Source organism: Vreelandella subterranea (genome assembly GCF_900111305.1).
Classification (GTDB): Bacteria; Pseudomonadota; Gammaproteobacteria; order Pseudomonadales; family Halomonadaceae; genus Vreelandella; species Vreelandella subterranea.
Map to the genome: position 1 here is coordinate 163,489 of NZ_FOGS01000007.1, position 55,507 is coordinate 218,995.

Annotated in this window: 61 protein-coding genes (2 of these 61 running past the window's edge); 46 read left to right on the forward strand and 15 right to left on the reverse strand. The window is 58.2% G+C overall.

Translation table 11 applies throughout. The features are described from left to right. The 35 genes from BMX75_RS11700 to BMX75_RS11865 form a co-directional block, all read left to right on the forward strand. On the forward strand, positions 1-140 hold the end of the coding sequence (locus tag BMX75_RS11700; protein ID WP_092828131.1) for an AcrIF11 family anti-CRISPR ADP-ribosyltransferase. It extends 328 nt beyond the left edge of the window; only the last 140 of its 468 coding nucleotides appear in the window; its start codon lies off the left edge, out of view; its stop codon occupies positions 138-140. Continuing rightward, positions 137-715 (forward strand): Aca2/YdiL-like domain-containing protein, encoded by a 579-nt coding sequence (locus BMX75_RS11705; protein WP_092828133.1) that lies wholly within the window; start codon positions 137-139, stop codon positions 713-715. Before BMX75_RS11700 ends, BMX75_RS11705 begins: the two co-directional genes overlap by 4 nt. An 11-nt stretch (positions 716-726) precedes the next feature. Then, positions 727-2,784 (forward strand): DEAD/DEAH box helicase, encoded by a 2,058-nt coding sequence (locus tag BMX75_RS11710; RefSeq protein WP_092828135.1) that lies wholly within the window; start codon positions 727-729, stop codon positions 2,782-2,784. A 392-nt stretch (positions 2,785-3,176) separates the two neighbouring features. Beyond that, positions 3,177-3,662, forward strand: coding sequence for a glycoside hydrolase family 24 protein (locus BMX75_RS11715; RefSeq protein WP_281244557.1), 486 nt, complete (start codon positions 3,177-3,179; stop codon positions 3,660-3,662). 58 nt (positions 3,663-3,720) lie between these two features. After that, positions 3,721-4,053 carry a phage holin family protein gene (locus BMX75_RS11720; protein ID WP_092828139.1) on the forward strand — a complete coding sequence of 111 codons (333 nt, stop codon included), beginning with the start codon at positions 3,721-3,723 and terminating at the stop codon, positions 4,051-4,053. After that, positions 4,050-4,466, forward strand: a complete 417-nt coding sequence (locus BMX75_RS11725; protein WP_092828141.1) for a hypothetical protein — start codon at positions 4,050-4,052, stop codon at positions 4,464-4,466. Before BMX75_RS11720 ends, BMX75_RS11725 begins: the two co-directional genes overlap by 4 nt. Positions 4,467-4,705: 239 nt before the next feature. Then, complete coding sequence (locus tag BMX75_RS11730; protein ID WP_092828143.1) at positions 4,706-5,071, forward strand: HNH endonuclease; 366 nt, start codon at positions 4,706-4,708, stop codon at positions 5,069-5,071. Between the two features lie 111 nt (positions 5,072-5,182). Beyond that, positions 5,183-5,653, forward strand: coding sequence for a phage terminase small subunit P27 family (locus BMX75_RS11735; RefSeq protein WP_092828145.1), 471 nt, complete (start codon positions 5,183-5,185; stop codon positions 5,651-5,653). Positions 5,654-5,659: 6 nt separating this feature from the next. Then, positions 5,660-7,375, forward strand: coding sequence for a terminase large subunit (locus tag BMX75_RS11740; protein ID WP_092828146.1), 1,716 nt, complete (start codon positions 5,660-5,662; stop codon positions 7,373-7,375). Further along, positions 7,369-7,566 carry a hypothetical protein gene (locus tag BMX75_RS11745; protein ID WP_092828148.1) on the forward strand — a complete coding sequence of 66 codons (198 nt, stop codon included), beginning with the start codon at positions 7,369-7,371 and terminating at the stop codon, positions 7,564-7,566. The genes BMX75_RS11740 and BMX75_RS11745 overlap by 7 nt, the downstream gene beginning before the upstream one ends. Next, positions 7,566-8,843, forward strand: a complete 1,278-nt coding sequence (locus tag BMX75_RS11750; RefSeq protein WP_092828150.1) for a phage portal protein — start codon at positions 7,566-7,568, stop codon at positions 8,841-8,843. Before BMX75_RS11745 ends, BMX75_RS11750 begins: the two co-directional genes overlap by 1 nt. Then, a complete protein-coding gene (locus BMX75_RS11755) occupies positions 8,828-9,769 on the forward strand; it encodes a S49 family peptidase (RefSeq protein WP_092828152.1) in 942 nt (313 codons plus the stop codon). The genes BMX75_RS11750 and BMX75_RS11755 overlap by 16 nt, the downstream gene beginning before the upstream one ends. A gap of 69 nt (positions 9,770-9,838) precedes the next feature. Next, positions 9,839-11,137, forward strand: coding sequence for a phage major capsid protein (locus BMX75_RS11760; protein WP_092828154.1), 1,299 nt, complete (start codon positions 9,839-9,841; stop codon positions 11,135-11,137). A gap of 73 nt (positions 11,138-11,210) precedes the next feature. Then, positions 11,211-11,441, forward strand: a complete 231-nt coding sequence (locus BMX75_RS11765; RefSeq protein WP_092828156.1) for a hypothetical protein — start codon at positions 11,211-11,213, stop codon at positions 11,439-11,441. A 91-nt stretch (positions 11,442-11,532) separates the two neighbouring features. Beyond that, positions 11,533-12,093 (forward strand): head-tail connector protein, encoded by a 561-nt coding sequence (locus tag BMX75_RS11770; protein ID WP_092828158.1) that lies wholly within the window; start codon positions 11,533-11,535, stop codon positions 12,091-12,093. Between the two features lie 3 nt (positions 12,094-12,096). Continuing rightward, positions 12,097-12,432, forward strand: a complete 336-nt coding sequence (locus BMX75_RS11775) for a phage head closure protein (RefSeq protein WP_092828160.1) — start codon at positions 12,097-12,099, stop codon at positions 12,430-12,432. Next, complete coding sequence (locus BMX75_RS11780) at positions 12,419-12,871, forward strand: HK97-gp10 family putative phage morphogenesis protein (protein ID WP_092828162.1); 453 nt, start codon at positions 12,419-12,421, stop codon at positions 12,869-12,871. The genes BMX75_RS11775 and BMX75_RS11780 overlap by 14 nt, the downstream gene beginning before the upstream one ends. Next, a complete protein-coding gene (locus BMX75_RS11785; RefSeq protein ID WP_092828164.1) occupies positions 12,868-13,596 on the forward strand; it encodes a phage tail terminator protein in 729 nt (242 codons plus the stop codon). The genes BMX75_RS11780 and BMX75_RS11785 overlap by 4 nt, the downstream gene beginning before the upstream one ends. A gap of 61 nt (positions 13,597-13,657) precedes the next feature. After that, on the forward strand, positions 13,658-13,831 hold the full coding sequence (locus BMX75_RS18075; RefSeq protein ID WP_175474731.1) for a hypothetical protein: 174 nt from the start codon (positions 13,658-13,660) through the stop codon (positions 13,829-13,831). After that, positions 13,788-14,729, forward strand: coding sequence for a phage tail tube protein (locus BMX75_RS11790; protein WP_092828166.1), 942 nt, complete (start codon positions 13,788-13,790; stop codon positions 14,727-14,729). The genes BMX75_RS18075 and BMX75_RS11790 overlap by 44 nt, the downstream gene beginning before the upstream one ends. Before the next feature lie 14 nt (positions 14,730-14,743). Continuing rightward, the gene (locus BMX75_RS11795; protein WP_092828168.1) at positions 14,744-15,097 is read left to right on the forward strand and encodes a hypothetical protein; all 354 of its coding nucleotides are present in this window, start codon (positions 14,744-14,746) and stop codon (positions 15,095-15,097) included. A 77-nt stretch (positions 15,098-15,174) separates the two neighbouring features. Further along, on the forward strand, positions 15,175-15,432 hold the full coding sequence (locus BMX75_RS11800; RefSeq protein ID WP_175474732.1) for a DUF1799 domain-containing protein: 258 nt from the start codon (positions 15,175-15,177) through the stop codon (positions 15,430-15,432). A gap of 61 nt (positions 15,433-15,493) precedes the next feature. Continuing rightward, positions 15,494-15,901: a hypothetical protein gene (locus BMX75_RS11805; protein WP_217639878.1), complete on the forward strand. Its 408-nt coding sequence runs from the start codon at positions 15,494-15,496 to the stop codon at positions 15,899-15,901. 64 nt (positions 15,902-15,965) lie between these two features. Then, on the forward strand, positions 15,966-19,052 hold the full coding sequence (locus BMX75_RS11810; protein WP_092828172.1) for a coiled-coil domain-containing protein: 3,087 nt from the start codon (positions 15,966-15,968) through the stop codon (positions 19,050-19,052). A 3-nt stretch (positions 19,053-19,055) separates the two neighbouring features. Beyond that, positions 19,056-19,400 carry a phage tail protein gene (locus BMX75_RS11815; protein ID WP_092828174.1) on the forward strand — a complete coding sequence of 115 codons (345 nt, stop codon included), beginning with the start codon at positions 19,056-19,058 and terminating at the stop codon, positions 19,398-19,400. Beyond that, a complete protein-coding gene (locus tag BMX75_RS11820; RefSeq protein WP_092828176.1) occupies positions 19,397-20,089 on the forward strand; it encodes a phage minor tail protein L in 693 nt (230 codons plus the stop codon). The genes BMX75_RS11815 and BMX75_RS11820 overlap by 4 nt, the downstream gene beginning before the upstream one ends. A 21-nt stretch (positions 20,090-20,110) precedes the next feature. Then, positions 20,111-20,365, forward strand: coding sequence for a hypothetical protein (locus BMX75_RS11825; RefSeq protein WP_092828178.1), 255 nt, complete (start codon positions 20,111-20,113; stop codon positions 20,363-20,365). Between the two features lie 9 nt (positions 20,366-20,374). Beyond that, entirely contained in the window at positions 20,375-21,094 is a 720-nt protein-coding gene (locus BMX75_RS11830) for an NlpC/P60 family protein (RefSeq protein ID WP_092828180.1), read from the forward strand. Between the two features lie 38 nt (positions 21,095-21,132). Continuing rightward, entirely contained in the window at positions 21,133-21,459 is a 327-nt protein-coding gene (locus tag BMX75_RS11835) for a hypothetical protein (protein WP_092828182.1), read from the forward strand. 70 nt (positions 21,460-21,529) lie between these two features. Beyond that, positions 21,530-22,078 carry a tail assembly protein gene (locus BMX75_RS11840; RefSeq protein WP_092828184.1) on the forward strand — a complete coding sequence of 183 codons (549 nt, stop codon included), beginning with the start codon at positions 21,530-21,532 and terminating at the stop codon, positions 22,076-22,078. Further along, the gene (locus BMX75_RS11845) at positions 22,078-25,314 is read left to right on the forward strand and encodes a TipJ family phage tail tip protein (protein WP_092828186.1); all 3,237 of its coding nucleotides are present in this window, start codon (positions 22,078-22,080) and stop codon (positions 25,312-25,314) included. The genes BMX75_RS11840 and BMX75_RS11845 overlap by 1 nt, the downstream gene beginning before the upstream one ends. A 17-nt stretch (positions 25,315-25,331) precedes the next feature. Then, positions 25,332-26,747, forward strand: a complete 1,416-nt coding sequence (locus tag BMX75_RS11850; protein ID WP_092828188.1) for a phage major tropism determinant — start codon at positions 25,332-25,334, stop codon at positions 26,745-26,747. A 9-nt stretch (positions 26,748-26,756) separates the two neighbouring features. Beyond that, positions 26,757-27,128 (forward strand): diversity-generating retroelement protein Avd, encoded by a 372-nt coding sequence (gene avd / locus BMX75_RS11855; RefSeq protein WP_092828190.1) that lies wholly within the window; start codon positions 26,757-26,759, stop codon positions 27,126-27,128. Positions 27,129-27,451: 323 nt separating this feature from the next. Continuing rightward, positions 27,452-28,498, forward strand: a complete 1,047-nt coding sequence (locus BMX75_RS11860; RefSeq protein WP_092828192.1) for an RNA-directed DNA polymerase — start codon at positions 27,452-27,454, stop codon at positions 28,496-28,498. After that, a complete protein-coding gene (locus tag BMX75_RS11865; protein ID WP_092828194.1) occupies positions 28,456-28,896 on the forward strand; it encodes a hypothetical protein in 441 nt (146 codons plus the stop codon). Before BMX75_RS11860 ends, BMX75_RS11865 begins: the two co-directional genes overlap by 43 nt. A gap of 199 nt (positions 28,897-29,095) precedes the next feature. Here BMX75_RS11865 and BMX75_RS11870 read toward each other — a convergent pair whose 3' ends face one another. From BMX75_RS11870 to BMX75_RS11885, 4 genes are all read right to left on the reverse strand, one after another. Next, complete coding sequence (locus BMX75_RS11870) at positions 29,096-29,314, reverse strand: hypothetical protein (protein WP_092828196.1); 219 nt, start codon at positions 29,312-29,314, stop codon at positions 29,096-29,098. Positions 29,315-29,556: 242 nt separating this feature from the next. Next, positions 29,557-30,831 (reverse strand): Y-family DNA polymerase, encoded by a 1,275-nt coding sequence (locus BMX75_RS11875; protein ID WP_092828198.1) that lies wholly within the window; start codon positions 30,829-30,831, stop codon positions 29,557-29,559. After that, positions 30,828-31,277, reverse strand: coding sequence for a LexA family protein (locus BMX75_RS11880; protein WP_092828200.1), 450 nt, complete (start codon positions 31,275-31,277; stop codon positions 30,828-30,830). Before BMX75_RS11880 ends, BMX75_RS11875 begins: the two co-directional genes overlap by 4 nt. After that, positions 31,274-31,507 (reverse strand): DUF1654 domain-containing protein, encoded by a 234-nt coding sequence (locus BMX75_RS11885; protein ID WP_092828202.1) that lies wholly within the window; start codon positions 31,505-31,507, stop codon positions 31,274-31,276. The genes BMX75_RS11880 and BMX75_RS11885 overlap by 4 nt, the downstream gene beginning before the upstream one ends. A gap of 132 nt (positions 31,508-31,639) precedes the next feature. Here BMX75_RS11885 and BMX75_RS11890 point away from each other — a divergent pair, with 132 nt between their 5' ends. After that, positions 31,640-32,296 carry an SOS response-associated peptidase gene (locus BMX75_RS11890; RefSeq protein ID WP_092828277.1) on the forward strand — a complete coding sequence of 219 codons (657 nt, stop codon included), beginning with the start codon at positions 31,640-31,642 and terminating at the stop codon, positions 32,294-32,296. 68 nt (positions 32,297-32,364) lie between these two features. On the opposite strand, the gene BMX75_RS11895 is transcribed toward BMX75_RS11890, so the two are convergent. Next, complete coding sequence (locus BMX75_RS11895) at positions 32,365-32,739, reverse strand: hypothetical protein (protein ID WP_092828204.1); 375 nt, start codon at positions 32,737-32,739, stop codon at positions 32,365-32,367. Between the two features lie 448 nt (positions 32,740-33,187). On the opposite strand from BMX75_RS11895, the gene BMX75_RS11900 reads away from it, so the two are divergent. The 3 genes from BMX75_RS11900 to trpC are packed head-to-tail and all read left to right on the forward strand — an operon-like array spanning position 33,188 to position 35,677. Beyond that, the gene (locus tag BMX75_RS11900) at positions 33,188-33,778 is read left to right on the forward strand and encodes an anthranilate synthase component II (protein WP_092828206.1); all 591 of its coding nucleotides are present in this window, start codon (positions 33,188-33,190) and stop codon (positions 33,776-33,778) included. Between the two features lie 35 nt (positions 33,779-33,813). After that, a complete protein-coding gene (gene trpD / locus BMX75_RS11905; protein WP_066322133.1) occupies positions 33,814-34,833 on the forward strand; it encodes an anthranilate phosphoribosyltransferase in 1,020 nt (339 codons plus the stop codon). Between the two features lie 40 nt (positions 34,834-34,873). Further along, the gene (gene trpC / locus BMX75_RS11910; RefSeq protein WP_092828208.1) at positions 34,874-35,677 is read left to right on the forward strand and encodes an indole-3-glycerol phosphate synthase TrpC; all 804 of its coding nucleotides are present in this window, start codon (positions 34,874-34,876) and stop codon (positions 35,675-35,677) included. On the opposite strand, the gene BMX75_RS11915 is transcribed toward trpC, so the two are convergent. From BMX75_RS11915 to BMX75_RS11940, 6 genes are all read right to left on the reverse strand, one after another. After that, positions 35,674-38,817, reverse strand: coding sequence for an efflux RND transporter permease subunit (locus tag BMX75_RS11915; RefSeq protein ID WP_092828210.1), 3,144 nt, complete (start codon positions 38,815-38,817; stop codon positions 35,674-35,676). The genes trpC and BMX75_RS11915 overlap by 4 nt on opposite strands. Before the next feature lie 9 nt (positions 38,818-38,826). After that, a complete protein-coding gene (locus BMX75_RS11920; protein WP_245748520.1) occupies positions 38,827-39,843 on the reverse strand; it encodes an efflux RND transporter periplasmic adaptor subunit in 1,017 nt (338 codons plus the stop codon). 140 nt (positions 39,844-39,983) lie between these two features. Further along, complete coding sequence (gene ydiJ / locus BMX75_RS11925; RefSeq protein WP_092828214.1) at positions 39,984-43,082, reverse strand: D-2-hydroxyglutarate dehydrogenase YdiJ; 3,099 nt, start codon at positions 43,080-43,082, stop codon at positions 39,984-39,986. A gap of 89 nt (positions 43,083-43,171) precedes the next feature. Next, the gene (locus tag BMX75_RS11930) at positions 43,172-43,762 is read right to left on the reverse strand and encodes a DUF4202 domain-containing protein (RefSeq protein WP_092828216.1); all 591 of its coding nucleotides are present in this window, start codon (positions 43,760-43,762) and stop codon (positions 43,172-43,174) included. 150 nt (positions 43,763-43,912) lie between these two features. Next, on the reverse strand, positions 43,913-44,191 hold the full coding sequence (locus tag BMX75_RS11935; RefSeq protein WP_092828218.1) for a type II toxin-antitoxin system RelE/ParE family toxin: 279 nt from the start codon (positions 44,189-44,191) through the stop codon (positions 43,913-43,915). Next, the gene (locus BMX75_RS11940) at positions 44,188-44,472 is read right to left on the reverse strand and encodes a type II toxin-antitoxin system RelB/DinJ family antitoxin (protein WP_092828220.1); all 285 of its coding nucleotides are present in this window, start codon (positions 44,470-44,472) and stop codon (positions 44,188-44,190) included. The genes BMX75_RS11935 and BMX75_RS11940 overlap by 4 nt, the downstream gene beginning before the upstream one ends. A gap of 190 nt (positions 44,473-44,662) precedes the next feature. Here BMX75_RS11940 and serS point away from each other — a divergent pair, with 190 nt between their 5' ends. Beyond that, complete coding sequence (serS, locus tag BMX75_RS11945; protein WP_092828222.1) at positions 44,663-45,940, forward strand: serine--tRNA ligase; 1,278 nt, start codon at positions 44,663-44,665, stop codon at positions 45,938-45,940. Here serS and BMX75_RS11950 read toward each other — a convergent pair. After that, positions 45,885-46,718, reverse strand: coding sequence for an SIMPL domain-containing protein (locus BMX75_RS11950; protein ID WP_092828224.1), 834 nt, complete (start codon positions 46,716-46,718; stop codon positions 45,885-45,887). The two genes, serS and BMX75_RS11950, sit on opposite strands and share 56 nt — an antisense overlap. A 206-nt stretch (positions 46,719-46,924) precedes the next feature. Between BMX75_RS11950 and BMX75_RS11955 the strand changes: the two genes are divergently transcribed. Beyond that, entirely contained in the window at positions 46,925-48,028 is a 1,104-nt protein-coding gene (locus tag BMX75_RS11955) for an AI-2E family transporter (protein ID WP_092828226.1), read from the forward strand. A gap of 44 nt (positions 48,029-48,072) precedes the next feature. Here the strand turns inward: BMX75_RS11955 and trxA are convergent, their stop codons facing one another. After that, positions 48,073-48,396, reverse strand: coding sequence for a thioredoxin (gene trxA / locus BMX75_RS11960; protein WP_066322112.1), 324 nt, complete (start codon positions 48,394-48,396; stop codon positions 48,073-48,075). 315 nt (positions 48,397-48,711) lie between these two features. Between trxA and cysB the strand changes: the two genes are divergently transcribed. Further along, positions 48,712-49,686: an HTH-type transcriptional regulator CysB gene (gene cysB, locus BMX75_RS11965; protein ID WP_092828228.1), complete on the forward strand. Its 975-nt coding sequence runs from the start codon at positions 48,712-48,714 to the stop codon at positions 49,684-49,686. A gap of 19 nt (positions 49,687-49,705) precedes the next feature. Here the strand turns inward: cysB and BMX75_RS11970 are convergent, their stop codons facing one another. Continuing rightward, positions 49,706-50,326, reverse strand: a complete 621-nt coding sequence (locus BMX75_RS11970) for a phosphoadenosine phosphosulfate reductase domain-containing protein (protein WP_092828230.1) — start codon at positions 50,324-50,326, stop codon at positions 49,706-49,708. A gap of 117 nt (positions 50,327-50,443) precedes the next feature. Next, the gene (pabB, locus tag BMX75_RS11975; protein WP_092828232.1) at positions 50,444-51,799 is read right to left on the reverse strand and encodes an aminodeoxychorismate synthase component I; all 1,356 of its coding nucleotides are present in this window, start codon (positions 51,797-51,799) and stop codon (positions 50,444-50,446) included. A 273-nt stretch (positions 51,800-52,072) separates the two neighbouring features. Here pabB and BMX75_RS11980 point away from each other — a divergent pair, with 273 nt between their 5' ends. The 4 genes in view from BMX75_RS11980 to acnD are tightly spaced (at most 42 nt apart) and all read left to right on the forward strand, a layout consistent with a single transcriptional unit that may run on beyond the window. Beyond that, positions 52,073-52,813 carry a GntR family transcriptional regulator gene (locus tag BMX75_RS11980; protein ID WP_092828234.1) on the forward strand — a complete coding sequence of 247 codons (741 nt, stop codon included), beginning with the start codon at positions 52,073-52,075 and terminating at the stop codon, positions 52,811-52,813. A gap of 42 nt (positions 52,814-52,855) precedes the next feature. Further along, positions 52,856-53,758: a methylisocitrate lyase gene (gene prpB / locus BMX75_RS11985; RefSeq protein ID WP_092828236.1), complete on the forward strand. Its 903-nt coding sequence runs from the start codon at positions 52,856-52,858 to the stop codon at positions 53,756-53,758. A gap of 42 nt (positions 53,759-53,800) precedes the next feature. Next, positions 53,801-54,928: a bifunctional 2-methylcitrate synthase/citrate synthase gene (gene prpC, locus BMX75_RS11990; protein ID WP_066322096.1), complete on the forward strand. Its 1,128-nt coding sequence runs from the start codon at positions 53,801-53,803 to the stop codon at positions 54,926-54,928. Between the two features lie 11 nt (positions 54,929-54,939). Further along, positions 54,940-55,507, forward strand: partial view of a Fe/S-dependent 2-methylisocitrate dehydratase AcnD gene (gene acnD / locus BMX75_RS11995; protein WP_092828238.1) — the start only. Its footprint extends 2,057 nt past the window's final position; 568 of the gene's 2,625 nt are visible here — the first part of the coding sequence; its start codon is at positions 54,940-54,942; its stop codon lies off the right edge, out of view.

The following is a 55,507-nucleotide window of genomic DNA, read 5'->3' on the forward strand; positions in this document are numbered from 1 at the left end:
CTTGGGATATTCAGCGCATGGCGGGCGAAGCTGCCTTGTTGCTAGGTTTTGCAGGGGTCGCTATGGATGATGAGCAAGGCCGCGCTTACTTGATCAACATGGCTGACCGTGTGTCACAACTAGAAGAGGTAGCAAAGTGAAGCCAGATAGCCAGCGTTACAGTTATTCAATAACGTGGTCAGAAGATGATCAGCAGTTTGTAGGGCTATGTTCGGAGTTTCCCTCGCTGTCGTGGCTGTCCGATACACAGGAAGGCGCTTTAAAAGGCATAGCTCAAACAGTGCAAGATGTCCTCGTGGATATGGAAAACGATAGGGAGCTTATGCCTAGGCCCAACATTTCAGGCAGGGTCCATGCTGATGAAATGCGAGGATCAGAGCTCCAGGCATTGCGAAAGCTGCTAATGCTTGATGTTCGTGAAGCTGCTGAAGAGATCGGGCAAGTGTCCGCTCGAAGCTGGCAATATTGGGAGTCGGGACGTTATCAGATCCCTTCCGATGTTGCAGAGAAAATGTGGGCAGCTGTCGAAATTTATAAGCACCTTAAGGCGCAGATTGATAGCCTGGCCACAAAGCAAACGGGCTTTGATATGTCTTATTACACTCGCTTTGATGAATACCTAAGAGACCACCCCGGCAAGAGCATTATTGACTGGCGAATAGAGCAGGCTGTCGCTTCTGAAGCCTTTTCTAAAGGCCATGTTGTCATTGTGTAGCTGAGGTGTTGATGAAACCGCGTAACTATCAAATTGAAGCTGTAGATGCGGCTGCTAACGCTTTTAAGAGTGAGCAAAAAGCAACTGTCGTAATGTGCTGCGGGTCAGGCAAAACCCTTGTGTCTAGGCTTATCGTTGAGCGCGTACACCACAACCTGGTAATGGTGGTGGCGCCAACCGTTATGCTGCTTAACCAGTTAAAACGGCTTTGGGATGGGTTAAATGAGTTAACGATCATTGTTGATCATGAGAACCCAGAGAACAGGGAAGATCTTGCGGGCCTTCTAGCTCACCATTCCTCTGTAACGGTTCTGACTACCTATCATTCTGCACCGGAGTGCGTGCAGGCTTTCGATGAGGCAGGTAAGCAAGTAGACATAGCCGTTTATGATGAGGCCCACAAGACAGCAGGCAGCTTTGCTGGGAAATTTTCTACCACCCTTGATGACTCACTGCCTATTCGTAAGCGCTTGTTTGTGACTGCTACTCCTCGTCATGCTGATTATAGCGGTAAGACGGATAAGCACTTCTTTACAATGGACAATCCTGAGCAGTACGGGCCGATTGTTTATAACTACCCGCTCCGGCGCGGTATCGAAGACGGAACCGTTACCGATTATCGCGTGCTGGTTGCGTCCGTTACCGATGAAGAGGCGAGAGAAAGTCTGTCAGAACCTAACGACCAGACAAAAATGCCTGCCATGGCGCTGGCGCTTAGTAAGGCTATGCATGAGTTCGACCTTAATAAGGTCATTACCTATCACGCTACTATTGAGGAGTCGCGAGAGTTTGTTGGGTATCTTGCCCGCTACCTTCCTGACGTAAAGGTGGTGCATGTGTCGAGCGAGCAGACCCGGGATGAACGCCTGCTGGCATTTAATACATACCGAAATGAACATAAGGCGATTATTACCAATGCCCGCGTATTAGGTGAAGGTATTGATGTGCCTGCTACTGATGCCGTCATGTACTGCACCCCTAAAACCTCGGTGCAAGACATTGTTCAGACCTCAGGTCGAGCTATGCGTGTTAGCCCAGGTAAGGATTTTGGGTATGTCATTATCCCGGCTCTCACGAAGGCAGATCTAAATTCCGATGAGTTCGGTGACTTCAATCCGGTCATTGAGGTGTTAGGCGCCCTGGCTGAGAACGACGACTTACTCAAGCAGATTATTAAACTGCGGCTAGAAAATGAGTGGGAGTTCGAGCAGGGGTTAAGCAAGTTCGTCAGCTTCACGTCAGTTGGAACGGGTGATTTTGATTATAAGAAGCTGCTCAGCTCTATTAGCTTGCGAATGATCAAATCAATGAATGCCTCGTTTTTTGAGAGGCTTGAGCAGTTCATTGAATACCGAGACACCTTCGGCACGGCGCTGGTACCCACTATGAACACGGGCTCGCTGGGCATTTGGGTTAAACACATGCGCAAGCAGTTCTCGCTTGGGCTTTTGGCGTCTGAAAAGGTGGACATACTTAACCGTGAAGGCTTTGTCTGGGATGTGAGCGAGAGCCATTTCAATGAGCAGTTGAGCCAGCTGAAGCGCTATCTTGAGCAGGGAAACTCTGTTGAGCAGGCAAGTACAGGCCCTTTTATGGGGTTTATCAAAAATGCACGGGCTAGGCAGCGGGCAGGCACGCTGCCTGAGCGCCGAAAGAAAGCCCTTGAACAGCTTGGTGTATATTTCGATGTAGATGCTTACCGATATGAAAGCATGCTGAGGGATCTTCGAGAAGCCAAATCAAAAGGTATTCCATTGACCGAAGGCGGGTTTACAGACTGGATTAAGTATCAACGTCAGAAATATAAAGATGGCTCTCTTGAGCAAGGAATCATTGATGCATTCAATGAAATGGGCATCCCGCTAGAACGTGATTTTGAACAAGTGTTTAATGATAACGTCACCCGTTTGGCCAGCATACTGCAGTCAGGGAAAAGGCCAGAAGGCAAGCTTCGCAACTTTATGAAAAGGCATCGAACTCTTCATAGGCAAAACAAAATCAATGAGGATAGGCTGAAAGCTATCCGAAAAGCTGAGCAAGCCTATGGTGTAAGAATTTTGGGAGATTGATCTAACTACATGTTGTGTTATTGACACGGTTGATCTACCATTTATTTAGGCTGGCGCATGTTGCCGCTAGCCGCCACACACCCTAAGCCCTGCCGGTCACCCGGCGGGGTTTTTTCGTGTCGGGAGTCGGGTAATGCCGAGCTGGTGTTGGCAAGCCAGTGACCGTTAATAAACCAATGATGCTCGGGTTATGCGTATGCGCACTCACTGAGCGCAGCCCGCCGCCATAGACACGCAGCGGTCGACAGTGCGCCGCCGGAAACGTAACCGGCACTGCTCCCCTGCGTAGCCACCTGTCTACGCCTTGCCCTGCTCGTGCGGGGCTTTTCTATTTCTGAGGTCTCGATATGTCGGCGCATTCGCCTACTCACTGGTATGAGGAGGCGGAGCTCTTGCGCTTCGAGCCTCCCGAGCCTGTTGATACCCGGGCGGGCAATGTGGCCGCGTTCCTGGACATGCTGGCTCACGCTGAAGGTACAACGCGTTTCGGCGATGAGAATGGCTATAACGTCCTGGTGGGTGGTGAGCTGTTCAATTCTTACGACGACCACCCGCGCCAGCTGATCTGGCTGCCTGCATATGAGATCAACTCCAGTGCGGCAGGCCGCTATCAGTTCCTGACCCGAACCTGGGATGACCTGGCCGAGCGCTTTGACCTGCCAGACTTCACGCCCGCCAGCCAGGACCTGGGCGCTGTTCACCTAATCCGCCAATGCAAGGCGCTGTCGCTGATCCATGACGGCCGCATCCGAGAAGCCATTCACGCCTGCCGCAAGATCTGGGCGAGCCTGCCCGGTGCTGGCTATGGGCAGAGAGAAGTGGCAACAGATGAACTGCTGGACGTTTACAAGACGGCTGGTGGTATTTCCATCGACTAACTGACGAGGCCCGCCCGCGAGGTGCGCCATGCACAAACGAATTAAAGAGAACCGGCCCATGCCTAACCGCGACCCAAACAACTGGCAGTGGTTGATCAGCATGATTCCGTACCTGCTGCTGAGCGCAGCGACGTTCACGGTGGGTTTTGTCACTGTGCTGCACAACGGTGGGCCCTGGCGTAAGGCGCTGATGAGCGCGACTGTTGGCACCATTCTTTCTCTGTCTCTGTACCCCGGCTTCCTTTGGCTGACGGACTATTACGGTCTGCCTGATGAGTTTGCCTTCGCTGCCTGCGTGTTCTTATCGATCATGGGGCTTGAGTGGATCCGTGCTAAGGCTGACGGCCTGTATGAAGTGCTGCTCGGCTTCCTTAAGAAGTGGCTCAAATGATTGCTTCACTGAAAGCCAAGGCAGTTGGACTGGTGGTGAGCGGACTGGCCCTGGCGTCCGTGTTCTTCTACTGGCAGCACGTGATCGGCGAGAGAGACGCCTACCAGGCAGAAGCCGAGCACCAACGCGACCGCGCCGAGATACTGCAGGAGCATCAGCAATGGCAGCGCCAGCAGATAAAAACCCTCAACGATGCCATGGCCACACGTGACAAGACGCTGAACGACATCGCCGAGGACATGCGCGCCAGCAACGCCGCGCTTGAGCAACTAGGAGAGCAGAATGCGGAAATACGTGACTGGCTTGATCGGGGCGTGCCTGGCGGTGTTGATGACTGGGTGCGCCAGCTCCAGCAGCCAACCGCCGGTGATGGCGTGCGACTGCCCGACGATCCCGACACACCTGACGAGTGAGCTACCAGCGCCCGAGCCCAAGCTAGATAGCAACCGTGGGCTGCTGCTGTTGCTGGCTGAGTATGAGGCGTTACGCCGCCGGTTCAATGCGGACCGGGCGGCGGTGGTTGAGATACTGGCTAATGATCCAGGGGGTGAATAATGCCGCTTCCAACTAACCGCGGCTTTTGGCTGCTCGCTGCTGCGGTAGCGAAGATCGTTAAATTCTTCCGCTGGCTTAAGAAGGTGTTGACCAACTAATGCCCGGTTCCCCGCCACGCCCATGCCGCGCCCCAATGTGCGCAGGCAAGACTACACACAAGCACGGCTACTGCGATACGCACGCCGATCAGGCGGTTACCTGGAAGAAGCCAGCCCACAAGAAGTCGGGCCGCGGCGGTAGGCCGTGGCGTCGTATTAGGGAAAGGATACTGCAGCGGGATAAAGGCCTGTGCCAGCCATGCCTTCGCAAAGGGATTTATACGCCAGCAGCTGAAGTCGACCACATCGTCAACGAAGCCTCAGGCGGCACTGACGTTGACGATAACCTTGAGGCGATATGCAACCCGTGCCACAAGGCCAAGACCCAGGAAGAAGCCCGCCGGGGCCGTGGCGTGGACGCCTGAGGGGGAGGGGGGATCAAATCCCTACAGCCTCTCGCCAGCGGACACCGACGCCATAATTAAATTTTTATACCCGCGAAATTGAAAAATCAGGTCGGCGAGAGGAAGTAGCAAATGACAAGAGGTCGCAAACCCAAACCGAGCCACCTGAAAGCAGTGCAAGGCAATGCCGGAAAGCGCGCCGTTAACCACGATGAACCCCAGGGCGATGAACTGACCGAAGTGCCGTTGCCACCCGAATGGCTGGACCCGATCGGCATAGAGATGTGGGAGAAAATCGGCCCCTGGTTGGTGAGCTCCAAGATCCTGACTGGATCAGACCTGGCGAATCTTGAAGCCTACTGCGCCGCCTATGCGCGGTGGCGAACGGCAGAGAAAGACATTGCCAAGAACGGCATCACGGTGGCGGGCATGAATTCCGAAGTGAAGAACCCGGCCTGCACCGTGGCGAATGAATCCCTGAAACAGCTAGTGACGTTTGGCAGCGCGCTGGGTCTGGACCCTTCAAGCCGAGCGCGCCTTGCGGTACCAGGTGCCAAAGAAGCCGGAAACCCATTCAAAGACCTGATAGGCAAAAAGCGATGAAGCTCCATGGCCAGTTACCCGAACGTCAACGCCGCGAACAAGTACGCTCGGGACGTAGTGGCCAACAGGATCCCCGCGTGCAAGGAGGTCCGGCAGGCTTGCCAGCGCCATCTGGACGATCTCAAGGCGCAGAAGTCCCGGTCAAATCCGTACCGGTTCGATAAAGACGAAGCCGAGCGGTGCTGTGACTTCATCCAACTGCTGCCACACACAAAGGGCAGATGGGCGCGTGAGAAACGGCTCATCAAGCTTGAGCCCTGGCAGCTGTTTATCGTTGCCAGCATCTTTGGTTGGCTGAAAAAGAAGACGGGGCTTCGCCGCTATTCAGAGGCTTACATTGAGGTAGAGCGTAAGAACGGCAAGTCAGTGTTGGCAGCAGCCATTGCGAATCTGTTGTTTTGCGCCGATGGCGAGTACGGCGCTGAGGTCTACTGTGGTGCGACCACAGAGAAACAAGCGTGGGAGGTGTTTCGCCCGGCACGCTTGATGCTGATGAAGTCGCCAGCGCTGTTAAGCGCGGCAGGCATCGAGATCATGGCCAAGAATATCTCGATCCCTGAAGACGGCAGCCGTCTCGAGCCGCTTATAGGCGACCCGGGCGACGGCTCTTCGCCAAGCGGCTCGATAGTCGACGAGTTCCACGAACACGATAAGCCCAATCTGTACGACACCATGGCCACCGGTATGGGGTCTCGGGATCAAGGGTTGATGTTCATCATCACTACCGCGGGCTTCAACCTGGCGGGGCCCTGTTACGACAAGCGCCGTCAGGCCCAGCAAATGCTGGATAAATCGCTGCCGAATGACGAGCTGTTCGCCATCATTTACACGATCGATCCGGGGGATGACTGGAAAGACCCTGCAGTACTACGCAAGGCAAACCCCAATTTCGGTATATCGGTAGGTGAAGAGTTTCTGCTCAAGGCGCAGCGGGACGCCGTGCGCTACCCCAGCCGCCAGAACAGTTTCCTTACCAAGCACTTGAATGTCTGGGTGAGTGCGCGGACGGCGTGGCTCAACATGGCCAGTTGGCACGCGCTGGGAGATGAGTCGCTAAAGCTTGAAGACTTCATCGGCAAACCCTGCTGGTTAGGTGTCGACCTTGCGAGCAAAACCGACATCGCCAGTATCGCGTTGCTGTTTCGTGATGAGGTGCCCGACAAGAAAGGGCGCATGAAAACGCGCTGGACCGTGTTCGTTCGCAATTATCTACCGGAAGGCGCGGTAGAGCGTGCCAGCAACAACAAGGCCGCTTACGAGACCTGGGTAAATAGCGGTGACCTGATCATCACCGATGGCGAAGAGCTGGACTTCGATGTCATCCGTGACGACATCAAAGACCTTTCAGGCCTGTTCGAGATAACCGAAATCGCCTACGACCCCTGGCGCGCTACCCAGCTGGCGCACCAGCTTATGGCAGACGGCGCCAGTATCGTGGAGTACCGCAACACGGTTCAGAACATGAGCCCCGCCATGCGGGAAATGGAAGCCGCTATCACCGGCGGCCGCTTCCGGCACAGCAAAGACCCAGTGCTGACCTGGATGGCCAGCAACGTCGTGGCCAAGGCCGACGCCAAAGACAACATCTACCCACGTAAAGAAAAGCCCGACAACAAGATCGACGGCATCATCGCCATCTTGATGGCACTCGGTCGCGCCGTGCTCACCGAAAACGACGAGCCGGAAGAATCCATTTACGACACCTCGGACGTTACATGCTGATCAATCTCATTACTTTCACAGTCGGCCTGCTGGGTGTCGGGCTCGTCGCGTTTGGCGCGTGGCTGATTCTGCCCGCGGCGGGCTACATCGTCGCGGGCAGTTTCTGCCTGCTCTGGTCATGGCTGGTATCCCAAGCCGCAGCCCGGGCAACTCAACCGGCAGAACCCAAAAACAATGAAGAGGATCGCTAATGTTCTGGCCCAGCCTCTTCAACTCAGCCGCCACAGGCAGCCCCCAGAAAAGCCAGAACTGGACAGGCAACTGGGTGAGTTCCAATACCAGCCGCCAAAGCGCGGCGGGCACGATGGTGAACTCCGAAACCGCTCTTGGCATTAGCGCGTTACGTGGGTGCGTCACCCTATTGGCTGAATCGCTGGCGCAGTTGCCCTGCGAGCTATACCGCCGTGACGACCGGGGCGGTCGCGATCGGGCGACGGATCACCCGCTATACGATGTCATCCATAGCCAGCCCAACAGGAAAGACACTTCGTTCGAGTATTACGAGCAGGGCATGGGGCACCTGGCGCTGGAAGGCAACGAGTTCTCGCTGATTGAGCGTGACGGCGCGGGATACCCAACAGAGCTTATCCCCATCCACCCCAAAAAGGTGGGCGTGCTGAAAGGCCCTGACGGGCTGCCTTACTACCAGCTACTGGATTACAAGAACCAGATACTACCGATGCGCTCAGTGCATCATGTCAAGGCGTTCTCGCTGGATGGCTTTGTCGGCATCTCTCCCATTGCGACTAACGCCGACACCATCGGCTTGGCCATGGCGACCGAACAACATGCCTCCGCGGTGTTCCAGCGCGGCGCCACGATGGCAGGCGTGATTGAGCGGCCGCGAGAATCTACGGCGATTAAAGACCAGGCCTCTGTCGATCGGTTGCTGAGTAAATTTACAGAGCGCCACGGCGGCGGCTTGCGCAACGCCTTCTCGGTAGCGTTATTGCAAGAGGGCATGCAGTACAAGCAGCTGGCGATGGACAACGAAAAAGCGCAGCTGCTGGAGTCGCGAAACTTTGGCGTGGTTGAAGTCTGCCGCCTTTATCGCGTGGCGCCCAACATGATCCAGCACCTGGACAAAGCCACGTTCAACAACATCGAGCACCTGGGGCTGCAGTTCGTCATCTACACCCTGATGCCGTGGATAAAGCGCAAAGAGGCCGCGATGATGCGCGACCTCCTACTGCCGGAAGAACGCAAGAACCTCTATATCGAATTCAACGTGTCCGGCTTGCTACGCGGTGACCAGAAGTCACGCTTTGAAGCCTACGCCATTGCCCGTCAGTGGGGCTGGCTCAGCGTCAACGACATCCGTCGGCTTGAGAACATGCCGCCCATCCGTGGTGGAGACCGCTACCTGACCCCCATGAACATGGTCGACTCGCAGGTACAGAATTCGCTCAACGCCACGCCCCAACAAATGCAAGAGATCGAGGGAATACTCGCATGCACTCAGCAATGATCAACTACCCGCATATCGCGTCGATGGTGTTCAACACACCCCTCTACGCCACGCCCACGCTTGTGCAGGCCGTGCGCAACGTCCTCGAGCCTCGCCTGTTGGGGCGCACCCATGACCTGCCGCAAAGCCTGGGGCTGGATTCAGGCAGTGGCGAAGAGCGCGAAATGCAGCGCTTAAACGTTGCTGGCCGCCTGGCCATCATTCCTGTGCATGGCGTACTGGTTGCGCGCCGCGGGCACATCAACGCTGCCTGCGAAGAGATCCTCTCCTATGAAAAGCTGCGCGGCCAAATCAACGCCGCGCTCAAGCATGAAATGGTTGAAGAGATCGTGCTCGACTTTCACACCGGCGGTGGCCATGCCATGGGCTGCAAGGAGCTTGCCGACTTCATTCGAGCTAGCACGCAGATCAAACCGATCACGGCGATCGTCAACTTCGCCGCGTACTCCGCAGGCTATTACCTGGCATCAGCCTGCTCGCGCATTGTCGCCAGCCCAACGGCGGGGGTGGGTTCCATTGGCGTGATTGTCGAAACTTACGAAGTCAGCCGCATGGAAGACGAGATGGGCATCACGTTCAACACCTACTATCGCGGCGATCACAAGAACAACAACTCACCACATGAGCCGATCACCGATCAAACCGTGCAGGAAATCAACAAAATATTGGATGAAAGTTATGCCGAGTTCACAGAGTCGGTCGCGAGCTTCCGCGGGCTAGACGTGTCAGCGGTGATAGACACCCAGGCGCGGCTGTACCGACCCAAAGAAGCCCTTGGCGCCAAGCTGATTGATGAGATTGCCCCCGCGCAAGACGCAATCGATACCATCGCCCAACGTTACACCAGCAACACTGGGACCACCCCAAGAAACAACCGGAGCATTCGTGCCCAGGCGCGAGCGCTCGATACCAGTTGTCAGCTCTAGCCACGCGGCGGAGCGACATATCGGCGGCCACGAGCCGCTTTTTTTGTGCCTAAACGAAGAGGAAACATCATGCCTAATATCGAAGAACTCCGCCGCAAGCGTGCCGAGATTAACGCGCAGGTGCAGGCCCTGGCGGCTGTCGAAACCGAAAACGGGGAGCTCAACGAGGAGCAGCTTGCTGAATTTGACAAGTTGGCCGCCGAGTTCGACAAGTTAAGCGCGAGCCTGACTCGAGCTGAAAGCATCGAGCGCATGAACGCTGCGGCATCCGAAGCCGTGCCTGCCTTTGGCGGTGGCCAGGCCCCGGCCGTTCACACCAAGCCTGAGCTTAAGCAGTACCCAGGCGCCAAAGTGGCGCGTATGGCCATGGCCGTTGCCGCAGGCAAAGGCGATATGCAGTTGGCCTCCAAGTTTGCCAGTGGTGAAATTGGTGACGCCGACGTGGCCATGGCGATCGATACCAGCTCTGCATCAGGTGGCTCACTGATCCCGCAGAACATGCACGATGAAGTGATTGAGCTCCTGCGCCCGCGCACGGTTGTTCGTGGCCTGGGCGCTCAGACCATGCCGCTACCCAATGGCAACCTGAGTATCCCGCGCATGGCTTCCGGCGCCACGTCCAGCTATGTGGGCGAAGGGTCTGATGTATTGGCCTCTGAAGGCAGCACTAATGATGTTGCACTGCAGGCCAAGACCATGATCACCCTGGTACCGATGAGCAACCAGCTGATAGGTCGCGCCGGGTTCAACGTCGAGCAGATGTTCCTTAACGACATGATCGCCAGCATGGCCGTTCGTGAAGACAAGGCCTTTCTACGCGATACCGGTACCAGCGACACCCCGACGGGCTTTGCCAAGATCTGCCAGGATGAAGGCCGCGTAGTTCCCTGGTCAGGCACGGTTGATATGGCAGGCATTGATGAATACCTCGATGCACTGATTCTGACCCTGATGGAAAGCGATAGCCTCTTGATCGCACCAGGCTGGGCGCTGGCGCCGCGTACCTACATGAAGCTAGCAGGATTGCGCGATGGCAATGGCAACAAGGTCTACCCCGAAATGGCACAAGGGGAGTTGAAAGGCTGGCCGATCAAGCACACCACCACTATCCCCAATAACCTCGATACCTCGGGTGCCACCAACAATAACGAAACCGAGATCTTCTTTGCTGATTGGAACGATGTCGTTATCGGTGAAAGCGACATGATGACAATCGACTTCAGCCGCGAAGCGACCTACAAGGATGCGGGCGACAACCTGGTCAGCGCGTTCTCGCGTAACCAGTCACTTTTGCGCATGGTGAAAGAGCATGACATTGCTTTCCGTCATCCGGAAGGCCTGGTACTTGGCACTGAAGTGCCCTGGTAATTTCAGCCACCTTTAAGCCTGCCCGCCGTTGGCGGGTAGTGCTTGCTTACCTTGTCATTAAAGGAGTGCCACTATGGCAGCCGTCAAGAAGACCGAACGCCAGACAGTATCTATGACCTTCCGTAAACCTTGGGGCCGTTACTCCAAAGGCGACCGCGCAGGCTTTCCGGAAGAACGCGCTAAGCAGTTGGAAGATCGAAAGATTGCGGTGCGTAGTGCTGATGTCAAAGCTGAAGAAAATGAAGAAAAGCCCGCGGGGAAACAAACCCCAGCCAAGGGTACTGAAGGTGCCGATAAGGTTTGAGCCTTGTCACCGATAACGCTTAAGCAACGCCGCCACTTGGCGGCGTTGTTGTTTCTGGCTAATGGCTTCTACGACGACAGAGAGTCCCTGAATGCTCACGCTAACACGCGCCAAACTGCACCTACGGTTAGCCACGACCGAACAGGAAGCAACGGCCTATATCGATGAAGACGCGATCATCCAAGGGCTTATCAACGCCGCCTATCATTACGCCGAGAACTACACGCAGGCAACGTTAGCAACGGCCACCAAAACGTTGGTGCTTGATGGCTTTCCGGAAGGCAGTGACGCCATAGAACTGCCGTGGACACCGGTCACTGCCATTGAGTCCCTGGACTACATCGATGCTGAGGGTGTCGAGCAATCACTCGATGCCGAAACACTGAGGCTCGACACCCGGCCGATATACCCGTTGCTGGCGCCGCAGTGGGGCACCGAGTGGCCACATACAACTGACGAACCCGAGAGCGTCACGATTACCGCCACCGCTGGCGCTGAAGAAACACCGCCCGATGTCGACGTGGCTGTGTTGCTGCTGGTTGGCCATTGGTATGAAAACCGCGAAAGCGTTGCGATCGGCACCATTGCCACCGAAATACCGATGGGCGTTGAGATGCTGTTAGAGCCGTATCGAATCCATAGCGTGGGGTGATGAATGCAGGCCGGAAAATTACGCCACCAGGTCACTCTCGAATGGTGGGGCAAGAGCGAGCGCACTGACTCTGGCGCAACGCCGAGTGAATGGCAGCCAGGCACTACCGTATGGGCAGAGGTCGAACAGCTTCGCGGGCGTACGCTATTCGCCGCACAAGAAGCCAACGCCGAAACCACTGCCCGCATTCGCTTGCGGTACCGGGCAGACATCGCCGCCGCTACCGGCAAAACCCTGCGACTGCGTCACGGTGATATTACCTACCAACTGGAAGGACGCCCAATTGATATGGGCGGCCGCCGACGTGAACTGGAGCTGATGTGTCATGAGTGGGTTTGATTGGCAGGCTCAGGGGGCGGAGCTTCAGGAAATTCAGCGCGACCTCAGAGATTTGGAAGATAACCTCAAAGAGCGCGCCATTCGTGCGGGGTTGGTTTCTGTTGTTTCTCCGGTAAAGAAAACCGCCAAGTCAGAGGCACCCACCGAAAGTGGTGACATGGCCCAAGCGATTGGCCACCGCAACATCAACAAACGTCAGCGCAGCCGCCTAGGTTTTAAGGCAGGTGAGGTTGGCATATTGGTTGGCACCAACCGACGCATCAATGGCATTTGGCAAGGGCGCAAGGGCATGTGGCAGGAGCACGGCACCGAGAACATGGACGCCAACCCGTTCCTATGGCCCGCCATGCAACAGCATCAAAGCGGCGCCCCCGGGCGTTTCTATGAAGGGCTCGCCAAATACCTCGATCGCCAGCGCAGCAAAGGGGCCATTGCATGATTGATGACATCATCACCGCGCTGAGCGGGGCAGGGATCACCGCCGCGCCGAGTAGCGAAGCCGACCCCAGCCGAGCCGACACCGTGCCCGGCCTGGTTGAGTTGGTGGACCCCGTTGTGGATAGCGCCCTCTGGCCGCTTAACCTACCGGCAGACGCCCCCGCTACCAACGGCGTTTACAACCTGGCGGGTCAAAGCAGCATCGAGGTAGACGGCTACCGCTTGGGGCGCAAGGACACCTACGTCCTGAGCCTAAGGGCACCAACGTTCGACCCGCTTCGCACAATGAGCACACAGCTGATCGAGCGCGTAGCCGACCAAAGCGGCATCGAGGGCTGGGAAATCACAGACGCCGCCACCGATTACGAATTCGACCAGAAACAGTACCGTGCTCATTTCGAACTGCAGGTCACCAGCTTGGCCATGGCATCCCCCGCGCTGCCTGCCGCGTTCGTGCACCCTGTGCAGGCGAACACCACGCCCAACGGCTTAGGCACAATGAAGGTCCGCCAAACCGTCACCGAGCTGATTGCGGTGGTACTGGTGGCCGAGCAATCAGAGATCGACGCCCAGCGCCGTGCCATATCGTCGGCTCTGTTGGGGTTAGAAAGCCCAGCCGATGCCTTCGCCCCGCTTGAATACGCAGGTGGGCAGCGCGTGGCTGTCTCTGGCAGCCACGTCTATTGGCGTGAGCTATATGGCTACGACCGCCTGATTCGTAGCTGATCATCACCCACCCCAACCACCCGCCGCGTGCGGGTTTTTTTATGCCTGGAGGAATCTCCCCATGCCCAACCAAGGCGGCCGCTATGTCATGCGCAACGGTGAGCGCGTGCTCGTTGAGCGTAGCGGTCACAAACGCGCCCCAGTTCAGCCCGCTGCCAAAGCGGCCAAGCAACCCGTAGAGGAGTCACCCAATGAAGACTCGCAAGAAACTGCTGCTAGTAGCACCGGAGAGTGAATACGGCGCGGGTGCAGACCTCGCGGCCGCTATTTTGCTCGTTGTGTCGGAGCTGGAAAGCAGCCCCTACGAAGGGGACCGCGTAGAACGCGCGCGAATTCGCCAAACCTTTGGTGCCGAGGTAGAGGCCAACGCCGCGCCTTACACCACCGTGACGGCGACCATCCCGCTGGCAGGCTCTGGTACAGCGGGCACGCCGCCAAACTTTGGCCTGCTGCTGCGCGCCTGCGGTATGTCGGAAACGATAGTGTCTGACGTCGGCTCGGAGAGCGTTACCTACCAGCCTGCCACCGACGAACACGAAAGCGCCTGCGTGTGGTTTGTGGAAGACGGCCAGCTACAGAAGGTGCCGGGTGCGCGCGGCACTATTGAGTTTTCGTTGACCGCGAAAGAATACCCGACCATGCAATACACCATGACCGGCTTTTATCAACGGCCCGAGGCGCACACCGACCCCGTCACGCAGACTGTCACCGACATCGCGGACGAACTGGTAGTGAACAAGCAAAACACCGCCACGTTCAGCGTTCACGGTCATGAGGGCTGCGGTCAGTCCATGTCATTCAGCTTGGGCAACGAGGTTGTGCACCGCGCGTTGATTGGCTGCGAGGGCGTGTATATCACCGATCGCAGCGTGTCGGGCCAGGTTGAGATTGAAGCGCCTGACATCACGACCAAGAACTATTTCGAGGCAATGGAAAGCCACGAAGGCGTGACGCTCGGTGTCATTGAGCTTGAGCACGGCAAGACAGCGGGCAACATCGTCAACATCCGTGGGCCAAAAGTTCAGCTGGCGACGCTCTCCCGCAATGACGCCGATGGCCTGGTGCATTACCAAATGGACGCCCGATACACCCCCGATGCTGGCGATGATGAAATCGCCATTACGTTTAAATAAAGGAGTAAGTCCGTATGACATTCAAATTAAAGCCGATCCCAGACGTGTCGCTAAGCGTACTTATTAACGTCCCAGGGGACAGGGGTAAATCAACGCAGCACACCATCACAGTACGCTACCGGTTGTTAAGCGTGACCGAGCAGCGAGAAATATTCGACGCTTCGCCAGAAGACCGGCCTAACGATGATGACCTGATGGCCCGTGATGTGATTGACATTGAAGGCATCAAGGACGAAGACGGTAAAGTGCTGCCGTACGACATCGAGCTGCTTTCACAGTTAATGGATATTTCCTATGTCCGTGAGCCCATCATTAACGGCTGGTTGAGAGCGCAAGCGGGAGCAGGAGAGGCGAAGCAAAAAAACTAAGAACCCTCGGTCGGCACTGGGCGGAATCCGGCCGGGGTGGAAGAAACGAGCTCGGCGATGATGCAGCGGTTCTGGGTGTGTCACTGGATGAACGCTATCAGCGCGCGGAGACAGTCGAGGTTTGGCCCGACCACCTCGAAGCGTTGGATATTTTTCAGGCGTGCAGCAGTCAATGGCGCATTGTTTCCGGCATTGCTGGTGCTTTCTACCAAGGCCTTGACTATACCGCCCTTGAGGCAGTGATGCGCATGAGTCATGTGGATAGCTCTGGAGAGTTGCTTTCTCAAGTCAGGATGATCGAGGCGGGAGCGCTGGAAATTCTAAATTCGAAGTGAAGCTAGCCTGGGTGAACTCGTTGCGGTACGTTTGAAAGGTATATATCTCAAGGGAATTCAAATGAAAACAATCGCACTATTGGGGGTTGTCGTCCTGCTGTCAGGGTGCTCAACGTCACCTGTATCGTCAGAGTCAGCAAACCCAGTACCCGATGAAAGACTTCACGCCTTTCAGGATAAAGGCGACGGAAATGCTCGATTCGTGGTGACCCGTGATAACGGATTTTTCGGTTCGGGTTGTAGAACGGATACCGCCATTGATGGGAAACATGCCGCCGAGATTGGGCCTGGAGAGACAGCAGGTTTTTATTTGAAGCCAGGCCGCCATATTGTCGGTATTAACTCCCGTGGAGTCTGTATGGGGGGATTAAAGGAAGCTGAATTCGTGGCACGTGAAGGTGACGAGACACGCTACCGAATATCTATCGACTCTACCGGTAGTATGGATATATCGCCCACCGCTTACTGATAGATGACATTTTTACATATACCCGCTACGGCGGGTTTTTTTATGCCTGAAAATCGAGGTGTCCATGGCTCGCCAGTACAAAACAGGTCTAATCATTACCGGTGATGCCAGCGGCGGCATCCGAGCGATCCGCTCCACCGATGAAGAGCTGGGCAAGCTCAACAAAGCCTTTAACCGTGGAACGCGCCGCAGCAAGCAGTTTAGGCAAAGCGTAAATGGGACTAGCCGTGAGCTCCAGGTGCTGCGTCGTGCTGCCGCGCCCGTGGCGGCCGCTTTGGCTGGGGTTTTTGCCGCGAACTCGCTAAGGGGGCAAATCGATTTTGCCGACCAACTCCAGAAAACCAACCTGCGTATTGGGGCAAGCACTGAAGCGCTAAGTGAATACAACTATGTCGCCAAGCTTGCTGGCGTTGAGTTTGGTCAACTGACAACAGCCTGGCAGCGCCAAAGCCGCCGGATCGCCCAGGCCGCACAGGGCACGGGTGAGGCGCAAGATGCCCTGAAAACGCTGAACCTGACGGCCGCCGAGCTTGCCCAGCTGGCGCCGGAAGACCAGTTTGAGCGCATCGCCGAAGCCATGAGCGGCGTGGCGGAAGAATCGGACCGTGTGGCCCTCGCCCAGAAAATCTGGGACAGCGAAGGCGTGAAGCTCCTGCAGGTGGTTAACCAGGGCACTGATGCCATCCGCGCGCAGCGTGAGGAAGCGGCTCGCCTGGGGCTCACCATCAGCCAGGATACGGCCAATGCGATGGCAAGCTTCAATGATGAAGTGACCCGAATGCAGGCAGTGGGCGAGGGGCTCTCCCGCCAGATCCTGGCTGACTTGGTACCGGCCATGACCAGTGGCATGCAGGCCACCAGTGCCTGGGTTGCAGAGATGGGCGGCGCTGAGGCGATTCTTGACACCTTCACGGATGGCGCGACTGTGCTAGCGGCGCTATTGGCAGGCCGCTATGCTGGCGCATTTATAAAATCATCGAAGAGTGTCGCTAAAAAAACCGTTGCTAATATCAGTGACGCCAGAGCAGAAGCAGCCGCCACAGCTGCCGCGACTCGCAGAACGGCAGCTGAGGTCCAGTCAGCTAATATCTTGAGGGCCCGAGCAGTAGCGGAAGCAAAAGCGACTGTGGGAACTAACGCCCATGCAATTGCTTTGCAAAACCTCGCGACCGCATCGGATCGAGTCACAGCTGCTCAGGCCGCCCACACAGCAGCTGTGAATACAGCGGCCGCCGCAGCCACAAGAGCAAGCGTGGCAATGCGTGGTTTGAGTGGGGCTTTGGCCTTAATAGGCGGACCAATGGGCGCGGCGGTGATCGCAGGCGGCGCTGCGTACTATTTCCGCGATTCTCTTGGCTTTGCTTCTGCGGCCGCTCGCGAAACGAGAGAAGAAGTCGACCAGCTCGTAAAGAGCATGGATAACTATACTGAAGCGCAATATCGCAATAACCGCGTGTCTATCGTCCAAGACTTGGCAGAAGCGCGTGTTGAAGCCGAAAAGTTAGAGCGCCAAATCGCCACCCTGCAAGAGCAAAGCCAGCAAGAAAGTATCATGTACCAGGGTCGCCCTGGCGCTGCGGGTGGCCAGATCTCTGAACTGATGGCCGAGCTTCAGGAACAAAATCGCGTCATTGCTGCAAATGAAGAGGGGCTTCGAGAGTACGATCAAGCATGGCAGGACGTTCTGCAGTCCCAGGTATCTGGTGTCAGCATTTTTCGCACCCTTGATCAGTGGCTCGATGAAATTGGCCGAAGTGCCGATAGTGCTGGCAGATCAGTAAACAATGGCGCCCCCAGTGACAAAACAATCGAGGCATGGGGCAAATACAACGACCAGCTACGCGAAAGCATCGCAGCAACGCGAGACGGTGGATCAGCATTGGGTGCCGCTATCCGTGCCATGGACGGAATGGGGGAAGGCGTCAGTGACGTCATGCGCGGCTACACAGCCTTTCTATCAATTCAAGACGAAGCGCTGAAAGACCAGAAGAAAAGCCAAAAAGAAGCTGCCACCGCGGCACGTCAGTCAGCAAAGGACGCCACCAGCGCCGCTGAGCAACTTGAAAAACAATACACCTCCACCGCTGCGCAGCTTGAAAAACAGATCGCCTTATTCGGCAATACCACCAAAGCTGCTGAGCTTCGCTATCAGACTGAAAAAGGCGCACTTAGCGAATTGGATCAGTCGCGTAAGAACCACATCATTACCTTGGGCCGTGAGCTGGATGCACTCAATGCCCGTGAAGAAATGAAAAAGCGTGTCGACAAGATTGGAAACGCTCCGCAAGTTGGCAATGCCGACGCCAGCGTGGGTGGTGCCTTCGGAGAGTTTGCCCGCATCGAGCAGCAGCGCGCAGAGCAACAGAACTGGTACGCCGAGCAGATCGATATGCTGCGCCAGTTCAAGAACGAAGAAGGCCAGATTCACGAAGAAGCCGCCCAGAAAATCATGGCGCTGCAAAATGAGCAGTCAGCCAATGCGGCTATCAACCAGTTGCAGTCTCAGGCCACGCTAGCGGCAGGCGCCGCGCAAACGCTCAGCCGCATATCGGCGATGACGGAAGAAGGCAGCGCCATTAATCAGGCGCTCTTCGCCGCCTCGCAGGGTTTTTTGATCGCGCAGACTTTAATGCAGGGCAAAGCGGCCGCGACCGACATTATGATTCAAGGCCAGGTTGCGGCCGCGAAAGCGGTTGCCATGAACCCGATCGGCGGGCAGGCGCAGGCGGCAACGTTAATGGCTACAGCGGCGGGTCAGGCGTCTATGGTGCAGGGCATGGCCATTGCAAATGCCGCAATGATCGGTGCTGAAGGGCTGGTTAAGCTTTCTGGCCAGGCTCACGACGGTATCGACTCAATTCCCAATAGCGGTACATGGAACCTTGAGCGCGGCGAGCGTGTAGTGGATAACCGTACCAACCATGACCTAAAGCAATACCTGGAGCGCTCAAACCGAATGGCCGCTAGAGAGGGCGGCGGCAGCGGTGGCGGTATCACGATTAATGCACCCGTAACCGTTGAAGCTAAACAGGGCGTTAGCGAACAGGATGCCCAGCGCCAGGGTAGAGCAATGGGTCGGGCCTTCGAAGCACAAGTGGTGCAGATCCTGCAAAAACACAAGCGCCCCGGTGGCGTGCTGGCCGGGAGCTGACGCATGGATTTTCTTCCCGATATACCGCCCGACTTTGGCCCTCAGGTCTCGGTCGCATTCGATGTGGATAAGGTAAGCTTTGGAGACGGCTATGTTCAACGCGCGCCTGCTGGCCTAAACAGCGTCAGCGAGCAGTGGCCGCTCTCATGGTCAATGCTCACCCGGGCGGAGTATGACGAACTGTACAGCTTCTTAAAGGCCCGAAAAGGCGTGGAGGCTTTCATGTGGCAGCCGCCTTGGGAAGACGCCCCTAAGCAATGGGTGTGTGAAGAACTCAGCGGTGAGCGCCCTACCTCAGCGCGCTATGCCAGCATCACCGCCACCTTCGTCGAGGACTTCTCACTATGAGCGAGATCATCGCCCGCGAGTCGCAGCTGCTCGAGCAGGGCGCGCGCGTGTTCCTGTTCGAAATTGAGGTTGAGGGCATCATCCGCCGGTTTGTGCCTGGCCCGGTGGATGGTGGTCCAGCGTATCTGGCGGGCAATGAATACCTGGTGCTACCCATCAAGGCGGAAGGTTTCGAGTGGAACGGCAAGGGGACGATGCCCCGTCCAACGCTCAACGTAACCGCCAAAGACCTGGCGTTTCTCGCCCTAGTGGAGTCCCCCGGCGACCTGGTGGGCTCGCCTGTTCGTCGGCTGCGCACGTATCGCAAGTATTTGGACGATGGCACCGACCCCGACCCTGAGGCGTTATTTCCCGTTGATCATTACGTGATCGAGCGGAAAGCGAGCCAAAACCGTCGGCGGATTCAGTTCGAGCTTTCGGCAAAAATGGACCAGGAGGGCCGCAAGATCCCGGCCCGCCAGGTGCTTCGCGATACCTGCACGCACCGGTACCGGTGGTGGGATGGCGAGCAGTATCAATACCAGGGCGTGACCTGCCCCTATGCGGGCGCGGGCGAATGGTCGCGGGATGGCTCGCCCGTATCGGCGGGTAATGATGCCTGTGGCAAGCGGCTCAGTGATTGCCGTTTGCGATTTGGCGAGTACGGCGACCTGCCGTTTCGCGGGTTCCCTGGTGTGGCGCGTTACTGATCAAAGCAACAAGAGGTGTTTATGGCACTTAGAAACGTATGCCCGATCTGTGGAGAAGACTTCGATTCATTCGGCGCCGCTGTTGCTCGCACAGCGCAGGGAGTGAATCGGGGCCATGACTGCAGAAAGGAGTGGGAAACCGCCCGGCAAGCGTCCATTGATAGCAAGAAAGAGGATGGGGCGGATGTAGACGGCAAGCGCCTGAGCAGCTGTAAGCTTCGTTACAGCGAGGATGCGCCGCCGTTTCGGGGGCTCCCTGACCCCGGCCACTCTTGAGGATAGCACATGTTCTACGAATACCATGAACAGCTACGCGCTGAAGCCATTGCCGCGTACCCGAATGAGGCTGTATGGCTGATCACGCCGGGTGAGTGCCGCCGTGTCAAAAACGTTTCGACGGAGCCAACGCTTACGTTTCGGGTGGGCAAGCGGGCGATGGCCTCGGCCATGCAGCGCGGCTTGCTGGCAATCGCGCATAGCCATCCAGATTTTCCGGCCTGCCCGAGCGCGGCGGATATGCGCGGCCAGATCAGCAGCGGCGTGCCGTGGGGCATTGTGTCCACTGATGGGGAGACCGCCGCCGAGCCCATCTGGTGGGGCGAGGGTATCGAGCGGCCACCGCTCATCGGCAGGGGCTTTCGCCATGGCATTGCCGACTGCTACTCACTGATCCGCGATTACTACCTGCTAGAACTGGGCATTGACCTGCCTGAGTTCCCGCGTGATTGGGAGTGGTGGCACAAAGGGGAAGACCTCTACCGAGACGGCTTCAAGAAAGCTGGCTTCCGCGTGATCGAAGCGAGTGAAGCGAAAGCGGGCGACGTCTGGCTTGCCCAGCTGCGCAGCAAGGTGCCCAGCCACGGCGGTGTTTTGCTGGATGGCGGCCTGGGGCTGCACCACCCCTCAACCACCAACGCCGTGGATGCCTCGCGCATCTCACGGCGTGAGCCGCTGGCCCGCTGGCAACACCACATTACCCACTGGCTAAGGCACGAAGCTCTATAGCGGTAGAGTGGGTTAATACGTAACTGAAGAGGTGGAGAATGGCGTTAATAACAGTGAATGTTTCAAAGCTTTATCGCGAGATTCCGGTCTCTCAAGGGTTTTTCAGCAAGCTCTTTTTCTCACACCCCGGCAATGATTTAACGGCCACCGAGGTTGAGTATGCATTGATCTCTGTTGCGAGCGATGGCAGCGAGAGAGTAGTGGCGGCGAGCGCTTTATGCGGGAAGATTGGCACTACGCACAAACCGTCTAACTACACGCTGCAGCATCGATGCGAAATACCGGATGGCCACGAACGCTTTTTAATCAATTGGGTAGAAAGCTTTTCTTATACGACGTTCGAGGCTCGCGCTTACCTCAGCTAGCGCAGTATTGATTCTCAGCAACCCAGCCACTGCGCTGGGTTTTTTATTGCCTTGATTCTTGGGTTCAGCGATGAAAACAGTGCATCTTCACGGCCATCTTGGCGCTCGCTTCGGCGAGCGTTTTTCGTTTGACGTGCAAACCCCGGCGGAAGCGGCCCGGGCGCTTTGCCAGCTGCCGGGCTTTCGCGCAGCCATTGAAGCGGGCGACTGGCACGTCATACGCGGCCCCCTTGAAGACGGTGACGACCTGGACGAAGAGGGCCTGACCTTGGGGCTCGGCAAAACGCAGGAGATCCACATCATGCCCGTCGTCCAGGGCGCGGGCGACGTGTTCAATGTGGTGGCGGGTGTCGCGCTCTTTGCGGCCGGTGCGTTTACCGGCAACGCCTACCTGATGGCGGCGGGTGCGGGCATGGCGATTGGCGGTGTTGTGCAAATGACCACATCGCCCCCGGGTGTGGATTACAACAGCCGCCAGCGCCCGGATGAGCGGCCGTCGTTTCTCTTCGATGGCCCAACGAACACCAGCACCCAGGGCGCCCCGGTGCCGATTATCTATGGCCGAATCCGCACCGGCTCGATTGTGATCAGCGCGGGCCTGGCCGCTGAGGAGGTCTGATGCGAGACATAGATGACATCCACGGCGCGGGCGGTGGCGGCGGCAAGGGCGGCGGTGGTGGCGGTAGCCAGCGTACGCCGCGCGAGTCGGCCAACACGTTGCGCTCAGCGGCCACGGCTCGGGTGATCGACATGCTGGGCGAAGGGCCGATTGTCGGGCTGGTCAATGGTCTGCAGAGCGTGTACCTGGATGAAACCCCGCTGCAGGATGCTTCCGGCGCGTTCAACTTCCAGGGCGTGACGGTCCATACTCGCGATGGCGACCCCGAGCAGGCGCGTATTCCGGGCTTCGCCGCCGTGGAATCGGAAACCGAAGTCAACGCCCAGGTGCGTCGCGACCAGCCGCTGGTGCGCACGGTCTCGAACCTCAACGCCGACGCGGTGCGCATCAAGATTCGCTTGCAGGCGCTGACCTATCAGGACCCGAAGACCGGCGATCTGAAAGGGTCATCGGTATCACTGGCGGTGGACGTTCGCCCGCAAGGCGGCAGCTGGTCAGAGCAAAAGCGGATCAACATTCGCGGCAAAACCACCAGCCCTTACGAACGCCAGACCCGCGTTGATTTAAGCGGCGAAGGGCCGTGGGATGTACGTGTGCGTCGTTTGACGGCGGACAGCGACAAGGCCAACCCGCGCAACGATACGGATTGGTCGAGCTACACCACACTGGTGGATGCCCGGCTGACGTACCCAGACTGCGCGCTGGTGGGGCTTGAGGTCGATGCCCGCCAGTTCGGCACCTCGATACCCAAGCGGGCGTATGACGTGAAGGGGCGCATCATCCGCGTGCCCAGCAACTACAACCCCGAGACCCGGGAATACACCGGGCTATGGGACGGCACCTTCCAGCTGGCGTGGACCGATAACCCGGCGTGGATCTACTACGACCTGGCGACCCATGTGCGCTATGGCGCGGCGCTTGAGAACGTCGACAAATGGTCGCTTTACGACATCGGGCAGCACTGCGATGAACTAGTGCCAGACGGGTACGGCGGCATGGAGCCGCGCTTCACCGTTAACACCGTGTTGGCCTCTGAAGAAGAAGCCATGACTGCGCTGAACCAGTTGGCCAGCGCCTTCAGGGGCATGACCTACTGGGGCACTAACGCCACTGTGGCCGTGGCAGACAAGCCTAGCGACCCGGTGAAATTGGTGCACCCCGGCAACGTGGTGGACGGCGAGTTTGAGTATTCCGGTACCGCGCTGCGTGCCCGCCATTCCGTGGCGCTGATCACCTGGAACGACCCGCAAGACAACTATCGCCAACAAGTGGAAGTGGTTGAGGATGCGGACGCCATCCGCGAGTTCGGCTGGCGGCAAACGGATGTGACCGCGTTCGGCTGCACCTCCCGCGGGCAAGCGCACCGCATGGGCAAGTGGATCCTCGACAGCGAGCGGGCCGAAACCGAAACCGTCAGCTATCAAGCCAGCGTCGATCATGCGGACCTTCGCCCGGGTGACATTATCGAGCACACTAACCCAGACCGCGCCGGTGCTCGCATGGGTGGGCGATTAAAGGCGACCAGCCCTACGTCGGTCACGCTGGATAAAGTGCCAGACGTGATCGACGGCAGCGTCTGGTACCTCGATGTCATGCGGCCCAACGGCACGATCGAGCGGCAAGAGGTGGCCTCGTTTAGCGGCAATGACGTCACCCTGGCCGCACCGCTGAGTGCCGAACCGGTGCCCAATGCCGGGTGGATTCTATCCAGCGAGTCCATCAAGCCGCGCCTGTTCCGCGTAATGGGCGTATCAGAAGCCGACGACGGCATCTATGAGATCAGCGCCGTTGAGCACGACCCGACGAAATACGCCCGCGTCGAGCAAAACCTGATTCTGCCGAAGCGGGAAACCTCGCTGATCCCGACTGGGCCGTTACCGCCCCCGGGCGAAATGGATGTTGAGGAGTACCTGTACCGCGCGGGGCCGTCGGTGAAATCGGGCATCACGCTATCGATCTCATCCGCCAGCGACCCGCGCATCACGCTGCACGAAGTCGAAATGTTCCGGCCTGGGGAAAGCGATTTTGAGGCGCTGAGTCTCAGCTCACGCACCACGATTGACGTGCGCGATACCGAGCCTGGGGAATACCAGTTTCGGGCGCGATCAGTCAGCGGCGTGGGGCAGCGCTCGCCGTGGCGCACCCAAACATTCGGCGTGCAGGGGCTACTGGCGCCGCCGTCCAACGTTGAGGATCTGCGCATCTCGGTGAATAACGGGCAGGTGCTGCTCGAATGGCCCGCCGTGCCTGACTTGGACCTGAGCCACTACCGCGTGCGCTACAACGCCAGTGCCACTGGCGCCACCTGGGCTAACTCGCAAGACGTCGCCGACCAAGTGCCTGCAGGCGCGACAAACCTGATGCTCCCTGCTCGCCGGGGCACGTATCTGATCAAAGCGGTGGACACCAGTGGCGGGGCCAGCCTGAACGCCACCCGGGCAACCAGCACCATTGCCGAGCTGGTGGGTACCAACGTGGTGGAAACCGTGGATGAGTCGCCCATGTGGGCGGGCACGCACACCGACACCATCGCGATCAACGGCGCGCTGCAGCTGGCCAGCGGCGGCACGATGAGCGAGTGGGAAACCCTGGCCGATGTGCCCAACCTGACCCACGGCGTCAGCGGTGTGGCCAGCGAGGGCTACTACGAAGCGGCGGAAGTGGTCGACCTGGGCCATGTTTACACCTGCCGCCTCTCCGGCGAACTGCTGGCTGACGGTTTTGACGTGCTGGGCGTAATGGCCAGTTGGCCAACGCTGGCTGAAGTGGTGCGGCTGGACCTGTCGGAGGTATCCCAGTGGGGCATCACGCTCGAAGTCTCGATGAGCCAAACCCCACAACCTGCCGCCCCAACGGACTGGAGTGAGTGGCAGACCTTCAAGGTCGGCGAGTACGAAGCCCGGGCTTTACGCTTCCGCTTGCGCCTTCAAAGCTTTGCCGCGGCGATCACGCCACGTGTTGAACGGATGCGCCTCGCGATCGATATGCCCGACCGCGTGGCCGATGGGCAGGATCTCACGTGCCCACCGGAAGGGGTACGCGTGCTGTTTGAACCGGCGTTCATGGCCCGGCCATCGCTCGCCGTGGATGCCCAGGGCTTGGCACCCGGTGAACGAAAACGCATTACCAACATCAGCGATGAGGGATTCGATATTGAATTTCTCGACGACGCCGACAATGGCGTTGAACGCAGCTTTGATTATCTCGCAAAGGGCTACGGCCGACGCGTCGCGTAAATAAAAGGAAACCAACGATGAGTCAATCTGATTTCGGCACACTGGACCCAAATGTAGTCTCGGGCACCCAGCTCGCTATTGTTCTTAACGACTGGCGTAATGCTCTACACACACAGCACCGAGGTGCCAGCCGCCCGAGCTACGTTAAAGGCGGCATGCTCTGGGTGCGCGAAGTGTCAGCTGAGCATTGGGATCTAATGCTATTTGATGGCAATGCCGACATCACTCTTCGCTCTATCAATCCCGCAACGGGCACGCTGATAGCTGAAGGCGTTAGCGAAACAGAGCCATCAAACCCCTACCCCTTCATGTCGTGGACAAACCCCAGTACGGGCATCATCCGTCAGCGCAATGGCGCAAACGACGCCTGGCGAATTATTGCCGAGATCGTAGATGGTGAGGTAGTGCCCTATGCGGCCGGGCAAAGCGCTGATGCTCGCTATGCGCGCCTCAGCGCAGCGAATGATTTTGATCAGGTGCCCACGGTTAATGGTGCGCCGTTCGTTACCCCCAATGCGTTCTACAAAAGCAACGGGGCCGCTCCGGCTTGGACCGTTGATGGCAGCGCCGCACTGGAAGCGGTAAGCGAAATCTCTCTATCAGTTGGCCAGACGCTGGCAGCGATACCTGCAGGAACCGTCGTCACGCTTCCCACGCTTAGCAACGGCACTGACTACACGATTTACGCCGCAGCAGACGGTTCCTTGCAGGCCGTAGACGCTGACGGTGCCGCCCCTGCTGGTACACGCAAGGTGGGCGGCTTTCATGCTTTTGACGCGGGCGATGGCATCGCCGCGCGGTCCCTCTGGGATCTCAACTGGCGCCCAAAATCCAACCCCCGCGCCATGGTGCTTGACCCGGGTGGCAGCGTGTGGGCCGACATCTATCTGACCGATGTTGAATACACCCTGTACGGCTACAGCCGCAACGGCCAGCAGATAGCTGACGATAATGACAGACCCATATTGCCCGCCACGGTGGGTGGTGACGGTGTGACGCTCTGCCCCTCGGCGTCATGGTGGCAGTTCCTGGATATTTACGCCGCCGCTGGTAAGCGCTATGCCATTTATGAAGAGCTGGTATCGCTGGCCTACGGCGTGGTCGAGCGGCAAGCGGTGGGCACCGACCCCGGCACTACCCAGCACCAGGCTGGCCACCGCTCGGCATGCGGCTGTGAACAGATCACTGGCGTGATGTGGCAATGGTTTAGCGGGGCGTCAGCAACGGGCGGCTCGGGATGGAGCAACATCGCAGAAGGGCGCGGTGACGTCTATGCCTCGAATCTCAAAGCCCCGCGATTCGGCGCGAACTGGAACAACGGCTCGAACGCTGGCTCTCGGGCGTCGGCCTGGAACGGCGCGCCGGACGACTCCGGCAGCAGCGTCGGTTCGCGGGCCGTCAGTGACCACTTGAACCTGCAAGCGGAGCGATAGCGTAGCGTTATGAGTTCAAAGGCAGAGCGCCATTTTGATGCACGTCAGTCGCTAGCCATCATTGATCGTTACGATGAAGCGGCTGGATATATTTACCAACGGGTGCAGCAGTCACCCAAGCGCCATGGTAGGTATCGAGACAAGCTGCTCGATGCTGTCCTGGCGGTGCCAGGCCTTCTATATGCTGCCGCCAAGAGCGGCCAGGTCAGCCGGTTATATGTCGCCGATGCGGCATTAGCCGAGCTGCGCTGGCTGCTGCGTTTCGCGGCGCATAAAGACCGGCGAATTATTAGCCACCACCAACAGACCCATGCGGAGGTGCTGTTGGCTGAGGTGGGCAAAATGCTTGGCGAGTGGATCAAGAAAAAGACCGCTCGCTGACATGGGTGAACACTCGGATAAGCCGCCCCGCTATTCGGCGCGAACTGGAACAACGGCTCGAACGCTGGCTCTCGAGCGTCGAACTGGAACAACGCGCCGGACAACTCCAACAGCAACATCGGTTCGCGGGCCGTCAGTGACGACAAGCAATACCCACCGCTGGGCAGGCTACGGCCACCTAGGGCGACCTATTTGTGGTCAGCCGAGTGCGCACCTCCTTCGGGAAATACACAACCAGGTCCGCGAAACAGGGCGTAGTGAAACATCGAGACCTGCGCGCGGCATCACTCAATCATCGGCAGGACGCCGATTAAGGGACACCATTGGCAAAGCGGTACCGCAATTTAATCGAGCGGATTGCAGACCCGGAAAATCTACGCAACGCCTACCACCGTGCCGCCCGAGGGCGACGCAACTCGGCAGGCTATCTCAATTTTAAAGAATACGAAGCGGCCTGGCTGGCCAAGCTTCGCCGAGACATCCTCGATCAGACCTATAAACCCGGCAAGCCTCGCGAGTTCTGGGTGTTCGAGCCTAAGCCGCGGCCCATCACCGCCGCCCCGTTTCAAGACCGCGTCGTGCAGCACGCCCTGTGCGCCGTCATCGGGCCAATATTTGAGGCAGGCATGCTGCCCCAGGCCTACGCATGCCGGAAGGGCAGAGGCATGCACAGCGGCGCGATACACACCCAGGCCATGATGCGAAAGCTCAAGCGCAAGGGTGAAGCCGTCTACGCGCTCAAGACCGATTTCAGCAAGTATTTCTACAGCGTCGATCTGGCCGTTTTGTGGCGGCGGATTGACGCCAAAATCAGCTGCCGCCACACGGCTTGGCTGATCGAGCAATTCACGCCCCGCACCGGCATAGGGCTGCCCATCGGCAACCTGACAAGTCAGCTATGGGCCAATGTATACGGCACTGAAGTAGATAGGTTCCTGGCGCAGACCATGGGCGAAAGCCGCTTCGTCAGATATATGGACGATATAGTCATCATGGGCCATTCCCGAAGCTACCTGCACGCCTTACGCGGATGGTTAGAAATGTTCTGCCGCCATGCACTCGGCCTGACGTTCAGCAAGTGGTCAGTCGGGCCGGTGAGCGCAGGCGTCAATTTCCTTGGATACCGGATATTCCCAACGCACAAGCTGCTACGCCGCGACAGCGTGCGCCGCGCTAAGCGCAAGATCAAAGCCCATACGCTGGCAGGCGACCACGAAGCGCTGCGCTTCTTCCTCGCTGCCTGGCTCGGTCATGCCAAGTGGGCTGATTCTCACAACCTGGTTAAATCCCTCGCACGACAACATCACGCACTTGCCCAGGAGGCACCATGTTCAGCAAAGACCAAACTGCAGGCCGCGCCGTCTGTTTAGAGGATTACGGGCGAGTCAAGAAAGGCGCGATCGTGCCCGCTTCAAATGAGCTGTATGCCGATGTTGAGGACTGGCTGGCAGAAGGCAACACCCTTGCCGAGTTTGACGGCTACCCCGAGATACCGATGACACCCGAGCAGCTGCAGGACTGGCGGGAGAGCGCCGTTGTATCGCGCCGCCAGGGCAAGCAACAACTGCTCGCCGATGGTCTACTGTCGAGCGTTCAGCCCACCATTGACGCGATCAGCGACGATACTCAGCGCGGAATGGTGCAGATATTTTGGGATGACGCAACCGAGTTTGAGCGCAGTAGCCCTGAGCTTAACCAGCTGGGCGCTGACTTGGGGCTTGCCGCTGAGCAGATAGACGAGCTGTTCAGGAATGCGAGCCAGCGTTAGCCCCTGGCCAGCACCGCAGGAAACCCCGCCGCCGCTGATAGCGGTTTTTTTTGTGCCCAAAATTCAGGAGGCTCTATGTCGACGCTATTTGTTCTATTAGCAGGCGCGGTAATCATCGCCGTTGTCGGCATCGCCGGGTTTATCTACTGGCTGTATCACAACGACAAGGACGCGTTGCGGTAGCGTGGTCACCTGTGGCTTAAGAGGGCAGCTTATTGACTGCCTTGTATAGCTTCCAGGTGATACCCGAGAAGATACAGACACCAATAACAAAACCAACAAACGTCTCTGCGACGTGTGGGTTTCCGACCAAGCTCATCCAATAGCCAAAAAACACCCAGCCAGCAGCGAAACCTGGAAGCCAGTAAACGGGCTTTAGGGTGTTGAGCGTCTTGATTCTAAGAGATTCGATGTCCATCGGTTGACTCCTGTTTAAGAAGTAAACCTAGCTTACGTCCTGTAACAATCAAGGGCTGATAGAGAAAAGCTGTAAGATATTTCTTACAACGCGTGGCGGTGATCTCCTACATCCGCAACGCTATCAACGCGCTACGATGAAAGTGTGGCGCCAGGAACGCCGCTATAAGCATGTCGGATGCGTCACGTCAGGGAAGAAAGCAAGACTTTGAAGGGAGTCAGGACGGCCAGGGACGGCCACCCTTATGTGTTGACCACCGCCAGCTCATCCCAGCGCGTTGTATAGCGCGGGGTGCGGTGCTGGCAACGCAACTCCCATGCATTTCCTTGCCTCGCCATGCCGAGCCTCACGGTGTTTTTACCGTGTTCTCGGTTCAGCTTATCCATTGCAGCCATCAGCTTTTTATTCCTTTCACGCTTTTCATCGCTCTGCGGCTCAGCAAGCAACCCCAACTGCTCGTTATCATGGTCGCACAGGTCCATGAGCATTACGCCACACTTTTGGTACCAGATTCCCGCTTTGAAAATCCGCTCCAAACCTGCGGTCGCAGCTTTGATCAGGTCGCGACTGTCGTTAGTGGGGTGGGGCAGCGGTATAACCAGGCTTTTGCTGTAACTCGGCAGGTCATCACGAAAGCGATTCGTCCGCACGAATACCATCAGAGCCTGAGCGAGCCCCCTTTGTTTCCTCAGCTTCTCACCGGCGCGCGAGGCATGCACGCGCACAGCTTCTTGCAGATCGGTTTTGTTCTGGGTGAGTCGCCCAAATGAGCGACTGACCATGATCTGCTGCTTGGGCTGCGTCATGTCGTCAAGCGGGATGCAGTCGACGCCACGCAACTCCCAGACGATCCGTTCCATCACCACAGAAAAGTGTTTGCGCAGGTGCTTGGGTGAAGCTACCCGCAGCTGCCAGGCCGTCTCGATGCCGAGCGTGTGCAGTCGCGCCGCGCTTCGGCCCGCAACGCCCCAGATTTCTGTCACCGGCAGCCGCTCGAGGAACGCCCGGGTATCGTCGCTATCCGGCTGCATGATGGCTACGCCATTGAAGTGGGCTTCCTTCTTAGCTCGGTGGTTCGCGATCTTCGCCAGCGTCTTGCTTGTACTCAGGCCGACGCTAACCGGGATGCCGGTATCACGCCTCACCTGATGGCGCATTGCCTGGCAACGTTCCTCGAGCGTGACCGGCTCGAACCCTTCAAACGATAGGAAGGATTCATCGATCGAATAGACGTCCACGTGCGGGGTGTGCTGACCGAGCACGTCTGTCACGCGGCGGCTCATGTCGCCATACAGCGCGTAGTTGCTGGACAGCAAAACACACTGGCGGCGAATGTGAGGGTCGATCTGATGCGCCGGTGCGCCCATGGCCACGCCCAACGCTTTGATCTCAGCCGACCGGGCCACTACGCAGCCGTCATTGTTCGACATCACCCCAACCGGTTTGCCTTCCAGACGCGGATCAAACACCCGCTCGCAGCTGACGTAGAAGTTGTTGCAGTCGACCAGGGCGATCATACGGCGAACCCAGGGGCCAGCGAGTGGATGTTGTGGGTGACGACACCCCACACCTGGCACTCTCGGCCCTCAAGTGGCATTGGCCGGAACTCAGGGTTTGCGGCAATCAGGTAGGGCCGGTTACCGATCGTGCCGAGTTTCTTGCACGTGAGCTCACCGTCGACACTCATGATCACAATATGCCCGTTCTTCGGCTCGATTGAACGATCGACAATCAGCAGGTCACCATCGTAGATCCCGACGCCTTCCATTGATGTGCCTTTGCCGCGCAGGAAATACGTCGCGCTTGGGTGCTGCACCAGATGCTCGACAAGATCTAGTTCCGCTTCCAGGTAGTCATCGGCAGGGGAAGGAAAGCCGGTGCGAACCTCACCCGCGGCAAGCGGCAGCTTCAACGGCGGGGCGGTGAGGTCAACACGCCCCATCACAGAGAGTTCAAAGCTCATGACATGGACTCCTCAGGATTCCAGCGAAGGCGCACATGCTCGCCTGAATCGTCGAGTGGAATCATGGTCACGTTCTCAACGGTACCCAGCTCATCCAGCATTCGTGCCCAATCCTCGGCGCTTTCGTCCTCCTGGCGTTGGATCTCGGCACAGTGCTCAGACTGCGCCTTGGGGCTACCGATGACACGCTGCACGCGCTGGCCAAGCTGCTGATAGGTTTTCTCAGACATGAGTGCCTCCTTAAATAACTGTTGATATGTACAGTATTTGAGGCGAACGATAAGCGATGAATAACGTTGACTGCAAGCGAGGATCGCTAAGTGGCTGTTCCACCGTCCCGGTTATCAGCTATCTTTCAGATCATGTGTGGACGATTCGCTTTTTTCAGCCCGATACCCAAGCTGGCCAATAAGGTCGGCGCGACTGTGCCTGAACACGCATCAGGGCCGCGCTATAACGTGGCTCCTGGTACATGGATAACGGCGGTACGTCAGGAGGAAGACGACTCAGCGCCGCTATTCGATACGATGTGGTGGGGCTATCGCCCGAGGTGGGCCAAGGGCTCGGGCAACCAGCCCATCAACGCCCGGGTCGAAACAGTGGCCACCAATGGCTATTTCAAAGGTGCATTTGCTCGGCACCGCTGCCTGATCCCCGCGGACGGCTGGTATGAGTGGGTCAAGAACACGTCACCGAAGCAACCGCATTTCATCTGTCGAGCCGATCGAGAGCCGCTTTTCTTCGCCGGCATCTTCGCCGAGCGTGACGACGGAAGCCTGGGCTGCGCGGTTCTCACAGAACCGGCCAGGGGCAGTGCCGCTGACGTGCACGACCGGATGCCGCTGATACTTGATGATGACAGCCTGACGCATTGGTTGGCACCTGACATCACCGATCGGGAAACCATACGCCGCCTGGTGGGGCATATCGATGCGGATCTGATCAAGCACTGGGCGGTGAGTACCGCAGTGAATAATCCGAGCGAAGGGCAGGGGGAGGAGCTGATTAATCCGGTCTAATATGCATGATCTGGTTCTAAAGTGATACCAAGGTTCAAACCTGCTATTCCATAGACTGGATAACAGCACTATAGGTTTTTCAGTAGGTCATCTGCCGCCTGGCGATACCTGCTCATCTGCTCGACTGTGAAGTCGGGCTCTCCATATTCGCTGGTTCTCAAGCAAAAAGTTTGAGCATCGATATATTCAGAAAATAAGGGGGATAGTTTGAGCGCCTTTTTTTTGCTCAGCCTTGCTATGGCTCGGTGTATGTCTTCTTCGGTGGGTGCCTGCCAGCCTACGTAGTCTCTTTTATTATCAAGGGCTGCATATAGCTTCTCTTTGATGGGAACTAATGCATGGTAATTGCGGTTATCCTTTTCCTGCTTTCTACCCAGAATATGGCCAACAAAAAGGCCTGCTCCAGTCATTGCTAGGCTTGTCCAACTCAATATATCAGCCATAAATGCTCATCTGATAAGGCAACCGAGTCAGCATACCATTAGTTACGAAATTGAAGTAAGTGAAGGTGTGTCCAGATTGTGCCACATGGCTGCGCTGGAATGTGTATAACTGCCTGCAGTTGAGAATATTGGTCATTTGGTACACACAGCACCCAGCGTGATTATCATTTAAACTCAGCGATCTATGCGAACCGCTTGGTTAATGTATAGGTCTTGAAAACCGGAGCATTTGACCCCCTCTCCAGCGCATTTGATAAACGGTGCTCCCGCCTAGTGTCAGCCTCTAACCACCAGATACCGTTGATCCTCATTGCCATAGCTTCAGAATCATCTCGGCGTTACAATCAAGTTATGCAATGCAGTGTGTGGCAAGTGACAGTCGACCTGGGTAAGGAGCTGGGTAACAAATGAGTCATTGCGATTATAGTTACTGAGGTTTCAATAAGTTATGGCTCAAAAAGTACTTATGCTGGACAATTATGACAGCTTCACGTTTAACATCGTCCAGTACCTGGTCGAGCTGGGCGCTGATGTCGTGACCTACCGTAATGACGAGATCACCATCGAGCAGATGGCGGCACTCGCTCCAACGCATCTGGTCATCTCACCAGGCCCCTGTACGCCCAACGAGGCGGGGATTTCCCTGTCGGCCATTGAACATTTTGCTGGCACACTGCCGGTATTGGGGGTGTGTCTGGGGCATCAGGCCATTGGCCAGGTCTATGGCGGCCATGTGGTGCGCGCCCCTGAGGTCATGCATGGCAAGACCTCAGCGGTGGAGCATGATAACCAAGGGGTGTTTGCCGGTCTGGAAAATCCGCTGGAAGTGACCCGTTATCATTCGCTGGTGGTGGACAAACAACATCTGCCCGACTGCCTGGAGATAACCGCCTTGACCGCGGATGACGACGTGACGCCAGGCGTTATCATGGGCCTGCGCCACCGGGAGCTCGATGTTGAAGGCGTCCAGTTTCATCCAGAATCCATCCTTACCCGTCAAGGTCATGCGCTACTGGCCAACTTTTTACAACGCGGCTGATCGCCGGTAATACAGCTTTAGGGGCTTTCCTGTTCATGCAAATGCGAGACGCAATTAACGCGGTGATGCGCCGCGAAGACCTCTCTTTCGATGCCATGCACGCGCTGATGCGCCAGATCATGACCGGTGAAGCGTCCGATGCCCAGATTGGCGGTCTGCTGGTGGGGCTCGCCATGAAAGGCGAGAGCGCTGTCGAAATCAGTGCTGCCGCCCAGGTGATGCGGGACCTGATGAAGCGGGTTGAACTGGATGTCGACAACATCGTGGATATCGTCGGCACCGGCGGTGATGGCGCCAACCTGTTCAACGTGTCTACCGCCGCCAGCTTTGTCGCTGCTGCCGCTGGCGCTCATGTGGCCAAGCACGGCAACCGCAGCGTGTCATCGTCGTCTGGCAGTGCCGATCTCTTCGACGTGGCGGACATTTACCTCGACCTAAAGCCTGAGCAGGTTGCCCGCTGTATCGAGCAAGTGGGGGTCGGGTTCATGTTTGCCCCCAATCACCACCCGGCGATGCGCCATGCCATCGGCCCGCGCCGTGAAATGGGCGTACGTACGCTGTTTAATATCCTCGGACCGTTGACCAACCCGGCCAGCGCGCCCAATCAAGTGCTGGGTGTCTATGCGCCGTCGTTGGTGCCGCTGATGGCAGAAGTGCTTAAGAAACTCGGCAGCCGCCACGTGCTGGTGGTGCATTCCGAAGACGGCCTGGATGAAATTTCGCTGGCCGCCCCGACCCAGGTGGCGGAGCTAAAAGACGGCGAGATTACCCAGTACACCATTAATCCCGAGGACTTCGGCATCGAGCGTCAGAGCCTGGCCACCCTCAAGGCCACCAGCGCGGAAGATAGCTTGCGGCTGGTAAAAGCGGCACTGAGTGGTGAGGATGCGGCGGCGGACATGGTCGCGTTGAATGCTGGCGCGGCGCTGTATTGCGCGGGCGTGGCGGATAGCTTGAAAGAAGGCGTGATGTTGGCCCAGGATGCCCAGGCCTCCAAGTTACCGCTTGAAAAGCTTAAAGAATTGTCCCACTTCACCAGCGTTTTTAAGCAGTAGGCCCTTAAACAAGGTAAGTTTTAAACAAGAAGAGACCCTCATGACTCAACAGGCAACGCCGACTATTTTAACGCGCATTCTGGACCGCAAGGACCAGGAAGTGACCGAGCGCCGCCAGGCCGTCTCGGAAGCCGACCTGCTGGCGCTGGCTGAAAAGCAGAGCGCCCCCCGGGGCTTTATCGATGCGCTTGACCGACGCATTGCCGCTGGCGACCCGGCCATCATCGCTGAAATCAAAAAAGCCTCGCCTTCCAGAGGGGTGATTCGTGAGGCGTTTCATCCGTCGGATATCGCCAAAAGCTACGCCCAGAGCGGTGCAGCGTGCCTATCGGTTCTCACCGATGCCGATTTTTTCCAGGGCCACGAAGATTATTTGATTGCCGCGCGGGATGCCTGTTCGCTGCCGGTGATTCGCAAGGATTTCATTACCCACGGCTACCAGGTTTCCGAGGCGCGCGCCATCGGCGCGGACTGTATTCTATTGATTGTGGCCGCCCTCGACGACGCCCAGCTACGCGATCTGAACCAGCAAGCCGTCGCTCTGGGGATGGACGTGTTGGTAGAAGTCCACGATGCCGAGGAACTGACGCGTTCCATGGCGTTGGATCTCAAGCTGATTGGTATTAACAACCGCAACCTGCATACCTTCGAGACCAGTTTGAACACCACGCTGGAACTGCTGCCGGGTATTCCACAGGGGGTTACGGTGATCACCGAATCGGGCATCCATACCCGGGACGACGTGGAGTTGATGCGTGATCACGAAATTAACGGCTTTCTGGTAGGTGAGGTCTTCATGCGTGAAGCCGACCCAGGTGACGCCCTCAGTCGGCTGTTTTTCTAGCCCTGCCGAGGCTTCGTCCGCCAGCTCAGCACCGCCACGGTCAGCGCGGGCAGGAAGGTCACGGTGACGATGGCCGTGCCGAGCAGCCCGAACAGCACAATGGCACCGACACCGCGGTAAAGCTCGGTGCCTTCGCCGGGTAAAAAGACCAGTGGCGAGAGCCCGCACAGGGTGGTGAGCGTGGTCATGGCAATGGGTCGCAAACGGCTTTCCACCGCATTGAAGACGGCATCGCGCACGCCCATGGACGTCTCGCGCAGGTTGGTGCGTGCCTGATGGACGACCAGTATCGGATTGTTGACCACGGTGCCCATCAGTATCAGGAAGCCCAGCATGGTGATCATGTCAAACGGCTGGCTGATGGCATTCAGACCAACGCGGGGCAGCACCGCGCCCACGGTATTCATCAGCCATAGTCCGACGATGCCACCGGCCGCGCCGAGGGGGATGGTCGCCAGAATCAGCAGCGGGTAGCCCCAGTGGCTGAAAATCGCCACCAGCAACAGATAGACAATCGCCAGCGCGATCAGGCCATTACCGGTTAGCGCCTGGCGGGTGGCGTCCAGTTGATCTCCGGCACCTGTTACCGTCACGTCAATATCGTTCGGCAGCTCCCCTGCGTCGCGCATTGGCGCGATCACCTCGCGCTGCATCCGTTCAATGCCCGCTTCGAGCGCCACGCTGCGCGGTGGGATCACGTCCAGGGTCACGTTACGTCGGCCATCGACCCGACGGATGGTGGCGGTGCCCACGGTTTCTTCAATAGTGGCTACGTCACTGAGCGGCACGTTGAAGCCGGTCGGGGTATGAAGCGGCAGGCTGGCCAGTTGGTCGAGTTCAATGTCACCGGCGTCGGGACCATAGCCGTAAAGGTCGATTTTCTCATCGTCTAGATAGAAATCATCCAGATAGGCGCCGTTGGTCAGCACGGCAATCGCGGTACCCAGCGCGCCTGTGTCAAAGCCTAGCTCTGCGGCGCGTGCCCAGTCAGGGTGGATTTCGATCAGCGGCTGGCCGAGGTCGAGCGCCGAGGGGCGCGACTGAATGCGCGGGTTGTCGAAGGTCGCCTCCGCGCGTTCATAGAGGCGGTTGGCCGTAGCGTAAAGCGTTTCCAGGTCACTGCCCGCAATATCCAGGGTGATGCTGCGCGTGCCCCCATCGTTGCTGGAAATGATCGAACCGCGAGCGGCAAAGGCGCGCATATCCGGGTAGGCCTCGTAGCGCTCGGTCAGCGCGTCCATCAGCGCTTCAATATGATGAGGGGCGATGGTCTCGGCAATAATACGCAGGCTCTGCGCTTCGGCCTGAATGCCCATGGTGCGGATCGGTGGAACGTCGGTGTCGCCGCGCTCAAAGGCGGCCGGGTCGGCACCCACATGGGGTTCGAGTTCACGCTGCAGGGTTTGCGCGATTTCGTCCATGGTAGCGAGGTTGTAACTGGCGGGGGCATTCATGCTGGCAAAGGTCTTGGCTTCTTCGCCCTCGGGCAGATATTCCGCCGGGGGTGTCAGCCAGACAAAAATCGCCACGCCGCCGACGACACCCAGCACGATGGCAGCCAGCCGCCGCCCGGCGCTCTGGATCATGTTATCCACCACCCAGAGGCAGGCGCTCATCCATCGCGGGCGCGTTGTGTCGCTATTTTCGCGTCCGCGAAAATCGATATGCGCCCCCAGGGTGGGAATAACGGTAATCGCGACGATCATCGAGACCAGGATCGAGGTGGAGATGGCCACGGCGATATCGGAGTAGAGTTGCCCGGCCTCCTGCTCGATGAAGAAGATCGGCACAAATACCAGAATGGTCGTCAGCGTTGAGGCGAGCACCGCCGACCAGACCTGTTTGACCCCCTCAAGCGCCGCCTGAAAACGTGCCAGCCCGCGGCGGCGCTGGGTTTCGATGCTTTCGAGCACCACAATGGTGTTATCGATGGTCATGCCGATGGCAAAGGCGACCCCGGCCAGGGAAATCACGTTCAGGGTGCGTCCTGCCAGTAGCAGGCCCAGAAACGCCGCAATGGTACAGATGGGGATGCCGATAACACCGGCAAAGGTGGCCCGCGCTGAACGTAGAAAGGCATACATTACCAGGGTGGCGAACAGCGCCCCCAGGCCGAGATTGACCCAGACATTGGCAATCGATGACTCCACGTAGCGTACGTCGTCGCTGGAGAGGGTGATCTGCATGCCCTGTTCGGCCAGCAGGCCCTCGTTCAGCGCCGCGACTTCTTCGAGCATGTCACGCTTGATATCGATCACGTTGGCGCCTGGCTCTCGGCGGACCTGGACGCTGAGCACCGGCTCCCCAGCGGCGTTATACGATCGTGACGTGAGTTCAGCGTAGGATTGCTGTACGTCAGCGACATCACCGAGGCGAATGATTTCATCGCCCTGGCGCCTGAGGATCAGCGCTTCAAGGCTTTGCACGTCTTCAAAGCGCCCCACGGTGCGCAGCAAATAACGACGCTTGCCACTTTCCAGGTTACCGCCGGATACATCCTGGTTGCGTTCTTCCAGCGCGCTTTGAATATCGCTGATACTCAGATTGCGGGCGGCGAGGGCGTCCGGGTCGAGCAGCAGTTGCATCTGGCGTTCGGCACCGCCGGACACGTTGACTTCCGACACCCCGTTGACGCCTTCCATGCGCGGGCGCAGGTTATCTTCCAGATAATCACGCATGGCGGGCATATCGAGCTGGCGAGGGTTGCCTTCGCGTGGGCCGACATTGAAATACATGAAGGCGTTGGCCGAAAACGAGTTGGCGACGATGCGCGGCTGGTCGACGTTGTTGGGGTAGGCGGGCACCTGGCTGAGGGCATTATTGACCCGGATCAGGGTTTCAGTGAGGTCGACGCCAAAGGGAAATTCCAGCTCGACTTCGGCGCTGCCACTGCTGGCGGTGGACTCCATGCGCTGCAGGTTGGGCACGTTACGCAGGTATTCTTCCTGCTCGATGAGGATATCTTTTTCGATGTCCTGCGGGTTGGCGCCCGCCCACTGGGTCTCGACGCCAATCACCCGGGTTTCCAGGTCGGGAATCATCTGCACGGGGATCCGCCAGATGGCAGCGATGCCCACAATCAACAGAATCAGCGTGACCACGCTGACCAGAATACCGTGGCGGATAATGGCGGCAAACATGCGTGGGCGTTACTCCTCGTCGTCGCTCAGGGTCAGTACCTGATCCTGTTCGAGGCGTTCATTACCCACCACGATCACCCGGTCGCCGACCTCGACACCTTCATGAACGGCAACATCGCCCTCAAAGCCGCTGCCGATGTCGACGCGCTGCTCAACGGCACGCCACTCGTCGTCCTGCTGACGGGCCAGCCAGACACTGACGCTGCCATCCGGGCGGCGGATCAATGCATCGCGGGGAACGCTGGGGCCGGGCTCTCCCTCGATTCGCAGGCGACCCTCAACGGCCATGCCGGGCAGCAGTGCGAGTGCGTCGCCGGGGTCAGCGCGCAGCAGGAATTGGCGGCCGCTGGTGTCCTGAGGTACCTGTGCCTGGGGCTGGACAGCATACCACTGGTCGTCGCCTTCCAAACGCATCTCGAGGGTGGCGTTGTCCATTTGCGCGTAGGCAGAGAAGGGCACCGGGAAATCAACCGTCAAGGCGTCGACATCAACCAGTGTCATCAAGGTGTCGCCGGGGGAGACCCACTCGCCGAGTTGAATGTCCCGCTGGGTGATCAGCGCATCAAACGGCGCCGTTATCGCGTGGCGGGTGATGCGTAGCGCCCAAAGCGCGAGCTCGGCCTGCTGAGCGGTCAGGGTCGCCTCGGCGGCGGCCAGAGCGGTTTGCCGCTGACGCTGTTCGCTGGCCGCTATATTCCGCTGTGCTGCCAGCTGATTGGCTTCGTTCAAGCGTCGCTGGGCGTCATCGCGCTGGGCACGGGCCTGGTCAACATTGGCCTGGGTACGTTGGCGTTCAAGTTCAGCCTCTCGGCTATCCAGGGTCAACAAGCGCTCACCCTGGCGGACCCGCGCTCCCAGGTCCACGTGTAACGTGCTTACCAGGCCTGACTCGGCGCTTGAGAGCTGCGACGTGCGTGGAGCGCTGACGCTACCGTTCAAACGGAGCATCTCGATACGCGGGGTGGTCTCGGCGCGCTGGGTTTCCACCCGTGCTTGCTGAGCCGTGGCCGCGCCTCCTGTGGTCATCAGCAAGGTCAGTGCCGCTGCACATGCCTTGACTGTTTGGCCGATAGGCCGAAATCGTCGCAAGGTAGCCCACCATTGAACTCGACTAATGCGCCAGCATGCCATAATAGAACGGTCTGCTGGCGTTGGTCAGATCAACGTTATCCGCGTTTGAGGGCGCTCAGCAGCGCTTGAAGGGGGTGCTCGAGCGTTTTGGCGGAATAGCGCTTTACCTGGCTGCGGCAGGAGTATCCGGTGGCCAGGAGCTTGCCTGCGTTTTCATCGGCGTCTACCTGGGGTTGCCAGGACTGAGCGTAAATGGTTCTGGAGGTGGCAGTATTACGGGTTTCATGGCCGTAGGTGCCGGACATGCCGCAGCACCCGGTGCTGATCAGCTCTAGCTCCAACCCAAAAGCGGCAAACACCTGTTGCCATGCCTTGGGGCTACCCGGCGCATTGGTGCTTTCGGTGCAATGTGAAAGCAGCTTGAAGCCCGGATCACTCACCTCCAGCGGGCGGGTCGCCAGGGTGTTGAGCCGGGTGGCCAGCCATTCCTGCAGCATCAGCACTTCCGGCACGGCTTCATTGCCCAGCGCTTTGACATACTCCTGGCGATAGGTGAGGGTCATCGCCGGGTCGATACCCACCAGGGGAATATCAAAGTGCACCAGTGTGCGCAGCCGCTCGGCCTGTTTCTGCGCCGTGCGCTCAAACGCCCCCAGAAAACCCTGCACATGCAGCGGTTTGCCGTTGGCCGAATAAGGCATCACGAAGACCTGCAGGTTGAGGCGTGACAACAGCTCGACAATATCCATCACCAGCTTGGCTTCAAAGTGGCTGGTAAACGCATCCTGGACGATGATCACGCTGTTGGCGCGCTGCTGTTCCGTGAGCAGGGCCAGTGAGGTCGGCGTGGCTTCCGCCACGCCCCAGGCACGCAGCTTTTTCTTCAGGCTGGCGCGAGAAAGCGCGGGTGAGTCGCTGATGCCGATGCCTTCGCGCATCAGCTGCTCGACCCAGCGCTGGCCAATCACGGCGTTATACAGCGGCGCCGCCTTGGCAAAGGCAGGCAGCATCCATTCGGTACCGCCGATGACGTAGTCACGCAGCGGGCGCAGGTAGCGGCCGTGGTAGACCTCCAGAAACTGCGAGCGGAACTGCGGCACGTTGACCTTGACGGGGCACTGCCCCGCGCAGGATTTGCAGGCCAGGCAACCGGCCATGGCGTCATAAACCTGGTGAGAATAGTCGTGATGCTGCTTGCGGCTCAGCGTGTTGACCACCCGCCGCGGGAAGTGCTTGATAAAGCCCCAGCCGCCCTCGGCTTTGTTCTGGCGCGACTCCTCCACCACGTCGATTCCTGCCTGGGACTGCAGGCGCAGCCATTCGCGTATCAGGCTGGCACGGCCTTTGGGCGAGTGGCGGCGATCGCGGGTGGCCTTCCAGGACGGGCACATGGGGTCATCGACATCGTAGTTGTAGCAGGCGCCATTGCCGTTGCAGTAGACCGCGGCGTCGTAGGCCTGCCAGGCCCGCTCGTCGATGGTGCGGTCAAGCTGGCCGCGCATTGGCACGCCGTCAATGGCGAGCAGCTCCGGGTCGTGCTCCCGGGCAATCAGCTCGCCCTTGTCCGAGGGCGAGGCAATCTTGCCGGGGTTGAGTTGGTTATAGGGATCAAAGGCGGCCTTGACCCGCTGCAGGCTGGGATAGAGCTTGCCGAAAAACTTGGGGCCGTACTCGGAGCGTATGCCCTTGCCATGCTCACCCCATAGAAGCCCCCCGTATTTCTGGGTAAGGGCGACCACCTCGTCGGAAATCTCCCGAATCAGCGCCTCCTGAGCCGGGTCTTTCATATCCAGCGAGGGGCGAACGTGGAGCACCCCGGCATCCACGTGGCCAAACATGCCGTAGGCGAGCCCCCGGGCATCCAGTGCGCCGCGAAACTCGGCAATATAATCAGCCAGGTGCTCCGGCGGCACGGCGGTGTCTTCCACAAACGGCAGCGGGCGCTTCTCGCCCTGCACGTTGCCCAATAGCCCCACCGAGCGCTTGCGCATGCCGTAGACGGTCTGGATCTGCCCGCGGCCTTCGGCCAGGGTATAGCCCAGCCGCTCGACGCTGGCATCGTGGCGCAAATGCTCGGTGAATGCGCGAACCCGCCGGGCCAGCGCATCGGGGTCGTCGTCGTTGAACTCGACCAGGTTAATGCCGCGAATGGCGGTGTCCCCGGCCGGGAAAAACTCGGCCACGCTGCTCCAGACGAAGTCGTCCATGGCGAGTTGCAGCACGGTGTCGTCGATGGTTTCGATGGACGTGGGGCGAGCACTTGATCCCATCAGCGCCTTGGCATCCCGCAGAGCCTCCATAAAACCGGCGTAGCGAACGTTCACTAACGTCGAGTGCTTGGGAATCGGCAGGACATTCAATACGGCTTCGTTCAGAAACCCAAGCGAGCCTTCCGACCCGCACAGCAGGCTGTTGAGGTTGAGCTGGCCGTCCTGCTCCCGCAGGTGAGCCAGGTCGTAGCCGGTCAGGCAGCGATTGAGCGGGGGAAAGGTGGTCTCGATCAGTTCGCGCTGCTGGTCGATAATCTCGGCGGCGGTGGAATGGACCCGGCCGAGGATGCCATCTTGCTGGCATTCCGCGGTTTCTTCTTCAACGCTCAGCGGGCGGCTGTGCAAGTGCTTCCCCCCCAGCAACACCGTGTCGAGCTCGAGCACATGGTCGCGGGTCTTGCCGTACTCGCAGCTGCCCTGGCCGCTGGCATCGGTGGATATCATGCCGCCGATCGTCGCGCGGTTGGAGGTCGACAGCTCTGGCGCGAAAAACAGTCCGTGAGGCTTGAGTGCCGCGTTGAGCTGGTCTTTGACCACGCCTGCCTGGACGCGCACCCGGCGATTCTCCACGTCGATCTCGATAATCCGGTTCATGTGGCGGGAAACATCCACCACGATGCCATCGGTCAGCGACTGGCCGTTGGTGCCGGTGCCGCCGCCCCGGGGCGTGAGCACGATATCGCGATGGGGGACTTCGCCCGCCAGCTTGGCCAGCCGCTCCAGGTCTTCGGCGTGCCTGGGAAAGACCGCGGCCTGGGGCAGGCGCTGGTAAATCGAGTTATCTGTGGCCAGTACCGTGCGGTTGGCGTAATCCGGCGCGATCTCGCCTTCAAAACCGCGCGTTTTCAGCGCCTCGAGAAAGCGCACATAGTGAGTGCCCAGGCGTTCGAGGGGTGCGGTACGCGAATCCAGAGATGCAATCATAATTGAGCAAGCCGTCACTGCTGAAAGCGGATGAAGAGAAGGCGACTACTTTACCGCAGTGGCCGACGGCCTGCACCTGGGCGGCGGCGTTATGCCTCGCCCAGTGCTTCCTTGACGAGCGCGGTGGATGATTCGGACATGGGCAGCGCCAACGCCAGCTCGTGGGCCCGCGGGGACATTTTACGCCAGGTCATCTGCACAATGCGCACCATATGGTCGTGCTCGACCTTGCGCGAGAAATCGGCGAAGTAGTTTTCCAGGAACACCAGGCAGGCGCAGTCTTCCAGCGCCTGCACCTCAGGATCACGCCCCAGACCTTTCTTGCCGATCATTGCCGCGACGCGTTTGGCGTCCTCGGCGCTGTACCCGGCTTCCTCCATCAGCTGGGCCGTGGTCTCGCCTGCACGCTTGCCCTGGTCGCGCCGCCAGGTCAAATAGCCCACCCGGCCTTTGTCGTAGTCTTCCCGGGGCACCTGCCAGCGCTGCAAATGCTGGGCCCGCACTGCCAACTGCAACAACTCGCCGGGCGAATCGTATACGTGCTCAAGCCACTTGCTCATGCGCTGGGCATAAGCCAGCTCCTGGGGCATGGTGGTGCCATCGTCAAGCGTCGTGGAGCGCGGGTCCTGGGCATGCAGCGCATCAATGGCATCTAGTGTTTGTTCAAAAGCGGTAGGCATGGTGTTGGAACTCGGCAAGAAATGGGCGATGAAATTTCAATCATCATCAGGTTGCCGAGAAACGTTGAGAATCTCAACTTCTAAAGGTAGGTGAACTGAGGGGAGCCGGGTAGTGAGTGAACCGTTTCCAGGTGTACAGTTACGAAAAAATCAGTCGCTTGGAAACTTCTGCTTTTGGTGAAGTACCCGCATGATATGAATCGAGGAATGATCGACCCAGTAGGAAATAATCATCGAAATCTCCGGGATGATAAGCAATCTGCCTGGAATGCCATCCCGCTGGACACCCATCAATGGCTGATCAAGTAGGCTCTCAGCTTTCGCTTCAATGATATCGTCGGTTTTCTCAGCGACGGCAGGATTGACGTCGTAAAGAAATTCGAAGATCTTCCCGCGGTCATTCAGAGCCTCTTCTTCCCACAAGATCATTTGTTTGCCCGACCCCGAATGTTGGCCTTGCGTTCAGCCATTTGTGCCTTTGCACTTTCGTGATCAATAAAGGAAGCCTTGCCATCATCGAGCTTCTCGAAGGCTAGATTTATTTGCTGGGTTAACCATGCATCGTGAGATAACGCCTTGCGTTGCTGCTCGGCCAATTGCTCGGTGAATTCGCGGCAGGCATCACTTAATGTACGGCCCTGGCTCTCAGCCATTTGCTGGCTCAAGCGTTTTGTCTCTTCATCAACCCGAAACTGTATTCTGGTTTCCATGGTGACTGCCCATCCTGTTTGTGTGTGTACAAATGTTAGCACAAAAGACTTAACATGACGCGGGCTATTCCCTTTTCAAGTTCCTCTCCTAGGCACCCATAGCCCCCGCACGCGCTTTTGCCTACAATAGTTGCCTTTGTTGTCGGCGTTTTGCGCCGTGGTTTACTGAATTCAGGCCAAGGGATACCTCATGCTCGATCCGAAACTGCTGCGCGGTGATCTTGATGCGCTGGCGCAACAACTGGCCCGCCGGGGCTTTGTGTTGGATAAACAGGGACTGCAGGCGCTGGAATCGCGCCGTCGCGAGCTGCAAACCCAGACGGAGCAACTGCAGAACGAGCGCAACACCCGTTCCAAGGCGATTGGCAAGGCCAAGGCCAACGGCGAGGATATTCAACCGCTGCTGGACGAGGTCAGTGACCTGGGCGAGCGCCTGGACGCCGCGAAGCAGCAACTGGCGGCGGTTCAGGCCGAGTGGGACGATGCGGTCAGCGGGATTCCCAATATCCCCCATGACAGCGTGCCGGAAGGCAAAAGCGAAGACGATAACGTCGAGCTGCACCGTTGGGGCACGCCTCGCGCCTTTGATTTCGAGGTGCTGGATCACGTCGATCTGGGCAAGCAGTCAGGCTATCTCGATTTTGATTTGGCTTCCAAGATCACCGGCGCACGCTTTGCAGTGATGCGCGGGCCGGTAGCGCGCCTGCATCGCGCACTGGCGCAGTTCATGCTGGACACCCAAACCGAACAGCACGGCTACGAAGAGTGTTATGTGCCCTACATGGTCAACCGGGAGTCGCTGGTTGGTACCGGTCAGTTGCCCAAGTTTGGCGAGGACCTGTTCCGCCTGGACGATGAGCGTGACTATCACCTGATTCCCACCTCGGAAGTGCCGCTGACCAACTTTGTGCGCGATGAGATCGTCGACCAGGCGGCGCTGCCCATGAAGCTCACCGCGCATACGCCTTGCTTCCGGTCTGAGGCAGGTTCACATGGGCGCGATACCCGTGGCATGATTCGCCAGCACCAGTTCGACAAGGTCGAGATGGTGCAGATTGTCGAGCCGGAACACAGCTACCAGGCGCTGGAGGACATGCGCGGCCATGCGGAGGCGATCCTGCAGGCGCTCGAGCTGCCGTATCGCGTGGTGACGCTATGCACCGGTGACATGGGCTTTGGCGCGGCCAAGACCTACGACCTGGAAGTATGGCTGCCCAGCCAGGAGACCTACCGCGAGATTTCCTCGGTGTCCAACTGCGAGGATTTCCAGGCGCGGCGCATGCAGGCGCGCTTCCGTCATCCGGATGCGAAAAAGCCTCAATTGTTGCATACCTTGAACGGCTCGGGGCTGGCGGTCGGGCGCTGCCTGCTGGCGGTGCTTGAAAACCACCAGCAGGCGGATGGCTCGGTGGTTATTCCTGAGCCGCTACGTCGCTATCTGGGCGGGCGGGAGCGTCTGGTCCTTTAAGGGCCCATTCCACGTTAACGCCTGCTTCTATGCGGATGGTCCCGGGGCGATATTCGCTGCTGGGGCTATGGCCGGTATCGGCACTGGTGCTGCTCTCTGCCCGCATTGACATCATGCGGGGTTGGAAGATGGGCGACTGGGTTTCTTCGATGTGCTGAACATGACCGAGGTCGGTATCCAGCGTATCGGCCATTAGCTCGGCCTTGTGCCGGGCTTTCTCCAGGGCCTTGACCAGCGCTTCGTCGGTGGCGGCGTCACGGTCCTGCAGGTCGAATTGCACGCCGTCCAGGGCGTTCACGCCTGCATCCATCAAGGCGTCCAGCACGTCACCAAGCTGTCCGATATCCGTCAGTTCGACGGTGACCGGGCGTTCGAGCCGCGTGCGCTGCAGCGTTTCACCCTCACCATTACTGCCACGCGGACCTGATACCTGCTCAGGGTAAATATTCAAGGAGCCAGCGCTGATCGCATCGCGCTCGAGGCCGCTATCTTCCATCGTGTTTATCAGCTCGCTGGCGCGGCGCTCAAGCCGCTCCCTCGCTGCGGTCAATTCGTCGCTGTCGGTGTCTTCGAGGCTTGATAGCGCGGGTGTCTTTTCCCATAAGCGGGCACTGAGGGTGGCTTTGTCAGGCGCGACCTCAACAAAGGACTGAGCTTGGACATGCAAGCTCGGCGGTGTGGGGGCTGCCTGGGCCATCGGAATGCTGATCAGGGTAAGCAGTGCACTGACGGCGAGGCTTTGGCGCAATGGTGTTTTAGAGGGCAAGCGAAATTTCATGGGCAACATCCCTATAAATGCGTGTGCGCTCAGGCGCATGGCGGAGGAGTAAGAGTAAGACTAGACTCTGCTTTGAATGCGGTAGGCTAAAGAAAGTTCAGCCGTGGCAGTGTGGTTGATAGTGGTTGCTAGAAGTTTGCACGCTTGGTGCTGAATTCCGTTGTCTTCTGGTTTTAGAAGGCGATGTTGTATAGGGATGGAGGTGTATGTCGAAGTTGTCGGATGAGGATTACCGCAGTATTCCATTGAATGCCACGCTGGCCATGGCCGCTTTGGTGGTCATTATGGCGGGAATGAAAATGGGCGCGGACCTGCTGGTACCCCTGCTGCTCGCCATTTTTATCGCTGTGGTATGCACGTCTCCCGTGCATTGGTTGAATCGTTGCGGGTTGAGTTTACGGCTTTCAGTGTTCCTCACCTTGATGTTCATGCTGGTGTTTTTGTCGATGATTGGCCTGCTGGTGGTGAACAGCTTCAGCACCTTCATCCAAGCCCTGCCTGATATTGAAACGCGCCTCTACGAGCACTACTGGGATATATTGAATGCATTGGCCTCGCGCGGCCTGGCGATCGACCCGGACCGGCTAAGCTCGATGCTGGAAATGGAAGGCCAGGGATCTTGGATGCAAACCTTGCTGGGAGAGCTTGGCAACCTGTTCATGCAAAGCACCATTGTCGCGTTGCTGGTTATTTTCCTGATGTTCGAAACGCTGAATTTCCGCGATAAGGTATCGCGGGCCCTGGAAAACCCGGCACCGAGTTTGAAGCGTTTCAGCGAATTCAGCTTGACGTTGAAACGTTACCTGGCCGTAAAGACGTTGATCAGCCTGGCGACGGGTATTTTGGTGTGGCTGTCTTGCCTGATGGTGGGAGTCGAGTTCCCGCTGCTTTGGGGAGTGCTGGCTTTTGCGCTCAACTTCATTCCCAACATCGGTTCTGCGATTGCTGCGATCCCGCCTGTTTTATTGCTGCTGGTCTCTCAGGATGGGAGCGTCTGGCAGGCATTGCTGCTGGCATCCGCTTACCTGGGGATCAATTTCGTGCTGGGTAACCTGGTCGAGCCGCGGATCATGGGTCAGGCGCTGGGGCTTTCCACCTTCGTGGCGTTTTTATCGCTGGTGGTATGGGGGTGGATATTTGGGGTTGCCGGGATGTTGCTGTCGGTCGTTTTGACCATGACGCTCAAGATAGCCCTGGACAGCCATCCGCAAACGCGATGGATGGCGCACTTGCTGGGGCCGGGGAATCGGAAAGGAGAAACTACCAGTAAACAGGATGCTCGCCGCCCACCCTGGTTGAGACGGCACTGAGCTGAATAAGCAAAACCGCCGACTCTGTCGGCGGTTTTGTTACGTCAAGCGTTCTGGTCGATAAACTGGGTTAGCTGCGATTTTGATTGAGCGCCCACCAGCGATGCCACTTTGGTGCCGGCTTTGAACAGCATGACGGTGGGGACGCCACGAACGCCTTGCTCTGCCGCAATCTCGGGGGCGTCATCGACGTTGACGCTGACCACCTTGAGGTTTTCGCCTTGCTCGTCGGCGACTTCATCGACCACCGGTGCCATGACTTTGCAAGGGCCGCACCAGGGGGCCCAGAACTTCAGTAGGACTGGCTGTTCGGCGTTGAGGACTTCTTGCTCAAAATTGGCGTTAGTAACATCAACATTAGTAGCCATTTGCTTCTCCGGTTTGCGTTGCTCTTGCTGTTTCGTTGCCTCAAATGGAGCAACGGTCATCACGCGATTGCATAGCGCATTTCATCGCGCCAAGTCGGCAAATGTTAGCGGGCGAAACGGGGTGTGGCAAATGCGATCGGCACGAAATCGATAAAATAGTAAAAAGTAATAGGTGCTGCCAAGGCTGTTTTTTTATACTATAAAGGCATTATAGCGTTTTTTTTTATTCTAATAATGGTTGTGTGAGCCAAGTGCCAACGTCAGCGCTTGCCGTTTCAACGCAATCATCCGTGCATTGACCGGTTAGGTGACACTATGAAACTGCAGCAGCTTCGCTACATTTGGGAAGTGAATCGGCACAATTTAAATGTTTCGGCCACCGCGCAAAGTCTTTACACCTCGCAGCCTGGAATTTCCAAACAAATTCGCCTGTTGGAAGACGAACTGGGCGTTGAGATTTTTGCGCGTAGTGGTAAGCACCTGACCCGTGTGACGCCTGCTGGTCAGTCGATCATTGATCTTGCCGGGCAAGTGCTGCGGTTGACCGAGAACATCAAGCATGTGGCCCAGGAGCACAGCGACGAACGGCGCGGTAGTCTGGCGATTGCCACCACCCATACCCAGGCGCGCTATGCGCTGCCGCCCATTATCAGCGCTTTTACCCAGAAGTATCCCGATGTGGCGCTGCATATGCAGCAGGGCACGCCCAAGCAAATTGCCCAGATGGTTAGTGAGGGGCAGGCCGACTTCGCCATTGCCACCGAGTCGCTGGAGCTGTTTACCGATCTTATTCTGCTGCCTTGCTATCGCTGGAACCGCTGTGTTCTGGTGCCCAAAGACCATCCGCTGGTCCATCTGCAGGCGCCGTTGACACTGGAAGCGCTGGCGGAGCATCCGCTGGTCACCTATGTGTTTGGCTTCACGGGGCGTTCCCAACTGGATGATGCGTTCAAGGCCAAAGGACTGATACCGAACGTGGTGCTCACGGCGGCAGATGCCGATGTGATCAAAACCTACGTACGGCTCGGCATGGGGGTCGGTATTGTGGCGCACATGGCCGTTGACCCGGGGTTGGACGATGATCTGGTTGCGCTGGACGCACGTCATCTTTTTGCAAGTTCCACAACCAAGATTGGTATTCGCCGTGGCACCTTCATGCGCGGTTACATGTACGATTTTCTGACCCGCTTTGCGCCTCATCTGACCCGTGACCGGGTGGAGGAGGCGCTGACTGCAGGCCCGCGTCATGAGCAGTCGTTATTCGACGATCTGGACCTGCCGGAGTATTAAGCTGACCTGCAGTGTGGGATCAGTGCTGTAAATGCAGCCCGCATTCCCGCTTTTCCTCGACCTTGGTGGGGTCAAAGTAGTCGAAGTTGTTGGGCAGGTTGTGGGCTTGCAGGTATTGGTACATATCCTTGGCCGTCCACTGAAGCAGCGGTGCGACTTTCAGCAGGCCGTCAGCATTGCGGCTGACCGGTTGCATCCTGGCACGTTCCGGGGTGTCTTCCGCCCGCAGGGCGGTGAACCATACATCCGGTTGCATTTCCCTCAGAGCACGTTCGAAAGGCTCGATTTTGACTTCCTGGGTAAAGGCATCGTGGCGCGGGTCATCAATACCCGGCATGGGGCCTTCCAGCGCTTCGCGATGCGCGCGGGTCCGCGTGGGCAGGAAGCTGACGATATTCAGATCAAGCTGCCTGATGAGCTCATCGGCGAACTGGTAGGTCGCCTCGGTGTTGTAGCCACTGTCCATCCATACGATGGGGATATCGGGGCGCACCTGCGTCACCAAGTGCAGAATCACCGCTTCGAACGGGCGGAAATTGGTGGTGCAGATAGGTTGTGTGCCCTGCGCCATCGCCCACTCGATTAATCCTTGAGGGTTGTTGGCAAAGTCGTTGTTGATCACGTCAAGTTCTGAGGACATGCTGCCTCCTTATCGTCGGAAAGATCCTGTCGCTAGACTACCAAAGAGCAGGCAGGTGGCCCCAATACCGTTTGGTTTGGCTTTTATATTCCTTCTTGATATATGAATTATCCTTTCTTATTCCAGAGCTTTAATCAAATGGCGAATCTTGTCCAGCGTCTCGGTGTATTCCTCATCGACGTTGGAGTCGGCTACCAGTCCGCCACCGCCCCATACGTGAAGCCGACCGGCATCGGCCACCACTGTGCGAATGGCAATCGAGGTGTCCATGCTTCCCCGCACGTCGACATACCCGAGGCTGCCGCAGTAAATGCTTCGTTGGCAGGGTTCCAGCTCATCGATGATCTGCATGGCACGAATTTTGGGTGCGCCGGTAATCGACCCGCCGGGAAACGCAGCGGCGAGAAGCGCCAGGGCGGCACGCGGGTCGGGGAGCTGTCCCTGGATGACACTGACCAGGTGATGAACGTTGGGATAGCTCTCCAGGTGACAGAGCTGAGGAACCCTGATCGTGCCGGGCAGGCAGATACGGCCCAGGTCATTACGCAAAAGGTCAACGATCATGACATTTTCGGCCCGGTCTTTACGGCTATTGAGCAATTGCTCGGCGAGTGCTTTGTCCTCTTCAGGGGTAATGCCGCGGGGGCGCGTTCCCTTGATCGGGCGAGTTTCCACCTGGCCCTGATGGCTACGAATGAACCGTTCCGGCGAGAGCGAAAGCACTGCTTTATCCTGCCACGCCATAAATCCTGAAAAAGGCGTGGGGGTGGCGCGGCGCAGGCGTAAATAGGCTTGCCACACATCGCCCTGGTAAGACGCCGAAAAGCGTTGGGCCAGGTTGATCTGGTAGCAGTCGCCCGCGCGAATATAGTCTTGTACAGCATGAAAGCGCTGATGGTAATCAGCGCGGCTGAGTTCCGCCTGAAAAGACGCGGTCAGGCAAAACGGCGCCGTCGCTGGCTCGGGACGGTCAAGCCAGCGCATGACCTTTTTGCGGCGCTCGGCGGTGGCGACCAGCCAGGCCTGCTGGGTGTGGTGGTCAAGCGTGATGCACCAGTCATAGAGCCCGATTCGGGCCTGGGGCAGATCGGTGGCACGCGGCTGCTGGCTGGCAATCGACTGCTGCTCACGGCCCAGGTCATACCCCCAGTAACCGATCAACCCGCCCGCAAAGGGGAGCTCGCCCATGTCTTGTGATGGCACAGGCAACTGGTCCAGCAGCCACTGCTGGGGGGCAGATGCATCAGGCCAGTCGAGGGGCGCAGTGAGTCGATCCGACGCGATCCTCGACTGGCCGTTGGCGTCGATTTCAAGTGTCGCCAGGGGATCACTGCTCATGATGTCAAACCGCCCGTTGGCCAGCGGGCGCCCGCTATCGAGCAATACCGCGCCCGAGCGATGGCGAAGTGTCGCGAACGTCGCCAACGGGTCAGGTAGGTAGGGCAGTGCCGTCAGTGTTAACGCCGATGTCATGAAGCAAACGCCTGGCCGAATGGGGCAGTGTATTTTAGAGGGCGTTAAACAATCACACCAGTCGACCTTCTCTACGGCTTTCTCACGTTAATCGCATGATGCAGGACATCGTTGTTAGCGGTGCCCCGCTTTTCGTCAGATTGTTGACATCGCAAAGCCTTGTTGCCCTAAGTCGTACGACAAAAGGCCTATATGTTCCAACGATAAGCAAGGTTGACGGTAGTTTTTAGGAGGGCTAAAGTTGCTCCACTATCTAATTGTCGACAATTCATCATGACGCTATCAGCCGTGACTACACATAAAGATTCATCGGATCATGATGCGGCTTCTCCGGAAGTGCGCACCCTGGCCGAGAGGGTTTTCCAGCAGCTCCAGGAAGCCATCGTTCGCGGTGAGCTCGCCCCCGGGAGCAAGATTACCGAACCGGGGTTATCGAAAACCTACGGTATATCGCGAGGGCCGCTGCGTGAAGCGATGCGCCGCCTGGAGGCACACCGTCTAATCGAGCGGGTTCCCCATGTCGGGGCCCGGGTCGTCAAGCTCTCAATGAAAGAGCTGATTGAGCTTTTTGACGTGCGCGAGGCGCTGGAAAGCATGGCGGCGCGGCTTGCCGCCGAGCACATGTCGCCGGAAGAGGTGCAGGGCTTGCGGGATGTTCTGGCGCTTCATGAAGGTCAGGCGGACTTAAAGCGTGGCGAAGCCTACTATCAGCGCGAAGGCGATCTCGATTTTCACTACTGTATTGTGCAGGGCAGTCATAACAAGATGCTGATGAACCTGCTGTGTGACGATCTCTACTACCTCGTGCGTCTTTATCGCACCCAGTTCAGCGCCAGCGGCGCGCGCCCCCAGCGGGCTTTTGTGGAACACCACCGCATTGTCGATGCCATCGAAGCCGGCGACGCCGAACTGGCCGAATTATTAATGCGCCGCCACGTCAGCGCCTCCCGCGCCAATGTCGCCGACCGTTATGCCGCCATTCTTGAACAACAATCATCGACGCACTCGGGGTAAAACGCCGTATACCCGTGTCGGATTACAAAGGAGTCTACGCCCATGTCCCATTCAAGCTTGTCAGGTTCAACACCCGGTGCCCGCTTTCGGGCGGCGCTTGAGGCGAATCGGCCCCTGCCGATTCTTGGCGCCATCAACGCTTACACGGCGATGATGGCCGAGCGGATAGGGCATCAGGCGATTTATTTGTCCGGTGGCGGCGTGGCGAATGCCTCTTTTGGTCTGCCGGACCTGGGCATGACCACCATGAACGACGTGGTGGAAGATGCTCACCGTATTTGCGGCGCTACCGATCTGCCCTTGCTGGTGGATATCGATACCGGTTGGGGCGGGGCGTTCAACATTGCGCGTACCGTCAAGGAAATGCAGCGTGCGGGGGTGGCAGCGGTGCATCTGGAGGACCAGGTGGCCCAGAAGCGCTGCGGGCATCGCCCCAACAAGGCGATTGTCTCCCAGCAGGAAATGGTCGATCGCATCAAAGCTGCCTCCGATGCCAAGCTCGACCCGGATTTTTACCTGATTGCGCGCACCGATGCGTTCCAGAAGGAGGGGCTGGACGCGGCCATCGAGCGTGCCAATGCCTGTATCGAGGCAGGTGCTGACGCCATCTTCGCCGAAGCGGTGCACACCCTGGATGACTACCGGGCGTTTTGCGAGCGGGTCAACGCGCCGATTCTTGCCAATATTACCGAGTTCGGCGCCACGCCGCTGTTCACCCAGCAGGAGTTGGGCGACGTCGGCTGCCGCATGGTGCTGTATCCGTTATCCGCCTTCCGCGCGATGAACGCCGCCGCGCTGCATGTCTACCAGAGCATTCTGGACAACGGCCACCAGAAAGACGTGGTGGACACCATGCAGACCCGCGATGAGCTCTATGACTTCTTGAACTACCACGACTTCGAGCAAAAGCTCGACGCGCTATTTGCCGAGCAGAAAGACGCTTAATAATTTACAACCGATAAAAGACACGCTAGCAGGAGACAAGACATGGCGGATAAACCACAAAACAGTGCGGGACTTCGTGGCCAGAGCGCAGGCTCCACCGCGCTGTGTACCGTGGGTAAAACCGGATCAGGGCTAACCTACCGCGGCTTTGATATCAAGGAACTGGCCGAAAAAGCCAAGTTCGAAGAAGTCGCCTACCTGCTGTTGAAGGGCAAGCTGCCCAACCAGGCCGAGCTGGATGACTACATCGCCAAGCTGAAAAGCCTGCGCGGTTTGCCAAGCGCCTTGAAAAATGTGCTGGAGGAGATTCCCAAAGACGCTCACCCCATGGATGTGATGCGTACGGGGACATCCATGCTGGGTAACCTGGAAACCGAAGAAAGCTTTGAAGAGCAGGACGACGTGGCCGACCGTCTACTGGCCGTGCTGCCGTCGATCATCTGCTACTGGTACCGCTACAGCCACGATGGCGTGCGCATCAATACCGAGACCGACGATGCCTCGGTGGGCGGTCACTTTCTGCATATGCTGCGCGGCGAACCGGCTTCCGAATTGCACGCCCGGGTGATGAACGTCTCGCTGATTTTGTACGCCGAGCACGAGTTCAATGCGTCCACCTTCACGGCTCGGGTATGTGCCTCGACGCTTTCGGACATGCATTCCTGCGTGACCGGGGCGATTGGCTCGCTGCGTGGGCCGCTGCACGGTGGCGCCAACGAAGCGGCGATGGCGATGATCGAGAACTGGTCATCCCCGGAAGAAGCCGAGCGCGAGATGCTCGGCATGCTGGCGCGCAAAGAAAAAATCATGGGCTTCGGCCATGCCATTTATCGCGAGTCCGACCCGCGCAACGCGATCATCAAGCACTGGTCGAAAAAGCTCGCCGACGACGTGGGTGACACGGTGTTGTATCCCGTCTCGGTGCGCTGCGAGGAGGTCATGTGGCGGGAGAAGAAGCTGTTCTGCAACGCCGACTTCTTCCATGCCAGCGCCTACCACTTCATGGGCATCCCCACCAAGTTGTTTACGCCGATTTTTGTGATGTCCCGGCTTACCGGCTGGGCCGCCCACGTGTTCGAACAGCGTGAAAATAACCGCATTATTCGCCCCAGCGCCGACTATACAGGCCCTGAAAAGAGCGAATGGGTGCCCATCGAAGCGCGCGACTAAGTGAGGCGACCATGAATACTGACTATCGCAAGCCGCTGCCGGGCGTGACGCTGGACGGGGTGGCAATGGATTTTTTCGACGCGCACCAAGCCGTGGAGGATATCCAGCCTGGCGCTTACGCAACGCTACCCTTTACCTCGCGGGTATTGGCGGAACAACTGGTGCGCCGTTGCGACCCGGCGTTGCTTACCGACGCTCTCAAGCAGCTGATTGAGCGCAAGCGCGACCTGGACTTTCCCTGGTACCCGGCGCGGGTCGTTTGCCACGATATTCTCGGCCAGACCGCGCTGGTCGACCTGGCGGGCCTGCGCGATGCCATTGCCGATAAAGGCGGTGACCCGGCGAAGGTCAACCCGGTGGTGCCGACGCAGTTGATCGTCGACCACTCGTTGGCCGTTGAGCACGCTGGCTTTGAAAAAGATGCTTTCGAGAAAAACCGCCAGGTGGAAGACCGGCGCAACGACGACCGTTTTCACTTCATCAACTGGACGAAAATGGCCTTCGAGAACGTCGATGTCATCCCGCCGGGCAACGGCATCATGCACCAGATCAATCTGGAAAAGATGTCGCCCGTGGTGC

What these genes read in the sequence shown, in the direction of transcription:
- BMX75_RS11865 (WP_092828194.1), top strand. Translation starts at nt 28,456, where the DNA reads ATGTTCAGCAAAGACCAAACTGCAGGCCGCGCCGTCTGTTTAGAGGAT.
- avd (WP_092828190.1), top strand. Translation starts at nt 26,757, where the DNA reads ATGAGTTCAAAGGCAGAGCGCCATTTTGATGCACGTCAGTCGCTAGCC.
- BMX75_RS11825 (WP_092828178.1), top strand. Translation starts at nt 20,111, where the DNA reads ATGGCACTTAGAAACGTATGCCCGATCTGTGGAGAAGACTTCGATTCA.
- BMX75_RS11770 (WP_092828158.1), top strand. Translation starts at nt 11,533, where the DNA reads ATGCTCACGCTAACACGCGCCAAACTGCACCTACGGTTAGCCACGACC.
- BMX75_RS11875 (WP_092828198.1), bottom strand. Translation starts at nt 30,831, where the DNA reads ATGATCGCCCTGGTCGACTGCAACAACTTCTACGTCAGCTGCGAGCGG.
- pabB (WP_092828232.1), bottom strand. Translation starts at nt 51,799, where the DNA reads ATGACATCGGCGTTAACACTGACGGCACTGCCCTACCTACCTGACCCG.
- BMX75_RS11785 (WP_092828164.1), top strand. Translation starts at nt 12,868, where the DNA reads ATGATTGATGACATCATCACCGCGCTGAGCGGGGCAGGGATCACCGCC.
- BMX75_RS11870 (WP_092828196.1), bottom strand. Translation starts at nt 29,314, where the DNA reads ATGGACATCGAATCTCTTAGAATCAAGACGCTCAACACCCTAAAGCCC.
- BMX75_RS11735 (WP_092828145.1), top strand. Translation starts at nt 5,183, where the DNA reads ATGACAAGAGGTCGCAAACCCAAACCGAGCCACCTGAAAGCAGTGCAA.
- BMX75_RS11725 (WP_092828141.1), top strand. Translation starts at nt 4,050, where the DNA reads ATGATTGCTTCACTGAAAGCCAAGGCAGTTGGACTGGTGGTGAGCGGA.
- BMX75_RS11750 (WP_092828150.1), top strand. Translation starts at nt 7,566, where the DNA reads ATGTTCTGGCCCAGCCTCTTCAACTCAGCCGCCACAGGCAGCCCCCAG.
- BMX75_RS11775 (WP_092828160.1), top strand. Translation starts at nt 12,097, where the DNA reads ATGCAGGCCGGAAAATTACGCCACCAGGTCACTCTCGAATGGTGGGGC.
- BMX75_RS11940 (WP_092828220.1), bottom strand. Translation starts at nt 44,472, where the DNA reads ATGGAAACCAGAATACAGTTTCGGGTTGATGAAGAGACAAAACGCTTG.
- prpB (WP_092828236.1), top strand. Translation starts at nt 52,856, where the DNA reads ATGTCCCATTCAAGCTTGTCAGGTTCAACACCCGGTGCCCGCTTTCGG.
- BMX75_RS11830 (WP_092828180.1), top strand. Translation starts at nt 20,375, where the DNA reads ATGTTCTACGAATACCATGAACAGCTACGCGCTGAAGCCATTGCCGCG.
- BMX75_RS11790 (WP_092828166.1), top strand. Translation starts at nt 13,788, where the DNA reads ATGAAGACTCGCAAGAAACTGCTGCTAGTAGCACCGGAGAGTGAATAC.
- BMX75_RS11720 (WP_092828139.1), top strand. Translation starts at nt 3,721, where the DNA reads ATGCCTAACCGCGACCCAAACAACTGGCAGTGGTTGATCAGCATGATT.
- BMX75_RS11820 (WP_092828176.1), top strand. Translation starts at nt 19,397, where the DNA reads ATGAGCGAGATCATCGCCCGCGAGTCGCAGCTGCTCGAGCAGGGCGCG.
- serS (WP_092828222.1), top strand. Translation starts at nt 44,663, where the DNA reads ATGCTCGATCCGAAACTGCTGCGCGGTGATCTTGATGCGCTGGCGCAA.
- BMX75_RS11900 (WP_092828206.1), top strand. Translation starts at nt 33,188, where the DNA reads ATGGCTCAAAAAGTACTTATGCTGGACAATTATGACAGCTTCACGTTT.
- BMX75_RS11845 (WP_092828186.1), top strand. Translation starts at nt 22,078, where the DNA reads ATGCGAGACATAGATGACATCCACGGCGCGGGCGGTGGCGGCGGCAAG.
- BMX75_RS11950 (WP_092828224.1), bottom strand. Translation starts at nt 46,718, where the DNA reads ATGAAATTTCGCTTGCCCTCTAAAACACCATTGCGCCAAAGCCTCGCC.
- trpC (WP_092828208.1), top strand. Translation starts at nt 34,874, where the DNA reads ATGACTCAACAGGCAACGCCGACTATTTTAACGCGCATTCTGGACCGC.
- BMX75_RS11935 (WP_092828218.1), bottom strand. Translation starts at nt 44,191, where the DNA reads ATGATCTTGTGGGAAGAAGAGGCTCTGAATGACCGCGGGAAGATCTTC.
- BMX75_RS11780 (WP_092828162.1), top strand. Translation starts at nt 12,419, where the DNA reads ATGAGTGGGTTTGATTGGCAGGCTCAGGGGGCGGAGCTTCAGGAAATT.
- ydiJ (WP_092828214.1), bottom strand. Translation starts at nt 43,082, where the DNA reads ATGATTGCATCTCTGGATTCGCGTACCGCACCCCTCGAACGCCTGGGC.
- BMX75_RS11805 (WP_217639878.1), top strand. Translation starts at nt 15,494, where the DNA reads ATGAAAACAATCGCACTATTGGGGGTTGTCGTCCTGCTGTCAGGGTGC.
- BMX75_RS11810 (WP_092828172.1), top strand. Translation starts at nt 15,966, where the DNA reads ATGGCTCGCCAGTACAAAACAGGTCTAATCATTACCGGTGATGCCAGC.
- BMX75_RS11895 (WP_092828204.1), bottom strand. Translation starts at nt 32,739, where the DNA reads ATGGCTGATATATTGAGTTGGACAAGCCTAGCAATGACTGGAGCAGGC.
- BMX75_RS11730 (WP_092828143.1), top strand. Translation starts at nt 4,706, where the DNA reads ATGCCCGGTTCCCCGCCACGCCCATGCCGCGCCCCAATGTGCGCAGGC.
- trpD (WP_066322133.1), top strand. Translation starts at nt 33,814, where the DNA reads ATGCAAATGCGAGACGCAATTAACGCGGTGATGCGCCGCGAAGACCTC.
- BMX75_RS11835 (WP_092828182.1), top strand. Translation starts at nt 21,133, where the DNA reads ATGGCGTTAATAACAGTGAATGTTTCAAAGCTTTATCGCGAGATTCCG.
- prpC (WP_066322096.1), top strand. Translation starts at nt 53,801, where the DNA reads ATGGCGGATAAACCACAAAACAGTGCGGGACTTCGTGGCCAGAGCGCA.
- BMX75_RS11920 (WP_245748520.1), bottom strand. Translation starts at nt 39,843, where the DNA reads ATGACCACAGGAGGCGCGGCCACGGCTCAGCAAGCACGGGTGGAAACC.
- BMX75_RS11890 (WP_092828277.1), top strand. Translation starts at nt 31,640, where the DNA reads ATGTGTGGACGATTCGCTTTTTTCAGCCCGATACCCAAGCTGGCCAAT.
- BMX75_RS11765 (WP_092828156.1), top strand. Translation starts at nt 11,211, where the DNA reads ATGGCAGCCGTCAAGAAGACCGAACGCCAGACAGTATCTATGACCTTC.
- BMX75_RS11760 (WP_092828154.1), top strand. Translation starts at nt 9,839, where the DNA reads ATGCCTAATATCGAAGAACTCCGCCGCAAGCGTGCCGAGATTAACGCG.
- BMX75_RS11915 (WP_092828210.1), bottom strand. Translation starts at nt 38,817, where the DNA reads ATGTTTGCCGCCATTATCCGCCACGGTATTCTGGTCAGCGTGGTCACG.
- BMX75_RS11740 (WP_092828146.1), top strand. Translation starts at nt 5,660, where the DNA reads ATGGCCAGTTACCCGAACGTCAACGCCGCGAACAAGTACGCTCGGGAC.
- BMX75_RS11955 (WP_092828226.1), top strand. Translation starts at nt 46,925, where the DNA reads ATGTCGAAGTTGTCGGATGAGGATTACCGCAGTATTCCATTGAATGCC.
- BMX75_RS11885 (WP_092828202.1), bottom strand. Translation starts at nt 31,507, where the DNA reads ATGTCTGAGAAAACCTATCAGCAGCTTGGCCAGCGCGTGCAGCGTGTC.
- BMX75_RS11930 (WP_092828216.1), bottom strand. Translation starts at nt 43,762, where the DNA reads ATGCCTACCGCTTTTGAACAAACACTAGATGCCATTGATGCGCTGCAT.
- BMX75_RS11880 (WP_092828200.1), bottom strand. Translation starts at nt 31,277, where the DNA reads ATGAGCTTTGAACTCTCTGTGATGGGGCGTGTTGACCTCACCGCCCCG.
- BMX75_RS11815 (WP_092828174.1), top strand. Translation starts at nt 19,056, where the DNA reads ATGGATTTTCTTCCCGATATACCGCCCGACTTTGGCCCTCAGGTCTCG.
- BMX75_RS18075 (WP_175474731.1), top strand. Translation starts at nt 13,658, where the DNA reads ATGCCCAACCAAGGCGGCCGCTATGTCATGCGCAACGGTGAGCGCGTG.
- BMX75_RS11795 (WP_092828168.1), top strand. Translation starts at nt 14,744, where the DNA reads ATGACATTCAAATTAAAGCCGATCCCAGACGTGTCGCTAAGCGTACTT.
- BMX75_RS11710 (WP_092828135.1), top strand. Translation starts at nt 727, where the DNA reads ATGAAACCGCGTAACTATCAAATTGAAGCTGTAGATGCGGCTGCTAAC.
- BMX75_RS11745 (WP_092828148.1), top strand. Translation starts at nt 7,369, where the DNA reads ATGCTGATCAATCTCATTACTTTCACAGTCGGCCTGCTGGGTGTCGGG.
- trxA (WP_066322112.1), bottom strand. Translation starts at nt 48,396, where the DNA reads ATGGCTACTAATGTTGATGTTACTAACGCCAATTTTGAGCAAGAAGTC.
- cysB (WP_092828228.1), top strand. Translation starts at nt 48,712, where the DNA reads ATGAAACTGCAGCAGCTTCGCTACATTTGGGAAGTGAATCGGCACAAT.
- BMX75_RS11840 (WP_092828184.1), top strand. Translation starts at nt 21,530, where the DNA reads ATGAAAACAGTGCATCTTCACGGCCATCTTGGCGCTCGCTTCGGCGAG.
- BMX75_RS11980 (WP_092828234.1), top strand. Translation starts at nt 52,073, where the DNA reads ATGACGCTATCAGCCGTGACTACACATAAAGATTCATCGGATCATGAT.
- BMX75_RS11850 (WP_092828188.1), top strand. Translation starts at nt 25,332, where the DNA reads ATGAGTCAATCTGATTTCGGCACACTGGACCCAAATGTAGTCTCGGGC.
- BMX75_RS11755 (WP_092828152.1), top strand. Translation starts at nt 8,828, where the DNA reads ATGCACTCAGCAATGATCAACTACCCGCATATCGCGTCGATGGTGTTC.
- BMX75_RS11970 (WP_092828230.1), bottom strand. Translation starts at nt 50,326, where the DNA reads ATGTCCTCAGAACTTGACGTGATCAACAACGACTTTGCCAACAACCCT.